General features: G+C 71.4%; 46 protein-coding genes, 1 tRNA gene and 2 pseudogenes (1 of these 49 running past the window's edge). 20 read left to right on the forward strand and 29 right to left on the reverse strand.

The features are described 5' to 3' along the window. From ABZ562_RS29610 to uvrB, 3 genes are all read right to left on the reverse strand, one after another. Positions 1-733, reverse strand: a 733-nt coding sequence (locus tag ABZ562_RS29610; RefSeq protein ID WP_361485365.1) for a TerD family protein, incomplete at its 3' end; no start/stop codon positions are given. A gap of 128 nt (positions 734-861) precedes the next feature. Continuing rightward, positions 862-1,440 carry a TerD family protein gene (locus tag ABZ562_RS29615; RefSeq protein ID WP_361485367.1) on the reverse strand — a complete coding sequence of 193 codons (579 nt, stop codon included), beginning with the start codon at positions 1,438-1,440 and terminating at the stop codon, positions 862-864. A 196-nt stretch (positions 1,441-1,636) separates the two neighbouring features. Beyond that, positions 1,637-3,775 carry an excinuclease ABC subunit UvrB gene (uvrB, locus tag ABZ562_RS29620; RefSeq protein ID WP_361485369.1) on the reverse strand — a complete coding sequence of 713 codons (2,139 nt, stop codon included), beginning with the start codon at positions 3,773-3,775 and terminating at the stop codon, positions 1,637-1,639. 216 nt (positions 3,776-3,991) lie between these two features. Between uvrB and ABZ562_RS29625 the strand changes: the two genes are divergently transcribed. The 4 genes from ABZ562_RS29625 to ABZ562_RS29640 all read left to right on the forward strand — a co-directional run bounded on the left by ABZ562_RS29625 (position 3,992) and on the right by ABZ562_RS29640 (position 7,138). Then, entirely contained in the window at positions 3,992-4,870 is an 879-nt protein-coding gene (locus ABZ562_RS29625) for a glycerophosphodiester phosphodiesterase family protein (RefSeq protein ID WP_361485371.1), read from the forward strand. Between the two features lie 60 nt (positions 4,871-4,930). Continuing rightward, entirely contained in the window at positions 4,931-5,497 is a 567-nt protein-coding gene (locus ABZ562_RS29630; protein WP_361485373.1) for a methylated-DNA--[protein]-cysteine S-methyltransferase, read from the forward strand. A 278-nt stretch (positions 5,498-5,775) separates the two neighbouring features. Continuing rightward, positions 5,776-6,417 carry a DUF4360 domain-containing protein gene (locus tag ABZ562_RS29635; protein WP_361485375.1) on the forward strand — a complete coding sequence of 214 codons (642 nt, stop codon included), beginning with the start codon at positions 5,776-5,778 and terminating at the stop codon, positions 6,415-6,417. Positions 6,418-6,478: 61 nt separating this feature from the next. Beyond that, a complete protein-coding gene (locus ABZ562_RS29640) occupies positions 6,479-7,138 on the forward strand; it encodes a DUF4360 domain-containing protein (protein WP_361485377.1) in 660 nt (219 codons plus the stop codon). Between the two features lie 26 nt (positions 7,139-7,164). Here ABZ562_RS29640 and ABZ562_RS29645 read toward each other — a convergent pair whose 3' ends face one another. Then, positions 7,165-7,812: a uridine kinase gene (locus tag ABZ562_RS29645; protein WP_361485380.1), complete on the reverse strand. Its 648-nt coding sequence runs from the start codon at positions 7,810-7,812 to the stop codon at positions 7,165-7,167. Between the two features lie 90 nt (positions 7,813-7,902). Between ABZ562_RS29645 and ABZ562_RS29650 the strand changes: the two genes are divergently transcribed. Further along, the gene (locus ABZ562_RS29650; protein ID WP_361485382.1) at positions 7,903-8,445 is read left to right on the forward strand and encodes a DUF1697 domain-containing protein; all 543 of its coding nucleotides are present in this window, start codon (positions 7,903-7,905) and stop codon (positions 8,443-8,445) included. A gap of 23 nt (positions 8,446-8,468) precedes the next feature. Here ABZ562_RS29650 and ABZ562_RS29655 read toward each other — a convergent pair whose 3' ends face one another. Beyond that, positions 8,469-8,930, reverse strand: a complete 462-nt coding sequence (locus tag ABZ562_RS29655) for a type II toxin-antitoxin system PemK/MazF family toxin (RefSeq protein ID WP_361485384.1) — start codon at positions 8,928-8,930, stop codon at positions 8,469-8,471. Between the two features lie 79 nt (positions 8,931-9,009). Between ABZ562_RS29655 and ABZ562_RS29660 the strand changes: the two genes are divergently transcribed. Then, a complete protein-coding gene (locus ABZ562_RS29660) occupies positions 9,010-10,230 on the forward strand; it encodes an aromatic acid exporter family protein (protein ID WP_361485386.1) in 1,221 nt (406 codons plus the stop codon). On the opposite strand, the gene ABZ562_RS29665 is transcribed toward ABZ562_RS29660, so the two are convergent. Then, positions 10,215-11,348 (reverse strand): ADP-ribosylglycohydrolase family protein, encoded by a 1,134-nt coding sequence (locus tag ABZ562_RS29665; protein WP_361485388.1) that lies wholly within the window; start codon positions 11,346-11,348, stop codon positions 10,215-10,217. The genes ABZ562_RS29660 and ABZ562_RS29665 overlap by 16 nt on opposite strands. Before the next feature lie 115 nt (positions 11,349-11,463). On the opposite strand from ABZ562_RS29665, the gene ABZ562_RS29670 reads away from it, so the two are divergent. Next, complete coding sequence (locus tag ABZ562_RS29670) at positions 11,464-11,739, forward strand: DUF6343 family protein (RefSeq protein WP_361485531.1); 276 nt, start codon at positions 11,464-11,466, stop codon at positions 11,737-11,739. 34 nt (positions 11,740-11,773) lie between these two features. On the opposite strand, the gene ABZ562_RS29675 is transcribed toward ABZ562_RS29670, so the two are convergent. The 4 genes from ABZ562_RS29675 to rpsA form a co-directional block, all read right to left on the reverse strand. After that, positions 11,774-12,142 carry a tetratricopeptide repeat protein gene (locus ABZ562_RS29675; protein WP_361485390.1) on the reverse strand — a complete coding sequence of 123 codons (369 nt, stop codon included), beginning with the start codon at positions 12,140-12,142 and terminating at the stop codon, positions 11,774-11,776. A gap of 143 nt (positions 12,143-12,285) precedes the next feature. Then, the gene (gene coaE / locus ABZ562_RS29680; protein ID WP_361485392.1) at positions 12,286-12,891 is read right to left on the reverse strand and encodes a dephospho-CoA kinase; all 606 of its coding nucleotides are present in this window, start codon (positions 12,889-12,891) and stop codon (positions 12,286-12,288) included. A 26-nt stretch (positions 12,892-12,917) separates the two neighbouring features. Further along, positions 12,918-13,862: a PAC2 family protein gene (locus ABZ562_RS29685; protein ID WP_361485394.1), complete on the reverse strand. Its 945-nt coding sequence runs from the start codon at positions 13,860-13,862 to the stop codon at positions 12,918-12,920. Between the two features lie 210 nt (positions 13,863-14,072). Continuing rightward, entirely contained in the window at positions 14,073-15,581 is a 1,509-nt protein-coding gene (gene rpsA / locus ABZ562_RS29690) for a 30S ribosomal protein S1 (protein ID WP_361485396.1), read from the reverse strand. 364 nt (positions 15,582-15,945) lie between these two features. Between rpsA and ABZ562_RS29695 the strand changes: the two genes are divergently transcribed. Both ABZ562_RS29695 and hrpB read left to right on the forward strand, forming a co-directional pair. After that, positions 15,946-16,830, forward strand: coding sequence for a class I SAM-dependent methyltransferase (locus tag ABZ562_RS29695; protein ID WP_361485397.1), 885 nt, complete (start codon positions 15,946-15,948; stop codon positions 16,828-16,830). 13 nt (positions 16,831-16,843) lie between these two features. After that, positions 16,844-19,425 (forward strand): annotated as a pseudogene (gene hrpB, locus ABZ562_RS29700) (ATP-dependent helicase HrpB). Positions 19,426-19,439: 14 nt separating this feature from the next. Here hrpB and ABZ562_RS29705 read toward each other — a convergent pair. The 6 genes from ABZ562_RS29705 to polA all read right to left on the reverse strand — a co-directional run bounded on the left by ABZ562_RS29705 (position 19,440) and on the right by polA (position 26,130). Continuing rightward, positions 19,440-19,814: a hypothetical protein gene (locus ABZ562_RS29705; protein WP_361485399.1), complete on the reverse strand. Its 375-nt coding sequence runs from the start codon at positions 19,812-19,814 to the stop codon at positions 19,440-19,442. Beyond that, entirely contained in the window at positions 19,811-20,029 is a 219-nt protein-coding gene (locus ABZ562_RS29710; RefSeq protein ID WP_234357101.1) for a hypothetical protein, read from the reverse strand. Before ABZ562_RS29710 ends, ABZ562_RS29705 begins: the two co-directional genes overlap by 4 nt. Positions 20,030-20,078: 49 nt before the next feature. Continuing rightward, positions 20,079-21,089 (reverse strand): DUF3068 domain-containing protein, encoded by a 1,011-nt coding sequence (locus ABZ562_RS29715; protein WP_361485402.1) that lies wholly within the window; start codon positions 21,087-21,089, stop codon positions 20,079-20,081. 17 nt (positions 21,090-21,106) lie between these two features. Beyond that, positions 21,107-21,241, reverse strand: a complete 135-nt coding sequence (locus ABZ562_RS29720; protein ID WP_107097146.1) for an SPW_0924 family protein — start codon at positions 21,239-21,241, stop codon at positions 21,107-21,109. A gap of 207 nt (positions 21,242-21,448) precedes the next feature. Next, positions 21,449-23,236, reverse strand: coding sequence for a lytic transglycosylase domain-containing protein (locus ABZ562_RS29725; protein WP_361485404.1), 1,788 nt, complete (start codon positions 23,234-23,236; stop codon positions 21,449-21,451). A 158-nt stretch (positions 23,237-23,394) separates the two neighbouring features. Continuing rightward, positions 23,395-26,130, reverse strand: a complete 2,736-nt coding sequence (gene polA / locus ABZ562_RS29730; RefSeq protein WP_361485406.1) for a DNA polymerase I — start codon at positions 26,128-26,130, stop codon at positions 23,395-23,397. A gap of 157 nt (positions 26,131-26,287) precedes the next feature. On the opposite strand from polA, the gene ABZ562_RS29735 reads away from it, so the two are divergent. The 7 genes from ABZ562_RS29735 to ABZ562_RS29765 all read left to right on the forward strand — a co-directional run bounded on the left by ABZ562_RS29735 (position 26,288) and on the right by ABZ562_RS29765 (position 35,282). Continuing rightward, positions 26,288-28,582 carry an FdhF/YdeP family oxidoreductase gene (locus tag ABZ562_RS29735; RefSeq protein WP_361485408.1) on the forward strand — a complete coding sequence of 765 codons (2,295 nt, stop codon included), beginning with the start codon at positions 26,288-26,290 and terminating at the stop codon, positions 28,580-28,582. A gap of 116 nt (positions 28,583-28,698) precedes the next feature. Further along, positions 28,699-29,169: a hotdog fold thioesterase gene (locus tag ABZ562_RS29740; RefSeq protein WP_055554333.1), complete on the forward strand. Its 471-nt coding sequence runs from the start codon at positions 28,699-28,701 to the stop codon at positions 29,167-29,169. A gap of 517 nt (positions 29,170-29,686) precedes the next feature. Beyond that, on the forward strand, positions 29,687-30,916 hold the full coding sequence (locus tag ABZ562_RS29745; RefSeq protein ID WP_361485410.1) for a branched-chain amino acid ABC transporter substrate-binding protein: 1,230 nt from the start codon (positions 29,687-29,689) through the stop codon (positions 30,914-30,916). Between the two features lie 104 nt (positions 30,917-31,020). Continuing rightward, positions 31,021-31,953, forward strand: a complete 933-nt coding sequence (locus ABZ562_RS29750) for a branched-chain amino acid ABC transporter permease (RefSeq protein ID WP_361485412.1) — start codon at positions 31,021-31,023, stop codon at positions 31,951-31,953. 13 nt (positions 31,954-31,966) lie between these two features. Next, positions 31,967-33,706, forward strand: coding sequence for a branched-chain amino acid ABC transporter permease (locus ABZ562_RS29755; protein ID WP_361485414.1), 1,740 nt, complete (start codon positions 31,967-31,969; stop codon positions 33,704-33,706). Further along, entirely contained in the window at positions 33,703-34,569 is an 867-nt protein-coding gene (locus tag ABZ562_RS29760) for an ABC transporter ATP-binding protein (RefSeq protein WP_361485416.1), read from the forward strand. Before ABZ562_RS29755 ends, ABZ562_RS29760 begins: the two co-directional genes overlap by 4 nt. Further along, positions 34,566-35,282, forward strand: coding sequence for an ABC transporter ATP-binding protein (locus ABZ562_RS29765; protein WP_361485418.1), 717 nt, complete (start codon positions 34,566-34,568; stop codon positions 35,280-35,282). Before ABZ562_RS29760 ends, ABZ562_RS29765 begins: the two co-directional genes overlap by 4 nt. Before the next feature lie 53 nt (positions 35,283-35,335). Here the strand turns inward: ABZ562_RS29765 and ABZ562_RS29770 are convergent, their stop codons facing one another. Next, complete coding sequence (locus tag ABZ562_RS29770) at positions 35,336-35,980, reverse strand: response regulator (protein ID WP_361485420.1); 645 nt, start codon at positions 35,978-35,980, stop codon at positions 35,336-35,338. 90 nt (positions 35,981-36,070) lie between these two features. Here ABZ562_RS29770 and ABZ562_RS29775 point away from each other — a divergent pair. Next, positions 36,071-36,153 (forward strand) — tRNA-Leu (locus ABZ562_RS29775). A gap of 86 nt (positions 36,154-36,239) precedes the next feature. After that, a complete protein-coding gene (locus ABZ562_RS29780) occupies positions 36,240-37,019 on the forward strand; it encodes a helix-turn-helix domain-containing protein (RefSeq protein WP_361485422.1) in 780 nt (259 codons plus the stop codon). A gap of 26 nt (positions 37,020-37,045) precedes the next feature. Here the strand turns inward: ABZ562_RS29780 and pyk are convergent, their stop codons facing one another. Next, positions 37,046-38,476, reverse strand: a complete 1,431-nt coding sequence (pyk, locus tag ABZ562_RS29785) for a pyruvate kinase (RefSeq protein ID WP_361485424.1) — start codon at positions 38,474-38,476, stop codon at positions 37,046-37,048. 266 nt (positions 38,477-38,742) lie between these two features. On the opposite strand from pyk, the gene ABZ562_RS29790 reads away from it, so the two are divergent. Beyond that, a complete protein-coding gene (locus ABZ562_RS29790) occupies positions 38,743-40,551 on the forward strand; it encodes a 5'-nucleotidase C-terminal domain-containing protein (RefSeq protein ID WP_361485426.1) in 1,809 nt (602 codons plus the stop codon). A gap of 19 nt (positions 40,552-40,570) precedes the next feature. Here the strand turns inward: ABZ562_RS29790 and ABZ562_RS29795 are convergent, their stop codons facing one another. The 9 genes from ABZ562_RS29795 to ABZ562_RS29835 all read right to left on the reverse strand — a co-directional run bounded on the left by ABZ562_RS29795 (position 40,571) and on the right by ABZ562_RS29835 (position 54,882). Next, positions 40,571-42,073 carry a SidA/IucD/PvdA family monooxygenase gene (locus ABZ562_RS29795; RefSeq protein ID WP_361485428.1) on the reverse strand — a complete coding sequence of 501 codons (1,503 nt, stop codon included), beginning with the start codon at positions 42,071-42,073 and terminating at the stop codon, positions 40,571-40,573. Beyond that, complete coding sequence (locus tag ABZ562_RS29800; RefSeq protein ID WP_361485430.1) at positions 42,070-43,461, reverse strand: aminotransferase class V-fold PLP-dependent enzyme; 1,392 nt, start codon at positions 43,459-43,461, stop codon at positions 42,070-42,072. Before ABZ562_RS29800 ends, ABZ562_RS29795 begins: the two co-directional genes overlap by 4 nt. A 192-nt stretch (positions 43,462-43,653) precedes the next feature. Next, positions 43,654-44,406, reverse strand: coding sequence for a respiratory nitrate reductase subunit gamma (narI, locus tag ABZ562_RS29805; protein WP_361485432.1), 753 nt, complete (start codon positions 44,404-44,406; stop codon positions 43,654-43,656). Then, entirely contained in the window at positions 44,403-45,023 is a 621-nt protein-coding gene (narJ, locus tag ABZ562_RS29810) for a nitrate reductase molybdenum cofactor assembly chaperone (RefSeq protein WP_361485434.1), read from the reverse strand. Before narJ ends, narI begins: the two co-directional genes overlap by 4 nt. Further along, on the reverse strand, positions 45,020-46,666 hold the full coding sequence (gene narH, locus ABZ562_RS29815; protein WP_361485436.1) for a nitrate reductase subunit beta: 1,647 nt from the start codon (positions 46,664-46,666) through the stop codon (positions 45,020-45,022). Before narH ends, narJ begins: the two co-directional genes overlap by 4 nt. Before the next feature lies 1 nt (position 46,667). Continuing rightward, positions 46,668-50,405 carry a nitrate reductase subunit alpha gene (locus tag ABZ562_RS29820; RefSeq protein WP_361485438.1) on the reverse strand — a complete coding sequence of 1,246 codons (3,738 nt, stop codon included), beginning with the start codon at positions 50,403-50,405 and terminating at the stop codon, positions 46,668-46,670. 158 nt (positions 50,406-50,563) lie between these two features. Continuing rightward, a complete protein-coding gene (locus tag ABZ562_RS29825) occupies positions 50,564-51,583 on the reverse strand; it encodes a tellurite resistance/C4-dicarboxylate transporter family protein (protein WP_361485440.1) in 1,020 nt (339 codons plus the stop codon). Between the two features lie 216 nt (positions 51,584-51,799). Further along, positions 51,800-54,367, reverse strand: coding sequence for an aminopeptidase N (gene pepN, locus ABZ562_RS29830; RefSeq protein ID WP_361485442.1), 2,568 nt, complete (start codon positions 54,365-54,367; stop codon positions 51,800-51,802). Positions 54,368-54,522: 155 nt separating this feature from the next. Beyond that, on the reverse strand, positions 54,523-54,882 hold the full coding sequence (locus tag ABZ562_RS29835) for a chorismate mutase (protein ID WP_055554365.1): 360 nt from the start codon (positions 54,880-54,882) through the stop codon (positions 54,523-54,525). Between the two features lie 217 nt (positions 54,883-55,099). On the opposite strand from ABZ562_RS29835, the gene ABZ562_RS29840 reads away from it, so the two are divergent. Further along, complete coding sequence (locus tag ABZ562_RS29840; RefSeq protein WP_361485445.1) at positions 55,100-55,477, forward strand: VOC family protein; 378 nt, start codon at positions 55,100-55,102, stop codon at positions 55,475-55,477. 87 nt (positions 55,478-55,564) lie between these two features. On the opposite strand, the pseudogene ABZ562_RS29845 reads toward ABZ562_RS29840, so the two are convergent. Further along, positions 55,565-56,691 (reverse strand): annotated as a pseudogene (locus ABZ562_RS29845) (transposase); the annotation flags it as partial. A 272-nt stretch (positions 56,692-56,963) separates the two neighbouring features. Then, positions 56,964-57,671, reverse strand: partial view of a serine protease gene (locus ABZ562_RS29850; RefSeq protein ID WP_361485447.1) — the 3' portion only. It continues 90 nt past the right edge of the window; 708 of the gene's 798 nt are visible here — the last part of the coding sequence; its start codon lies beyond the right edge, outside the window — the gene reads right to left on this strand; the stop codon is at positions 56,964-56,966.

Genomic DNA, 57,671 nt, shown 5'->3' on the forward strand with positions numbered 1-57,671 from the left:
CCGGGGACGGCGGCTGCGCGGCGGCCTGGCGCCCCGCCTGGGCCTGTGGCGGGGTCTGGGGCTGGGTCTGTGGCCGGGCCGGGGGCGGGGCGTCCGGTGCGGGCCCGGCGCCCGCCGTGGCCGTCCGCACCCGGCCGTCGTCCCCGGCGGCACGCGGCGGGGGCTGGGCCACCGAGCGGGCCATGCCGCGCGCCACCGCGTCGTTGATCTCGGCGGCCAGCCCGGCGGCCTGGGGCAGCCCCTGGTCCCGCAGCATCTCGGCCAGCCCGCCCGCGTACCCCTGGCCCACCGCGCGCACCTTCCAGGCGCCCTGCCTGCGGTACAGCTCCAAGGCGATCACCGCGGACTCCGCGTCCAGGTCGGTGATGGTGTAACCGGCCACCCCGGTGCCGTCGAGGCCGGTGACGGCGACGGACGGCGCGGCCATGGCGCCGAACCGGTCCGGGCCGCCGGACCCGCTCACCAGGGCGAGCAGCACGTGCACCCGGTGGACGCCCTCGGGCAGCGCGTCGAGGTCGACGGCGAGCCGGTGGTCGGCCGCCGCCTGCTTGGACACTTCGACGCCGGGCAGCTGCGGCGAGGCGGGGTGGGCGACCCACTCGGCGCCCCGCACCGTGCCCCGCTCATCCCCGAGTGTCGCCCCGGCCACGATCGGATTGCCCGCCGAGATCCGGATCTCCAAACGGGTCTGGGGCAGCGGGTGGTTCTGCCCACGGACCAGCTCGGCCGTCATCGTGCGTCCCCCTCGTTGTGTTCCGTTGTGTGTTCCGTCGTGCGCGTGGCGGTGTGCGGACCGTGCCACGTGAGCGCGTCGGCCCGGTGGGCATGCGCACCACCGGGCCGACGGGAGAACCGCTGCGCTTACAGGTGCGGCACGATGTGCGGCATCAGGTCCTGGAAGGTGCGGCCGTTGGCGGGCTCGCCCACGGCCTTCATCTGCCAGGCGCCGCCCGCGCGCTGCACGATGGCCATGATCTGCGCGGTGTACTGCCCGCCGCCGGTGAGGGTGTAGCGGGCCAGCTCCTGGCCGTTGGTCTCGTCGACGAGCCGGCAGAACGCGTTCTGCACCTCGGCGAAGGTCTGGCCGGTGAAGGAGTTCACGGTGAAGACGATCTGGTCGATGTGCACCGGCACCCGCTGCAGGTCGACGAGGATCGACTCGTCGTCGCCGCCCTGGCCGGCGCCGCCGACCAGGTTGTCGCCGGTGTGGCGCACCGAGCCGTCGTCGCTCACCAGATGACGGAAGAAGACGACGTCGGTCGGCTGCTTGTCGGCGAAGAGCACCGCCGACGCGTCGAGGTCGATCTCACGGGTGCGGGAGCCGAACAGTCCACGGCGGGGCGCCGCCTGCCAGCCCAGTCCCATCCGCACCGCGGTCAGGGTGCCCCCGTCGGCCTTCTGCAGGCTGATGGCCTGTCCCTTGGACATGTTGACCGTCACGCGCTGTCCCTACTCTCGTCTCTCGGTTTCCCCGTGGCCACCGACGCGGCGCGGCCGCGGCCGCGCCGTGTGCACGGCCCTCCCGGAACCCTATGCACGGCCGCGGGGACTCCGGCCAGGCGAGCGGGCTTTTGTGTCGGTCTTGCAACACAGCGGGACCACGGCGGAACCCCAGCGGCCCCCGCTGCCCCGGGGGTCAGGACAGCCCGGCCTCCCTCATCTGCCGCAGCTCCTTCTTCAGCTCCCCGACCTCGTCCCGCAACCGGGCCGCGACCTCGAACTGGAGCTCCGCCGCCGCGGCCTTCATCCGGGCGGTCATCTCCTCGATCAGCTCGGCCAGTTCGGCGGCCGGACGGTCGGTCAGCGCGCCGTCCCCGGCTCCCTTCGCGGCCTTGCCGCCCGGCTTGTGGGAGGCCAGGGCCGGCACCGGCGCCTTCGCCTGCCCCTTGCCCTGGTCCGCCGACTTGCGGTAGCCGGTGTCCAGCAGCTCCTTGGTGTCGATCTCCTCGCGCGCGAGGGTCGCCACGATGTCGCCGATCTTCTTACGGAGGGGCTGCGGGTCGATCCCGTTCTTCTCGTTGAACGCGATCTGCTTCTCCCGGCGGCGGTTCGTCTCGTCGATGGCCTTCTCCATCGCCGGGGTGACCTTGTCGGCGTACATGTGCACCTGGCCCGAGACGTTACGGGCGGCGCGGCCGATGGTCTGGATCAGGGAGGTGCCGGAGCGCAGGAAGCCCTCCTTGTCCGCGTCGAGGATGGCGACCAGGGAGACCTCCGGCAGGTCCAGGCCCTCCCGCAGCAGGTTGATGCCGACCAGGACGTCGTACTCGCCGGCGCGCAGCTCGCGCAGCAGCTCCACCCGGCGCAGGGTGTCCACGTCGCTGTGCAGATAGCGCACCTGGATGCCCAGTTCGAGCATGTAGTCGGTCAGGTCCTCGGCCATCTTCTTGGTGAGGGTGGTGACGAGGACCCGCTCGTCCTTCTCGGTGCGGGTGCGGATCTCATGGATCAGATCGTCGATCTGGCCGTCGGTGGGCTTGACCACGACCTCGGGGTCGACCAGGCCGGTCGGCCGGATGATCTGCTCCACGAAGCCGTCGCCGCGGGACAGCTCGTACGGCCCGGGGGTCGCGGAGAGGTAGACGGTCTGACCGACCCGCTCCAGGAACTCCTCCCACTTCAGCGGGCGGTTGTCGAGCGCTGAGGGCAGCCGGAAGCCGTGCTCGATCAGCGTGCGCTTGCGGGACGCGTCGCCCTCGTACATCGCGCCGATCTGCGGCACGGTGACGTGCGACTCGTCGATGACCAGGAGGAAGTCCTCCGGGAAGTAGTCGAGGAGGGTGTGCGGCGGGGAGCCGGTCTCACGGCCGTCGATGTGCAGCGAGTAGTTCTCGATGCCCGAGCAGGTGCCGATCTGCCGCATCATCTCGATGTCGTACGTGGTGCGCATCCGCAGCCGCTGGGCCTCCAGCAGCTTGCCCTGCTTCTCCAGCCGGGCCAGGGTCTGCTCCAGCTCGGACTCGATCCCGGCGATGGCCTTCTCCATGCGCTCGGGCCCGGCCACGTAATGGCTGGCCGGGAACACGTACAGCTCCTGGTCGTCGCTGATCACCTCGCCGGTGAGCGGATGGAGCGTCGACAGCGCCTCGATCTCGTCGCCGAACATCTCGATCCGGACCGCCAGCTCCTCGTAGACCGGGAAGATCTCGATGGTGTCGCCGCGGACCCGGAAGGTGCCCCGGGTGAACGCCATGTCGTTGCGGGTGTACTGGATGTCCACGAAGCGGCGCAGCAGCTGGTCGCGGTCGATCTCCTCGCCGACCTTGAGCGGCACCATGCGGTCCACGTACTCCTGCGGGGTGCCCAGGCCGTAGATGCAGGAGACGGATGCCACCACGACCACATCGCGCCGGGTGAGCAGCGAATTCGTCGCGGAGTGGCGCAGCCGCTCGACCTCCTCGTTGATCGAGGAGTCCTTCTCGATGTAGGTGTCCGACTGCGGTACGTACGCCTCGGGCTGGTAGTAGTCGTAGTACGAGACGAAGTACTCGACGGCGTTGTTCGGCAGCAGCTCGCGGAACTCGTTGGCGAGCTGGGCCGCCAGCGTCTTGTTCGGCGCCATGACGAGCGTGGGCCGCTGAAGCTTCTCGATCATCCACGCGGTGGTCGCGGACTTGCCGGTGCCGGTCGCGCCGAGGAGCACGACGTCCTTCTCACCGCCGCGGATGCGCCGGTCCAGGTCGGCGATGGCCGTCGGCTGGTCGCCGCTGGGCTGGTACGGGCTGACGACCTCGAAGGGCGCCACCTTGCGTTCGATCTGAGTCACGGGCCGCATGAGACCCACCGTACGACTCGCCACCGACAACGACCGGACGACCGGGTCCCGGCCCCCTCCCCCGCCGGTCCCGCGCCCGGTCCGCGGCCCGTTCCGCGGCCCCGATCCGGGAGGGGTACGGCATGGATCAATGTACGGCCTTTCTGTGACTGTCCTCCGTACGGCGGGTCTGGCACGCTTCGGCCGTCCGCGAGTCAGTCGACGCGAGGAGTCCGTATGCAGATCCGCCCCGCCGCCGCGTTATCCGGCGCTCTCCTGGGCGTCTCCGCGCTCTTGCTCCCCACGGCGGCGCAGGCCGCCCCCGGCATGTCGCACCACCACACCGTCACGGTGGCGCACCGGGGAGCCTCCGGCTACGCCCCCGAGAACACCCTGGCCGCCGTCGACGCCGCCGACGACCTGGGCATCGACTGGGTGGAGAACGATGTGCAGCGCACCCGGGACGGCGAGCTGATCGTCATGCACGACACGACACTGAACCGGACCACCGACGTCGAGGAGGTCTTCCCGGACCGCGCCCCCTGGAACATTTCCGACTTCACCCTGGACGAGATCGAGAAACTGGACGCCGGCAGCTGGTTCGGGCCGAAGTTCGCGGGCGAGCCGGTGCCGACCCTGGAGGAGTACCTGGACCGGGTTTCGGACAACCACCAGAAGCTGCTCATGGAGATCAAGGCGCCGGAACTGTACCCGGGCATCGAGCGGCAGGCGCTGCGCGAGCTGCGCCGGGAGGGCTGGCTCGACCGCAAGCACCTCAAGCGGCTGATCGTGCAGAGCTTCAGCGCCGACTCCGTGCAGACCGTCCACCGGCTGCGGCGGGACGTCAAGACCGGTTTCCTGGGTACCCCGGCCGTCGCCGATCTGCCGCGGTACGCGGAGTTCGCCGACCAGATCAACCCGAGCCACACGACGATCGGCGCCTCGTACGTGAAGGAGATCCAGGCGGTGCGCGGTGCGCACGGGCGTCCGCTGGAGGTCTACACCTGGACGGTGAACGACGGCCCGACGGCGGTCAAGGTCGCGGACATGGGGGTGAACGGGATCATCACCAACAAGCCCGACGTGGTGCGGGAGGCGCTGGACGACGCCCGCTGACGCCCGCCGACGCCGACGTGACGGCGGGGCGCTGTCGGACCCCCCGCCTACGCTGAAGGCGTGACGAACGAGCAGCGGCAGCCGGAGCGGCAGGAGACCCACGAGTGGTCCTGGGCGGTGTCCGACACGCCCATCGGTCCCCTGCTGCTCGCGGCCACCGGCCAGGGGCTGGTCCACGTGGTCTTCCACGCCGATCACACGACGGCGGCCGGGGCCGTCGACCGGCTCACCCGCCGCCTCGGCACCGGGCCCGCGCCGGAGCCCGGTGCGGGTCTCACCGAGGCGATTGGCCAGGTGGAAAGCTATTTCGCCGGGAGGATCCGCGCGTTCACCCTGCCGCTGGACTGGTCCCTGTCCGCGGGATTCAACCGCCGGGTGCTGCGTGAGCTGGCCGCCCACGTTCCGTACGGCACGGTCGTCGGCTACCAGGACCTGGCCCGCCGGGTCGGCGAGCCGGACGCCGCCCGCGCGGTCGGGGTGGCCATGAGCAGCAATCCGCTGCCGGTGGTGGTTCCCTGCCATCGCGTCGTGGAGAGCGGCGGCGGCATAGGCGGCTTCGGCGGCGGACTGGAGACCAAGCGGACCCTGCTGGCCCTGGAAGGGGTACTTCCGCAACCGCTTTTCTGACCGGACGGGTTCTCCGGTCACCGGTTTGGAAGATATTTTGCCGATGGAATGCGTCGCCATCTTGTCATGGCCACCTTCCCCCCTTACCTTGGGAGCGCTCGCGGGCCCCACCCCGGCGAGAATGTAACGCAAGCACATTCCGGCACGCGGTAAAGCTCTTTCGTTCTTCCGCTCTTCCTCCGCTCTTCTCCGCTCGCACCTTTCCCCGCTCACGCCCGGAAGACGAACGCGTTCCTCCACGGCTCAACCACGTCCCCCGATGATCGAATTGGAGAGCCATGTCCGGTGTTCTGCTCGCCGGCGGCGCGGCCGCGGCGTTATTCGCCTCGGTCTTTTCCGCTCAAGGTGTTTCCTCGGCCCCCGATGTACCGCCGGAAAAGATCCAGCTAAGCGTCAAGACCGTGAACGGCTCGGGCTGCCCGAAAGGGACCGCCGCGGTGGCCGTCGCCGGTGACAACACGGCCTTCACCGTGACCTACAGCGACTATCTCGCGCAGGTCGGACCCAGCTCGGACCCCACCGACATCCGTAAGAACTGCCAGCTCAACCTGGGTGTTCACGTACCGCAGGGGTTTACCTACGCCATCGCCCAGGTCGACTACCGCGGCTACGGCTCGCTGCAAAAGGGCGCGAAGGGCACCGAGAAGGCGAGTTACTACTTCCAGGGGTCGTCGGACACGGCATCGCGCACCCATGAGTTCGGCGGTCCGTACAACGACAACTGGCAGACCACCGACGCCACGGAATACAGCGCGCTGGTATGGGCGCCGTGCGGCCAGGACCGCAACTTCAACATCAACACCGAACTCCGGGTGAACGCGGGAACGTCCGCGAGCGGCACCACCAGCTTCATGGCCATGGACTCGACGGACGGCGGAGCCAACACCATTTACCACCTGGCCTGGAAGGAATGCCCGTAGTCCTTCCGGCGGGGCGGTCCCCACCAGCAGCGCGGGGAAATCCACCATCGAATGGAGAATCATGCCCGGTGTTCTGTACGCGGGCGGTGTGGCAGCGGCGTTATTCGCCTCGACGCTCACCTCCCAGGCATACGCGCAACCCCCGTTCGAGACCGTGCCACCCGACAAGATCGTGATCACCGTCGCGACCGTCAACGGATCGGGCTGTCCGGCGGGAACGGCGGCGGTGGCGGTCTCTCCCGACAACACCGCGTTCACGGTGACGTACAGCGACTACCTGGCCCAGGTGGGCAAGGGGGCCAAGCCGACCGACTTCAGGAAGAACTGTCAGCTGAACCTGGTCACGCACGTGCCCCAGGGCTTCTCCTACGCCATCGCCAGCGTCGACTACCGGGGCTACGCCCACCTGGAGAAGGGCGCGTCCGCCACCGAGAAGGCCTCGTACTACTTCCAGGGGCAGTCGCAGACGACGTCGGCCGCGCATGACTTCGCCGGCTCCTACGACGACAACTGGCAGGTCACCGACAAGGCGGACATCGCCACCGTGGTCTGGTCCCCCTGCGGCGAGCTGCGGAACTTCAACATCAACACCGAGCTGCGGGTCAACGCCGGATCGTCCAACACCAAGGACACGACGAGCTTCATGACCATGGACTCGACGGACGGCGACGTGAGCACCACCTACCACTTCGCGTGGAAGGAGTGCCCGCAGAAGAAGTAGCGCGCAGGCACGGGCGGACGGACGGCCTACGGTCCCGGGCGGTGCCAGGCCGGATGCCGCGGGTCGTCCGCCCGCACCACCACGTCCGCGCTCTCCACGGGCCGCACCTCCTCCTCGTACCGCGCGAAGGCGGGCAGCGTCCAGCGCTCGTCCTCCTCGGTGCGGCGGCCGAGGGCGCCCGGCGTCAGCCACAGATGCACCGACAGGTCGAACGGGAACCAGTGCCCCAGCAGCAGCGCGCCGTGCAGCAGCAGCACCCCTCCCGGCGGCAGCTCGGCGTAGGGGCTGCGGGTGGCCCGGTCGGTCGCCGGGTCCCACAGGTCGGGCAGCACCCGCCCGGTGCCGCCCGGTCCCGGCTCCAGCGGGGTGAACACCTCGCGCCACAGGGCCCCGGTGTCCAGCCAGCGGTCGTAGTACGCGTCGGCGTCCCGCTTCCCGTACTCGTAGCGCAGCGACGCGGGCCGCAAGAATCCCGCCGCCGCGACCACGAGCACCGGGCGCCCGCGCATCCGCAGCGCCTCCGCCAGGTCCCGGGCCAGCTCCCCGGGACGCGCCGCGGGCGCGCCGTCGACCGCCACCCTGAGCCAGGGGCCGCCGTCCGCCGCCGTCATCCCGGCGATGCGGTCGGCGGTCGCGTCGGTCAGCCGTTCCCAGGTGATCGCTTCGAGCCGCACGCCCCCATGATGCCGTGCCGCTCCCGGCGCGGTGCGGGTACGCTCCCCACAGGCCCACCGCACCGGCCACAGGCGTCAGGAGTTCCGCCCATGACATCCCGGATAGCGCTGCTGCGCGGCATCAACGTGGGCGGCAACAACAAGTTCCCGATGGCGCGGCAGCGCACGCTGATGGCCGAGCTGGGGTTCGAGGGCGTCACCGTCCACCTGCAGAGCGGCAACATCGTCTTCGCCGACCCCGGCACCCCGCCCGACCAGACGGCCCGCACGCTCGAGGACGCCTTCGCCGCCGACCTGGGCTTCTCCGTACCCGTGATGGTGCGGACCCGCGACGAGCTGGCCGCCGTCGTCGACGTCAACCCGTACCCCGCGGCCGCGGCCGAGCCCAAGACCCTGCATGTGATCTTCCTGTCGGACGTGCCCACCGACACCTCGGCGCTGGACGCGCTGGACCCGGCCGCGTACGCGCCGGACGAATTCCGGCTCATCGGGCGGGAGATCTACCTCTTCTGCCCGGACGGAATCGGCCGCTCCAAGCTGGCCGCGAAGCTCACCAACGCCCGGCTCGGGGTGACGGCCACCGCCCGCAACTGGAACACGGTCACCAAGCTGCTGGCGCTGGCCGACACCTGACCCGGGCCTCGCCGGCAGGAGTCTCAGTGCCAGCCGTACCGCTGCCGCAGCCGCATCACGACCAGGTCGAAGCGCGGCCGGTCCAGCGCACACGCCTCGCGCCGCATGCCGTCCGGATGCACCCGCAGCACGCGGTCCAGGTTGACCCAGGAGTCGCGCCCGGCCCGGTCCCACGGCCCGGCGCCGATCCCCACCCACTCGCGGTCGTCGTCATGCCGCTTGCTCGACAGCTGTACGGCCAGCAGCGTGCCGCCGCGCTCCCGCGCGACGACCACCACCGGCCGGTCCTTGCCGCGGCCGTCGTTCTCCTCGTACGGAACCCACGTCCAGACGATCTCCCCCGGGTCGGGGTCCCCGTCCGGATCCGGTGCGTACTCGGTCCGTACCCTCCCGACCTGGCGCGGCTCGGCTTCGACGGTGGCGGCGGGGCCGGTGCTCCCGGGCAGCGCCTCGTCGTCTTCGGTTCCCTTGAATGGCCTGATCACGCCGCACACGTTAACCCGTCCGAGGTGGCCGGGCGGCGTCGCGGTGCCCGTTCCGGGCGCAACGGGAAGGGACAAGCATGTGCCTGATGCCCTCGACCCGGTGGCGGACCTCGTCAAGCGCCGCAACGCCCCCGTCGTCGTCCAGACCCTGCGTTCCGCGGCGGCCGCGACCATCGCCTACGTCGTCGCCCTCCAGCTGAGCAACGAATCGGCCCCGCTGACCGCCCCGCTCACCGCGCTGCTCGTGGTGCAGGTGACCCTCTTCGCGACCCTCACCACCGGAATCCGCCGGGTGAACGCCGTGGTGGTGGGCGTCCTGCTCGCCATCGGCTTCTCCATCCTGGTCGGGCTGACCTGGTGGAGCCTGGGTCTGATCATTCTCGCTGCACTGACGGCCGGTCATTTCGCACGGGTGAGCGAGTTCGTCCCCGAGGTGGCGATCAGCGCCATGCTCGTCCTCGGCGTGAGCCAGGTGACCACCACCGCCTGGGACCGGGTGCTGGAGACCCTGATCGGGGCCGTCGTCGGACTGGGTTTCAACTTCCTGTTCGCGCCGCCCGTCTGGGTCCGCACCGCCGGCGAGTCCATCGTGGACCTCGCCCGCCGGATGCGTCAGCTCCTGCTGCACATGGGCGAGGAGCTGGGCAGCCACACCCCGGTCGAACGCGCCGCCGCCCGCCTCCACGAGGCCCGCCGCCTCGACCACGACATCTCCCAGGTCGACGCCGCCCTCCGGCAGGCCGAGGACAGCGTCCGCCTCAACCCCCGGGTCAAGGAGGGCCTGCTGCACCGGGTGGTGCTGCGCACCGGGCTGGACACCCTGGAGATCTGCACGGTCGTCCTGCGCGTCCTGACCCGCACCCTCACCGACCTCGCCAAGAAGCGGACGGACGAACCCCTCTTCCCCGCGGACGTGGCCGAAGCGCTGGAAGACCTCTTCCGCTCCACCGCCGCCGCCGTCGAAAGCTTCGCCATCCTGGTCACCAGCCCGATCAGCGCCAACGCCGAGGAGGCCGAATCCCGCCTGGCCACCGAGCTGTCCCGGGCCCACACCAGCCGCGACAAGGCCGCCCACCTCCTCCTCCGCCGCGTCCAGCGCCACCCCGGCCAATGGCAGCTCCACGGCGCCCTGCTCGCCGAGGTCGACCGCATCCTCGCCGAACTGGACATGGAGCAGCGCTCCCGCCGCCTCATGGAAGAACTCGACCGCAGCACCCGCGAGAACCGCGAGCGCTTCCCCGCCCTCCACAAACTCCGGCGCCGCGTCGGCGGCGGGCGGCGCGGTCAGTTGAGCGGGTAGCGGTCGCGGGGGAAGACCGTGTCGTCGTGCGGCTCGGCGGAGGGGTGGTAGGCGAAGGCGAGGTCGTCGGCCAGCTCGGCTATCGTGCCGCGGCCCTCCACCCGCGCCAGCCAGGAGGGTGGCAGGCGCAGGTCGCCGTGGTGGACGCCGAGCAGGTTGCCGCAGATCGAGCCCGTCGAGTCGCTGTCGCCCGAGTGGTTGACGGACAGCAGCAGTGACGCCCTGGGCGAGGTGTGGGCCAGGGCGGCGTAGACCCCGATGGCCAGCGCCTCCTCGGCGATCCATCCGCCGCCGAGGGACTCGGCCTTCTCCGCGGTCGGGTCGCCGGCGGCGGCCAGGTCGAGCGCGCGGCGCAGGGCGGTGGTGGTCTCCTCGTGGCGCGGGTAGGCCCGCAGGAGCTCCAGGGTGCGCAGAGCCGCGCCCTCCAGGGAGTCGCCCTCGAGGAGGTGCGCGACCATCGCGGCCAGGGCGCCCGCCGCGAGGTAGCCGGTGGGGTGGCCGTGGGTGATCTGGGCGCAGCGGGCGGCGAGTTCGAAGCACTCGCGGGCGGGCAGGCCGGTGAGGCCGAACGGGGCCGACCGCATCACGGTGCCGCAGCCCTTGGAGCCGGAGTTCACCGGGCCCGGGGCGCCGTGGAGGGGGTGGTCCGCGGCGGGGACATGGCCCTCGTGGAGGCCGGAGAGGCACGCGTTGCCGGGCGCGCGGCGGGCGTACAGCCACGGGTGGGTGCGCAGCCAGCCGGTGCGGCGGACGTCGTCCGCGGTCCTCGGGGGCGGCGGCTCGGGGTAGTTCTGGGTGTCGAGCCAGCGCAGATACGCCTGGCGGACGACGGCGATCTCGGCGCCCCCGATGCCCTCGACGGACGCGCGGGCGTGGGCCCGGATCAGCCCCTCGGCCGTGAACAGGGTCATCTGGGTGTCGTCGGTGATCCGGCCCGCGGTGCCGCTCTCGTCCGGGACGAGGCCGGTGACGCCCGCCTCGCCGTAGGCCGCCCGGATCCCCTGCAGGGAGCTGAACTCGATCGGGTTGCCGAGGGCGTCGCCGATCGCGCCGCCCAGCAGACAGCCGCGGATACGGGACCGCCGGGCGGCCGATTCGACCCAGGACTGGTGGATCACGTGCGGCTCCTCGTCGTGCGCGGTGGGTGTACACCTCCTGTGCTCAGCACATGATCGCAGACCGCACCGACAGCGCTGTCGCGGTAGCGTCGAAGAGGGAGACGGTGCGATGTCGATGCGATTCATCCGGACGGGCGATGAGCCCGCCCATGCGCGCACTCCGCTGCGGGCGCGGCTGTGGCTGGCGTCCTGGGGGCTGCTGTGGACCGTCGGCGGCACGGTGGCCTTCGTGCTGGCGGGCAGGCCGGGCTGGGCGGCCGCCTGCGCGGCGCTCGCCGCCATCACGGTGATCGATCTGGTCCTGGTCGTCCGGCACATCCGGCAGGGGCCGCACTACCAGCCGGGGCGGGACGTGCCCCCGTACGCACCGGTCCGGGGGCGGCGGCGCTAGCCCAGCGGCGCCATGCCACCACCCCCGGGCGGGCTCAGGCCTGCTCGCCGAACCGCGCCGCCTCCACGAAGTCCGGGCGCGGATCGAGCGCCGCGGCGAGGCGGAAGTGGCGGGTGGCCTCGTCCCGGCGGTCGGCGCGCTCCAGCGTGCGGGCGAGGGCGAAGTGGGCGAACGCGTTGTCCGGCTCGCGCTCCAGGACGATGTGGAATTCGAGTTCCGCGGCGCGGAGCTGGGCCGATCCGAAGAACGCGCGGGCTCGCAGCAGCCGGGCCGCGGTGTTCTCGGGGTGGGCGGTGATGACCGAGTCGAGCAGCTTGACGGCGCCTCGCGGATCTCGGGCGGCGAGCAGCTGCTCCGCGGCGCGGTAGTCGATGACATGGGTCTCGGGCGTGGGCTCGGACACGGCCACTTCCTTCCCCGGGCTTACGTGATCATAGGTCCCGTGTGCGGTGATCCCTCGGTGGTGATCGGTGGTACGGGCGGCACAACAACCACCCGGTGCGCCACATTCCCCCTCGGCCCGCCCGGCAAGCACGGCCCGCCCCTTCATTCCGTGGCGGCCGCCCGCTCCACCAGCTCCGCCCAGACCTTCCGGACCTGCGGCTCCAGCCGCTCCAGCGGGCCGTCATTGTCGATCACGACGTCGGCGACGGCCAGCCGCTCCTCGCGGGTCGCCTGGGCCGCCATCCGGGCCCGCGCCTCGTCCTCGGTCATGCCGCGCAGCCGGACCAGCCGGTCGAGCTGGGTCTCGGGCGTGGCGTCGACGACCAGTACCAGGTCGTACAGGGAGCCCAGACCGTTCTCGGCGAGCAGCGGGACATCGTGGACGACCACCGCCTCCGGTCCGGCGTCCGCCTGCAGCTCGGCGGTGCGGTCGCGGACCAGGGGGTGGACGATGGCGTTCAGGGCGCGCAGCCGCTCGGGGTCGTTGAAGACGATGCCGCCGAGCTTCGGCCGGTCGAGCCGGCCGTCGTCCGTCAGCACATCGGGGCCGAACTCGGCGACGACGGCGGCGAGGCCGGGGGTTCCCGGCTCGACCACCTCACGGGCGATCCGATCGGAATCGATCAGCACCGCGCCGTAAGAGACCAAGATCCGCGAGACTTCGCTCTTGCCCGCGCCGATTCCGCCCGTGAGCCCCAGCTTCAGCATGGGGCCCACGCTATACGGACCGCCGCTCAGGCGCCGCTCTCGCCCTCCCGCTCGGCCAGGAAGCGCTCGAGCTCGGCGCCCAGCTCGTCCGCCGACGGCAGCTCGGCCGACTCCGCGACCAGGTTGCCGCGGCTCTCGGCCCCGGCCACCGCGTCGTACTGGTGCTCAAGGCCCCGGACGAGCGCGACCAGTTCGTCGTCCCCCTCGGAGACCTGCCGCTCGATCTCCTCCTGCGTCTTCAGCGCCTCGTTGCGCAGCGCGTGGGCGGCGCCCGGCAGCACCAGGCCGGTGGCCGCGGTGACCGCCTCCAGCGCGGTGAGCGCCGCGTCGGGGTAGGCGGATCGGGCGAGATAGTGGGGGACGTGGGCGGCGACCCCGAGGACGTCGTGGCCCGCCTCGCCGAGCCGGTACTCGATCAGCGACTCGGCGCTGCCGGGCACCTGGGCCTCGTCGAAGTAGCCGCGGTGGCCGGGCATCAGATCGGTGCGGTTGCCGTGCGGGGTGAGGCCCACCGGGCGGGTGTGCGGAACGCCCATCGGGATGCCGTGGAAGTTCACGGCGAGCCGCACGCCGAGCCGCTCGACGATCTGCCGCACCGCCGCCGCGAAGCGCTCCCACTCCACGTCCGGTTCGGGCCCGCACAGCAGCAGGAAGGGTGCCGCGGTCGCGTCCCGCACCAGGTGGAGTTCGATCGCCGGGGTCTCGTAATCCGTCCAGTGGTCGCGCTGGAAGGTGAGCAGGGGGCGCCGGGCCCGGTAGTCGACGAGCCGGTCGTGATCGAAGCGCGCGACGACCTGCCGCGGCAGCCCGTCGAGCAGCCGCTCCACGATCTGGTCGCCGGTCTCCCCCGCGTCGATGTAACCGTCGAAGTGGTAGAGCAGCACCAGCCCGGCCGAATCCCGGGAGGCTATCGCGTCGACTTCCGCGAGTCCGCTCGGTTCCCACGCGTACAAATCCTGCGGATCAAGCACTGTGACCGCTCCTCCTTGTGTTCCGTACGCGAAAACACCACACGGGGGCGGGCGCATTCCCGGACCCCGGCCACAACTCCTGTGCGCATCATGGCCGTCCGCGCCCCGGAACATGCGAGGACATGCGTGAGGCCCGCTCCCCCGGAGGGGAACGGGCCTCACACTCGATCTAGCCGATGCCGCCGGCGATCAGGTCAGCGGCACAGCGGTTCAGCTCTGGCCACCGGCCAGCTTCTCGCGGAGCGCGGCCAGCGCCTCGTCCGACGCCAGGGCGCCGGAGTTGTCGGCCGACTCCGAGGAGTACGAACCGCCGCCGCCGGAAGCCTGCCCGCCGGGCGCCGGGGCAGCGCTGCCCGCACCCTCGGCAGCGGCCTGCTCGTCGGCCTCGCGGGACTTGATGACCTGCGCCTGGTGCTGCTCGAAGCGGGTCTGCGCGTCGGCGTACTGACGCTCCCACTCCTCGCGCTGCTTCTCGTAGCCCTCGAGCCAGTCGTTGGCCTCGGGGTCGAAGCCCTCGGGGTAGATGTAGTTGCCCTGGTCGTCGTAGGACGCGGCCATGCCGTACAGGGTCGGGTCGAACTCGACCGCGGACGGGTCGGCACCGAAGGCCTCGTTGGCCTGCTTCAGCGAGAGGCTGATGCGGCGGCGCTCGAGGTCGATGTCGATGACCTTGACGAAGATCTCGTCGTTGACCTGGACGACCTGCTCCGGGATCTCCACGTGGCGCTCGGCCAGCTCGGAGATGTGGACCAGACCCTCGATGCCCTCGTCCACGCGGACGAACGCACCGAACGGCACGAGCTTCGTGACCTTACCCGGGACGACCTGACCGATCTGGTGGGTCCGGGCGAACTGCTGCCACGGGTCTTCCTGGGTCGCCTTGAGCGACAGGGAGACGCGCTCGCGGTCCATGTCGACGTCGAGGACCTCGACCGTGACCTCCTGGCCGACCTCGACGACCTCGGACGGGTGGTCGATGTGCTTCCAGGACAGCTCGGAGACGTGGACCAGACCGTCGACGCCACCCAGGTCCACGAAGGCACCGAAGTTGACGATGGAGGAGACGACGCCGGAGCGCACCTGACCCTTCTGGAGGGTGGTGAGGAAGGTCTGACGGACCTCGCTCTGGGTCTGCTCCAGCCAGGCGCGGCGGGACAGGACCACGTTGTTGCGGTTCTTGTCCAGCTCGATGATCTTCGCCTCGAGCTCCTTGCCCACGTAGGGCTGGAGGTCGCGGACGCGGCGCATCTCGACCAGGGAGGCGGGGAGGAAGCCGCGGAGGCCGATGTCGAGGATGAGACCACCCTTGACGACCTCGATGACGGTACCGGTGACGATCCCGTCCTCTTCCTTGATCTTCTCGATGGTGCCCCAGGCACGCTCGTACTGGGCGCGCTTCTTCGAGAGGATCAGGCGGCCTTCCTTGTCCTCCTTCTGGAGAACCAGGGCCTCGATCTCATCGCCGACGGCCACGACCTCGTTCGGGTCGACGTCGTGCTTGATCGAAAGCTCGCGGGAAGGGATGACGCCTTCGGTCTTGTAACCAATGTCGAGCAGGACCTCGTCCCGGTCGACCTTCACGATGACGCCGTCGACGATGTCGCCGTCGTTGAAGTACTTGATCGTCTCGTCGATCGCGGCGAGGAAGGCTTCCTCGGAACCGATGTCGTTTACCGCCACCTGCGGGGTGGTGCGGGTTGCCTCGGTGCTGCTCGTCATGTGGGAAAGGGCTCCGGTACGGACAGTGAGTCGTAGGTACTGCTACGCCGAGGACCCTTTATCGCACCGCCGAAGCCGGACAGCCTGTGAGGCGTGATCTTTCCGGATCCTACTGAGAGACCGAAAACGCCTCGACAACCGAGGGGACATACAACAGATGCGAGCGCGGCCTGCTCCGTCTGAGTCGCGCAGGCCCGCAGCGCAACTTGTAGCATACGGGGGCGGCCGGGCATGGTCAATGCACGAAGAGCGCACGTGGGGCTTAACGCCCCGAACCCGGCAATTTGCAAGTCACTGCTGCGACGCGGTCCCTTGCCGTGCCCCGCGGCCACAGGTCGATACAGAGAGTACGACGACGCGCCCCATGGTCCAAGAACACGAGCCCAGCGGTGCCTTCGAGGCCTCCGAGAGCGCCGGCGAGGCCCTCGACGCCATCGAACCCACCGCCACCCGCCGGATCGCCGGCGACACCGAGAGCAGCCGGGCCAGCCGCGGCTGGTGGGACCGCAACGCGGACGAGTACCAGGAGGAGCACGGCGCCTTCCTCGGCGACGACCGCTTCATATGGGGCCCGGAGGGGCTGGACGAGGAGGAGGCCGGGCTGCTCGGCCCCGCGGACCGGCTGAAGGGGCGGGATGTGCTGGAGGTGGGCGCGGGCGCGGCGCAGTGCTCGCGCTGGCTCGCGGCGCGCGGGGCCCGCCCCGTGGCGCTCGACATCTCCCACCGGCAGCTGCGGCACGCCCAGCGGATCGACGCCGGGGCCCCTGCCCCCGGCTCGTCCGGGATCGCGCTGGTCCAGGCCGACGCGGCCGCGCTCCCCTTCCGCGACGGTTCGTTCGACCTCGCCTGCTCGGCGTACGGGGCGGTGCCCTTCGTGGCGGAGCCGGTGCGGGTGATGCGCGAGGTGCGGCGGGTGCTGCGGCCGGGCGGCCGGTGGGTGTTCTCGGTGACGCATCCGGTGCGGTGGGCGTTCCCCGACGAGCCGGGGCCCGAAGGGCTGAGCATCTCCGGCTCGTACTTCGACCGCACCCCCTATGTGGAACAGGACGACGCGGGCCGAGCCGTCTATGTCGAGCACCATCGGACCCTCGGTGACCGGGTACGGGACGTCGTGGCCGGAGGCTTCCGGCTGATCGACCTCGTGGAACCGGAATGGCCCGCCTGGAACCGTCAGGAGTGGGGCGGCTGGTCCCCGCTGCGCGGGGGCCTCATCCCGGGCACGGCCGTCTTCGTCTGCGAGCGGGACTGAGCGGGGGGCGGGCATGCGTACGGACGCCCTCGGACGGCTCCCCGTCCGCGAAGCCGTGCCCGAGCTGCTGAGCGCGCTCGACCGGCGGGGGTCGGCGGTGCTGTGCGCACCGCCCGGGACCGGCAAGACCACGCTGGTGCCGCTCGTCCTGGCCGGGCTGCTGGACGGCGCCGGACCGCCGGAGGGTGGCGGCGGCGCGCCGGTGCGGCGGCGGGTCCTGGTGGCCGAGCCGCGCCGGATCGCGGCGCGGGCCGCCGCGCGGCGCATGGCGTGGCTGCTCGGCGAACGGACCGGCGAACGGGTCGGCTTCACCGTACGAGGGGAGCGGCAGGCCGGGCCGCGCACGGTGGTCGAGGTGGTCACCACCGGCGTGCTGGTGCAGCGGCTGCAGCGGGACCAGGAGCTGGCCGGGGTCGACGCCGTCGTGCTGGACGAATGCCATGAGCGCCACCTGGACGCCGACACGGCGGCCGCCTTCCTGCTGGACGTCCAGGCCACCCTGCGCCCGGAGCTGCGGCTGATCGCCGCGTCGGCGACGACCGACGCGCAGGGGTGGGCGCGGCTGCTGGGCGAGGGGGTGACGGCGGGCAGCCCGCGCCGGTCGTCTCGGCCCCGGGCGTGTCGCACCCCGTCGAGGTGATGTGGACGCCGCCCGTACGCCCCGTACGCCCGCCGCACGGGATGCGCGTCGACCCGGCCCTGCTCGACCACGTCGCGGACGTGGTGCGGCGCGCGCTGCGGGAGCGGTCCGGCGACGTCCTGTGCTTCCTGCCCGGCGTCGGCGAGATCGGCCGGGTGGCGGGGCTGCTGGGCGGCGTCGGCGCCGACGTCCTCCAGGTCCACGGCCGGGCCCCCGCCGCCGTGCAGGAAGCCGTGCTCGCGGGCGCGGACGGCGGTCGGCGGCGGGTGGTGCTGGCGACCTCGGTCGCCGAGTCGAGCCTGACCGTGCCGGGCGTGCGCGTCGTCGTCGACAGCGGTCTCGCCCGTGAGCCGCGCATGGACCACGCGCGGGGGCTGAGCGCGCTGACGACCGTACGGGCGTCGCGGGCCGCGGCCCGGCAGCGCGCGGGCCGGGCCGGGCGCGAGGCGCCGGGGACGGTCTACCGCTGCTGGCCGGAGGCCGAGGACGCCCGGCTGCCGCGCTTCCCGTCCCCGGAGATCGCCGAGGCCGACCTGACGGCCTTCGCCCTCCAGGCCGCGTGCTGGGGCGACCCGGACGCGTCCGGCCTCGCCCTGCTCGACCCGCCGCCCCGCGGGGCCATGACGGCCGCGCGGGAGGTGCTGACGGCGATCGGCGCCGTCGACGCGGGCGGCCGCGCGACCGGGCGCGGCCGCCGCATGTCCCGGCTCGGCCTCCACCCCCGCCTCGCCCGCGCCCTCATCGACGGCGCGCCCGAGGTCGGCGCCCGCCGGGCGGCCGAGGTGGTGGCCCTGCTGAGCGAGGAACCGCCACGGGACTACGGCGACGACCTGGCCGCCGCCTGGCGCACCGCCCGCCGCGCCGGCGACCCGTACGCGACCCGCTGGCGCCAGGAGGCCCGCCGCCTGGAGCGCGCGGTGTCCGGGGACGACGCCGCCCCTGCCGGCGCCGGCCGGCCGGACCGCGGCGGCCCGGCGCGGGGCGAGGACGCTGTCACCGGGCTGGTCGTCGCGCTGGCGTTCCCCGAGCGGGTGGCCCGGCTGCGCGGCGGGCGGGCCTACCTCATGGCGGCGGGGACCGGGGCCGAGCTGGGCGACGGGTCGCGGCTGGGCGGTGCGCCGTGGCTGGCCGTGGCGGTCGCCGACCGGCCGGTGTCCGCCGCGTCGGCGCGGGTCCGGCTCGCCGCCGTCACCGACGAGGAGACGGCCCGTACGGCGGCCGCGGCGCTGGGGTCGGACGGCGAGGAGGTGCACTGGGCCGACGGGGACGTCGTCGCCCGCCGGGTGTCGCGGCTCGGGGCGATCGAGCTGGTGGCCCGGCCGCTGGCCGCGCCCGACCCGGCGCTCGTGCACGCGGCGCTGCTGGAGGGGCTGCGCCGGGAGGGGACCGGGCTGCTGCGCTGGTCCGGGCAGGCCACGGCGGTACGGCAGCGGATGGCGTTCCTGCACCGGGAGCTGGGGGCGCCCTGGCCGGACGTGTCGGAGGCGGCGCTGCTGGCGGACCCGGACGCGTGGCTGGGCGTGGAGCTGGGCCGGGCCCGGCGGCGGGCGGATCTGGAACGGGTGGACGCCGGTCAGGCGCTGGCCCGGCTGCTGCCGTGGGCGACGGGCGACGCCGCGCGCTTCGAGGAGCTGGCGCCGGAGCGGGTCGAGGTGCCGAGCGGGTCGCGGGTGCGGGTGGAGTACGGGGACGGGCAGCCGGTGCTGGCGGTGAAGCTGCAGGAGCTGTTCGGCTGGCAGGAGTCGCCGCGGATCGCGGGCGGGCGGGTGCCGCTGCTGGTGCACCTGCTGTCACCGGCGGGGCGTCCGGCCGCGGTCACGGCCGATCTGGCGTCGTTCTGGCGGGACGGCTACCGGTCGGTGCGGGCCGAGCTGCGCGGCCGCTATCCCAAGCACCCGTGGCCGGAGGACCCGACGAGGGCCGAGCCGACGCGGCGCACCAACGCCCGCCGCTGAGCCGCCGCCCCGGCTCAGAGGGCCCAGGCGCGCAGCCGCCGGGCGGTCTCGCTGAGGCGGAGCCGATTGTCCCGTATGTCGCGGATGAGCCCCACCATCGCACCGGGCGGCGGGGCGATCGCCTCGCCTGACTCCTCCAGGTACATCTGGGCGCAGGCCGCGCCGATCACCGCGTTGTAGTCGGAGAAGGGTTCCAGGATCAGCGAGGTGTGGAGGAAGGTCGCGGCGCGGGCCGCGGCCTCCTCGTAGTACGGCTCGCCCGCGAACCGTTCGTAGCGGTGCCGTTCGCTCATGCAGTGGAGTGCGCCCCAGTCACGCACGGGGGTGTTCACCGGGGAGACATCGACCTGGACGTTGAGCACCCAGCCGGCGTCGACGTACAGGATCAACGCAGCCCTTCCGGGAACTCCCGCTCGAACTCGGCCTTGTAGCCCATGGCGAAGCGCACGGCGCCCTCGACGAAGCGCTGCTTCTGACGCCGCCGCACGACGTCCTCGGTCAGTATGTCGTGCGCGAGGCGCTTGATGGCCACGCCCTTCTCCTTCGCCTCCGCGCGCAGCTCGGCCAGTTCCTGCTCGGTGAATTCGATCGTGATACCCGGCATGGAGCGCATGCTAGCCAGCCAACTACCGAGATCACTACCGGCGTCACTATCAGGAGGGAACGCGGGGACGGAGGTTGACGAGCCGTCGCCGCCCGCTCCGCGACGGCGCCCCGGACGACGAGGACCGGCCGCGCGCCTCCAGCAGCAGCGCGAGCGCGAGCAGTCCGGTGCCCAGCACGCCGAAGCCCCAGGGCACGTACGTCGTGAAGGCGAGGACCAGTTGCCGCTGGGAGGTGACCATGTCGACCGTGTGGGCGATGTAGTCCTCGCGCATCTTCACGTGTCCGGAGAAGACGGTCACCCGGTCCCGGCCGCCCAGCAGGGTCCCGCCGCGCAGTTCCTCGCGGTGGATCTCCTGCCCGTTGACGGGCGCTCCGGTGGTGGGTTCGACCCAGAACATGCGCTTGGTGGTGTACCAGCGGGAGGTTCCGGCCTTGCGGACGGTCTCGGGGGTGATGCCGGCGACCGGCATGGTCTTGGGCAGCGGGACCCTGGTCCAGGGGATGGTCTGCTCGAAGTAGTACACCGTCAGGCCGCGGAAGTTCCGGGTGCCCTTGTAGTGGATGGGCGCGGAGGTGCGGGTCTGGGCGTCGAAGTAGCGGTAGTCGCGCTTCTCGGTGAGGAAGGGCCACTTGTACTCGATGCCCTCGCGGCGCACCGCGTCGCCGTCGACGTGTTCGCCGCCGGCGTGGACCGGGTCCTGGGAGTGGGCGTCGAAGACGTAGCGCTCGGGGATGCGGGAGACCATCTTGCCGTCGGGGCCCTGGATGTACGACAGAGCGTCCCAGACGACGACGTCGCGCCCGGTCTCCTTCCCGACCTTCTTCGCGGCCGGCACGTTCCCGCGCAGGGTCTGCACGATGCTGACCTCGGGGACCGTGCGGGGCTTCATGGTGGCGTAGTCGAGCAGGGTGGCGGGGCGGGCCTCCAGGACGGCCGTCTGGTATTCACTGGGCGGGATCTTGGCGAGCCGGGGGAACGCGTACCAGCGCACCAGCGGGGCGAGGGCGGCGAAGAAGACGGCGAAGGCGAGCAGGACCAGGCTGGCTTTGCGGCGCATGGCGGGGCGGCCCTCCCTCAGGGGTGCTCGGGGACGGTGGTGAGCAGCGGCTTGGGGGAGGTGGTGCCGTCGGGGGCGCCGATGGCCGTCACCGTGAGGACGAGGGCGAGGGCGGCGGCGAGTCCGATCGCGGCGGCGACGAGGGCGCGCATGCGGGCCTCCCGTGGTTCCGGTACGAGGCGGCCTGGAGCTGACGCGACGTCAGGTCGGCCGGGGCTGGGGCACCGTAGCAACGGGGGGCGCAGATGAGAACACGCAAGCCCGAAACGCGAAGCGCGCCGTCCCCGGGCACACAGCGGCGCCGCCCCCGGGCCCGGTGGGGCTCGGGGGCGGCGCGGTGTGCCCGGGGCGGCGGCCCGCTAGGAGGCGGCGGCCGGGGTGACGGTCAGCTCGACGTCCAGGACGACGCCGTTGGCCGTGGTGAGGCGGAGCAGATAGGTGCCCGCGTGCTCATCGGTGAGGATCTTCGGAAGCGTCAGCCGGCCGAGGGCGTCGGTCTTCAGACCGGTCAGGGTGCGGACCGGCTTGCCCTTCGCGTCGAGGAAGTACGGGCCCTTGTCGTTCGGCTCGGGCTTCTTGGCGTCCGTGATCATGGTCGCGGTGACCGGGACGCCCGCCGCGACCTTGCCCTTGTTGGTCGCCTTGACGGTGAGGAGATCGGCGAACGAGCCGCCGGTCCCGGCCTTCAGGACGCCGTCCCCGAGGCGGGCCAGCGCGTCGGCCTGCGGTACGGGCCGGGCCTTGACGGACGCGGCGAAGTCGACCGGGGCCACCTGCTCGCGCCCCACGGCCGTGGCGCGCAGGGTGAAGGAGCCGGTCTGCTCGCCCGCGAGCAGCTTGGGGGCGGTGGCGGTGCCGTCCGCGCCGGTGAGCACGGTGACGGAACGGACGAGGCCGAGGAAGCGGGCGCCCGTCTCGCCGCGGATCTCGTACTTCACGCCCGCCGCGGCCACCGGCTCGCCCTCGGCGTTCACCGCGTGGACCTTGGGAGCGCCGGTGAACGTCCCACCGGCGGTGGCGGTGAACTGCTTGGCGCCGACCGCGGTCAGCTTGGCGGTGCCGGTGGGCTTGGGGGCGGGCGTGGTGGGCGGCGTGGTCGGCGGCTTGGGGAGCTGCGGGAGGGGCGTCTGCCCCGGGTCGTCGTCCGGGTCGGTCGAGGGGGAGGAACCGTCGGGCTTGTCGTCGGGCTTGGGCAGGGTGTGCGCACCGCCGTTGCCCTTGCCGGAGTCCGTGTCCTTGCCGGAACCGTTGCCCTTGTCCTTGCCGGATTCCTTGGAGCCGGACTTCGAGCCGTCACCCGACGGGCCGCTCCTCTCCGAGGGCAGCACGCCGGTGCCGTCGGGCACCTCATGGGTGCCGCGCTTGTAGTACTCGAACCACGACAGGACGGTGTTCAGATACTCCCGCGAGTGGTTGTAGCCCAGGATCGCCTTGTTGATGTCCGCCTGGACGGACAGATCACGGTTGTTGGCGCACAGGTAGAAGCCCGCGGCGAGCGCCGCGTCGTAGATGTTGTTCGGGTCCGAACGGCCGTCGCCGTTGCCGTCCTGGCTCCAGTTCGCCCAGGTCGACGGGATGAACTGCATGGGCCCGACGGCGCGGTCGTGGGTGGTGTCCCCGTCGAACTCGCCGCCGTCGGTGTCCTTGATCATGGCGAACCCGTTGCCGTTGAGGGCCGGGCCGAGGATGGGACTGACGGTCGTCCCCTCGCGGTCCACGCTGCCGCCGCGGGCCTGGCCGGACTCGACCTTGCCGATCGCGGCCAGCAGCTGCCACGGCAGGTTGCAGCCGGGCTTGGCCTCCCGGAGCGCCGCCTCCGCCTTCTTGTACGCGGCGAGCACGCTCGCCGGTATCCCCGCCTCGGCCTTGGCGCTGCTGCCCGGGAGCCCCGGCAGGTCGATCGAGGAGCCGGGCTTGTCCGGCTTGGTCAGGGGCGGCAGATCGGTGTGGTACGAGGAGCCGCCGTCGATCGGCGTATCGGGCGACGGCGCCCCACTGGCCCGGTCCCGGTCCCGGTGATCCCGGTCGCCGTGCTCTTGGGCGGCGAACCCTGGCGCCTGGGATGCGGTGAGGGCGGCCATCGCGGCCGCCGCCACCGCCGTCGTGGCCGCCCCCTTACGCAAACGTCGGCCGATAAGCGGTGCCATCCGTGTGTCCCTCCCGTCGAACACGATGCGCTCCCCCGCGCGTCAACCCTGGTGACACTACGACAACTTAGGGCCCGCGACCACCGCTGCCTACCGCCTGTCAGCAGCCATTCGGGGGTGAACACTTGGCCGATTCCGCCAGTTCCACCAGCCGCCCCTCAGTGCGCGGCCGACTCCCAGTCGGCGCCGACGCCCACCGACACATCCAGCGGAGCGCGCAATTGGAAGGCGCCGGCCATCTCGCGCCGCACCAGCTCCTCGACCCGCTCCCGCTCCCCCGGCGCGATCTCCAGCACGATTTCGTCGTGCACCTGGAGCAGCATCCGCGACGAGAGTTCGCCCGCCGTCAACGCGGCGTCCACCTTCAGCATCGCGATCTTGACGATGTCGGCGGCGGTGCCCTGGATCGGGGCGTTGAGCGCCATCCGCTCGGCCATCTCACGGCGCTGCCGGTTGTCGCTGTTGAGATCGGGGAGATAGCGGCGGCGGCCGAGCATGGTCTCCGTATAGCCGGTGGCGCGCGCCTCCTCCACGACCCGCTGCAGATAGTCACGGACGCCGCCGAACCGCTCGAAGAAATTGTCCATCAGCCGCCGCGCCTCGTCCGCGCCGATGCCCAGCTGCTGGGAGAGGCCGAACGCCGACAGCCCGTACGCCAGGCCGTACGACATGGCCTTGATCTTGCGCCGCATCTCCGGGTCGACCTCGGAGGTGTCGACGGAGAACACCTGGGAGGCCACCGTGGTGTGCAGGTCCTCACCCGAGGTGAACGCCTCGATCAGGCCCTCGTCCTCGGAGAGATGGGCCATGACGCGCAACTCGATCTGGCTGTAGTCGGCGGTCATCAGCGACTCGAAGCCCTCACCGACGACGAAGCCGCGCCGGATCGCCCGGCCCTCGTCCGTGCGCACCGGGATGTTCTGCAGGTTGGGGTCGGTCGACGACAGCCGGCCGGTCGCCGCCACGGTCTGGTTGAAGGTGGTGTGGATGCGGCCACCGGGCGAGATCGTCTTGATCAGCCCCTCCACGGTGGAGCGCAGCCGGGCCTGCTCCCGGTGACGCAGCATGATCACCGGGAGTTCGTGGTCGGTCTGCGCGGCCAGCCACGCGAGCGCGTCGGCGTCCGTGGTGTACCCGGTCTTGGTCTTCTTCGTCTTGGGCAGGCCCAGCTCGCCGAAGAGCACTTCCTGGAGCTGCTTGGGCGAGCCGAGGTTGAACTCGTGGCCCACCGCGGCGTGCGCCTCCTTCACCGCCTGCTGGACGGCGCCCGCGAACTGCTGCTCCATGCGGTCCAGCCAGCCGCGGTCGGCGGCGATACCGGAGCGCTCCAGCCGGGCCAGCAGCTCGGAGGTGGGCAGCTCCACATCGCTCAGCAGCCCGGCGGCGCCGACCTCCTCCAGCCGCCCCCGGAACGCCTCGCCGAGGTCGAGCACCGTACGCGCCTTGATCATCAGGGCGTCCTGCTCGGCCTGTTCGTCGGCGCCGAAGGCGAGCTGCCCGCTGTCCGCTGCCGCCGCCGGGGACAGCTCACGGCCCAGGTACTCGACCGACAGCGCGTCCAGCTCGAAGGAACGGCGGCCCGGCTTGACCAGATAGGCGGCCAGCGCGGTGTCCATCGAGACGCCCGCGACGGACCAGCCGTGCTCGGCGAAGACCCGCATGGTGCCCTTGGCGTTGTGCAGCACCTTCGGCCGGTCCGGGTCCGCGATCCAGGCCGCGAAGGCCCGCTCGTCGGCCTCGTCCAGCTCCGAGGGGTCGAAGCAGACGGCGGGCCCGCCCGCGGTGGCCAGCGCGATCTCGCTGACGCTGCCGCTGCCCAGCGCCCAGGTGTCCACGGCGGCCAGGCCCAGCGGCTCGGCGCCGCGCTCCGCCAGCCAGGGCGCCAGCCCGCCCGCGCCCAGCGTCACCCCGTCGACCTCGACGCCGGGGGCCGCGGCGGCCGGCTCCTCGTCGGCCGCGCCGGGGTCGACGGCCAGGATGCGGTCGCGGAAGTTCTGGTGGCGGAACTCCAGCGCGTCCAGGACCACGGCCATCGCGGCCCGGTCGTACGGAACGCGCTTGAGACCGTCCGGGCCGACGCCCAGCTCCACGTCCCTGACCAGCTCGGTCAGCTGCCGGTTGAGCTTCACGGCCTCCAAGTGGTCGCGCAGCTTCTCGCCGACCTTGCCCTTGACCTCGTCGACCCGCTCCACCAGCTCCTGGAACGACCCGAACTGGTTGATCCACTTCGCGGCGGTCTTCTCGCCGACCCCCGGGATGCCGGGCAGGTTGTCCGACGGGTCGCCGCGCAGCGCCGCGAAGTCGGGGTACTGGCGCGGGGTGAGACCGTACTTCTCCTGGACCTTCTCCGGGGTGAACCGGGTCAGCTCGGAGACGCCCTTGGTCGGGTAGAGGACCGTGACATGCTCGCTGACCAGCTGGAACGAATCGCGGTCACCGGTGACGATCAGCACCTCGAAGCCCTCGGCCTCGGCCTGGGTGGCAAGGGTGGCGATCACATCGTCCGCCTCGAAGCCGTCCACCGCGAAGCGGTGGACGTTCATCGTGTCCAGCAGCTCGCCGATCAGCTCGACCTGCCCCTTGAACTCGTCCGGGGTCGAGGAGCGGTTCGCCTTGTACTCCGTGAACTGCTCGGAGCGCCAGGTCTTGCGCGAGACGTCGAACGCCACCGCCAGGTGCGTGGGCTGCTCATCACGCAGCGTGTTCGCCAGCATCGAGGTGAAGCCGTAGATCGCGTTGGTCGTCTGGCCGGTGGTCGTACTGAAATTTTCCGCCGGCAGCGCGAAGAACGCCCGGTATGCCAGGGAATGCCCGTCCAGCAGGAGCAGGCGGGGACGGTCCCCCGTGCGGTCGGGCGCGGGCGCTGCGGTCTTCTTCGATGCTTTCTCTGCCACGACCCCGATCCTGCCACGCCCCACCGACAACGCCTCCCGCCTCCCACCCCAGCCCACCCGCACCGGCCCACCCGCACCGGGTGGTCCCAAAGTCCGTGACTCATGAAAGGATCGAGAGGGGACAGGCACCCAACCACGGCGGAAAAAGGGGAGCGACATGGCAGCCAAGCCACCCGCAGGCGATCCGGTCCAGGACGCGCCCGAGGTCGCACCCCCGAAACACGCCGCCGCCGGGCTCCCGGCGGTCGGTCACTCGCTGCGCATCGCCCAGCAGCAGATGGGAGTGCGCCGCACCGCGCTCACCCTCCTCCAGGTCAACCAGAAGAAGGGCTTCGACTGCCCGGGCTGCGCCTGGCCCGAGCCGGACAAGCGGCACACGGCCGAGTTCTGCGAGAACGGCGCGAAGGCCGTCGCCGAGGAGGCGACCCTGCGCCGGGTCACCCCCGACTTCTTCGCCGCCCACCCGGTGGCCGACCTCGCCACCCGCAGCGGCTACTGGCTGGGCCAGCAGGGCCGGCTCACCCAGCCCATGTACCTGCCCGAGGGCGCCGAGGCCTACGAGCCGGTCAGCTGGGACCGCGCGTTCGACATCATCGCCGACGAACTCCAGGCCCTGGCCTCCCCCGACGAGGCCGTCTTCTACACCTCCGGCCGCACCAGCAACGAGGCCGCCTTCCTCTACCAGCTCTTCGCCCGCGAGTTCGGCACCAACAACCTGCCCGACTGCTCCAACATGTGCCACGAGTCCTCGGGCTCGGCGCTCACCGAGACACTGGGCGTCGGCAAGGGCAGCGTGCTGCTGGAGGACCTCTACAAGGCCGACCTGATCGTCGTCGCCGGGCAGAACCCGGGCACCAACCATCCGCGCATGCTCTCCGCGCTGGAGAAGGCGAAGACCAACGGCGCGAAGATCATCTCCGTCAACCCGCTGCCCGAGGCGGGCCTGGAGCGGTTCAAGAACCCGCAGAACGCCAAGGGGCTCGCGGGCGGCGGCACCTCGCTCACCGACCTCTTCCTGCAGATCCGGATCGGCGGCGACCAGGCCCTCTTCCGCCTCCTCAACAAGCTGATCCTGGAGGCTTCCGACAACACCCCGGGCATCATCGACGAGGACTTCATCGCCGAGCACACCCACGGCTTCGAGGACTTCGCCGCCGCCGCCCGCGCCGCCGACTGGGACGAGACGCTGCGCGCCACCGGCCTGGAACGGGCCGACATCGACCGCGCGCTGAGCATGGTCCTCGCCTCGAAGCGCACCATCGTCTGCTGGGCCATGGGCCTGACCCAGCACAAGCACTCGGTGCCCACCATCCGGGAGGTCGTGAACTTCCTGCTGCTGCGCGGCAACGTCGGCCGCCCCGGCGCCGGGGTGTGCCCGGTGCGCGGCCACAGCAACGTGCAGGGCGACCGCACCATGGGCATCTTCGAACGGCCCGCGCCCGCCTTCCTGGACGCCCTGGAGAAGGAGTTCGGCTTCGCGCCGCCGCGCGAGCACGGCTTCGACGTCGTCCGTGCCATCCGCGCGATGCGCGACGGCGAGGCCAAGGTCTTCTTCGCCATGGGCGGCAACTTCGTGGCCGCCTCCCCCGACACCGACGTCACCGAGGCCGCGATGCGCGCCGCCCGGCTGACCGTCCACGTCTCGACCAAGCTCAACCGCTCCCACGTGGTCACCGGCGCCCGCGCCCTGATCCTGCCCACCCTCGGCCGCACCGAGCGGGACGTCCAGGACGGCGGACCGCAGTTCGTCACCGTCGAGGACTCGATGGGCATGGTGCACGCCTCGCGTGGACGCCTGGAGCCCGCGAGCCCCCACCTGCTCTCCGAACCGGCCATCGTCGCCCGGCTGGCCCGGCGGGTGCTCGGCGCCGGGAGCGCCACCCCGTGGGAGGAGTTCGCCAAGGACTACGCCACGATCCGGGACCGCATCGCGGCCGTCATCCCCGGCTTCGAGGACTTCAACGCCAAGGTGAGCGACCCGTCCGGGTTCGCCCTGCCGCACGCCCCCCGGGACAGCCGCAGCTTCCCCACCACCACCGGCAAGGCCAACTTCACCGACGCCCCCGTCGAGTACCCGACGGCCCCCGAGGGCCGGCTGCTGCTGCAGACCCTCCGCTCCCACGACCAGTACAACACCACCATCTACGGCCTGGACGACCGCTACCGCGGCATCAAGAACGGCCGCCGGGTGGTCCTGGTGCACCCCGAGGACGCCCGCGCGCTGGGGCTCGCCGACGGCTCGTACGCCGACCTGATCAGCGAGTGGACGGACGGCGTGGAGCGCCGCGCCCCCGGCTTCCGGGTGGTCCACTACCCGACCGCGCGCGGCTGCGCCGCCTCGTACTACCCCGAGACCAACGTGCTGGTCCCGCTGGACGCCACCGCCGACACCAGCAACACCCCGGCCAGCAAGTCCGTGGTGGTCCGGCTGGAGCAGACCCGCCCCGCCTGACGGCCCACCCCGTCTAAGCGTTCGCTCAGTGGCCTGATATGAAGGTGGCCATCACCAGCAGGTGGCCACCGTCAGCGCGGGTGGTCACCGCCAGCAGACGAACGGAGCCGGTCCCGATGGGCGAGCAGGCCAGCGTGAAGTTCCCGCAAGAGGTCATCGACGAGTACGCGGCACTCGGCGTCGACCTCCTCGCGCTGTTCTCCGCGGGTCACCTCGGCACCCGCATGGGCGTGCAGATCCTCGAGGCCTCCGCGGAGCGGGTCGTGGGCACCATGCCCGTGGAGGGCAACACCCAGCCGTACGGGCTGCTGCACGGCGGCGCCTCCGCCGTGCTGGCCGAAACCCTGGGCTCGGTCGGCTCGATGCTGCACGGCGGCAGCGGCCGGATCGCGGTGGGCGTCGACCTCAACTGCACCCACCACCGCGGGGTGCGCTCCGGCCTGGTCACCGGCGTCGCCACGCCCGTCCACCGGGGGCGCTCGACCGCCACGTACGAGATCGTCATCAGCGACGAGCAGGACCGCCGGGTGTGCACCGCCCGGCTGACCTGCCTGCTGCGCGACGCGGAGGGCCTGCCGAAGCCGTAGCACCCCGCCTCACCCGCCAGAAGCGGCACCCCCGGATCCGGGGGTGCCGCTTCGTTTGCGCACCGCCCTGAGTACATGCGGCCGGAATTGCTCGCCCCACTTGTAACACTCCGTAATACGCACGCAATCGAAGATCGGACACCCTCACTCCGTGACGTCATCCATGATGACCTCTCGCCATCGCCGTGGGTACGCGTCTCCACGCTTCGTCCACACGTTCCTTCGACTCCTTAGCGGAACTGCGGCTTCTCACTATCCGGACCTCATGGATTGCCAGTAAAGACCCGCTTTGTCCTTTCCGTTCCGCTACACCGACACACGAACGTGACCTGGGTCATAACAAGACAGTCACATCATGGGCTGCACCTCTGCCCTCCATTGCGTCCCGCCCTTACATTCACAGCCAGTCACGATCCCCGTCAGGTGTTCGCCAGCACCTGTACGGCTGTAACAGATCCACCGGCGCGGACACGGCGTCCCATCCCGAGGGGCGGCCGGGCCAGGGAAAGGATTCTTCGTGCGACAGCGTTCCTTGCTCATCCTGACGACCGCGATCACCGCGGGAGCCCTCACCCTCAGCGCCTGCGGTTCGCGCGGCCAGACCGACAGCGGCGACAAGAACAAGAAGACCACCGTCGTCATCGGCGTCGACGCCCCGCTCACCGGCTCGCTGTCGGCACTCGGCCAGGGCATCAAGAACTCCGTCGACCTCGCCGCCAAGGTGGCGAACCAGCAGAAGGAGGTCCCCGGCGTCACCTTCAAGATCAAGTCCTATGACGACCAGGCGGTGCCGTCCTCCGGCAAGCAGAACGCCACCTCGATGGTGGACGAGGACGCCATCCTCGGCACGGTCGGCCCGCTGAACTCCGGAGTCGCCCAGTCCATGCAGGGCGTCTTCGCCAAGGCGGACCTGGCCGAGGTCTCCCCCGCCAACACCAACCCGGCGCTGAGCCAGGGCGACGCCTGGGCCTCGGGCAAGAAGTCCCGCCCGTTCAAGACCTACTTCCGCACCGCGACCACCGACATCATCCAGGGCCGCTTCGCCGCGCAGTACTACTACAAGGACGCGAAGAAGCGGAAGGTCTTCGTCGTCGACGACAAGCAGACCTACGGCGCCGGGCTCGCCAAGATCTTCGCCCAGGAGTTCAAGCGCCTCGGCGGCACGGTCGTCGGCACCGACCACCTCACCGTCAAGGAGACCGACTTCTCCGGCATCGCGGGCAAGGTCAGGTCCTCCGGCGCCGACTCCGTCTACTTCGGCGGCCAGTACCCCGAGGGCGGACTGCTGTCCGACCAGATCAAGCAGGCCGGTGCGCAGGTCCCGGTGATGGGCGGCGACGGCATCTACGACCCCGCCTTCATCAAGGCCTCCGGCACCAGCAACGACGGCGACTACGCGACCTCCGTCGGCTACCCCGTCGAAGACCTGCCCTCCGCCAAGACGTTCGTCAAGAACTACGCGGCCCAGAACTACAAGGACCCGTACGGGGCGTACGGCGGCTACTCCTACGACGCCGCCTGGGCCATCATCCAGGCCGTCAAGGCCGTCGTCGCCGACAACGACGGCAAGCTCCCCGACGACGCCCGCGCCAAGATCACCGAGGCGCTGAACAAGGTGTCCTTCGACGGCGTCACCGGCAAGGTCTCCTTCGACCGTTACGGCGACACCACCAACAAGCAGCTGACCGTCTACCAGGTGAAGAACGGCGCCTGGAAGGACGTGACGAGCAGGACCTTCAAGGACTGATCCCCGGGCGACACCCCGCCCATCCACGCAAGACAACCGCGCGAGGGCGCACACCGGCGCCCTCGCGCGGCGTCATATCCGACACGCTCATCGGAGGCCCTGCGGTGCACGAACTGCCGCAAACGCTGGTCAACGGCCTGACCCTCGGCGCCCTCTACGGTCTGATCGCCATCGGGTACACCATGGTCTACGGCATCGTCCAGCTCATCAACTTCGCCCACGGCGAGATATTCATGATCGGGGGCTTCGGCGCCCTCACCGTCTACCTCTGGCTGCCCAGCGGCACCGCACTCGCCCTGGCCCTGCCGCTCATGCTCATCGGCGGCATTCTCGCCTCGGTCGCCATCGCCACGGCCGCCGAACGCTTCGCCTACCGGCCCCTGCGCGGCGGCCCCCGGCTGGCCCCCCTGATCACCGCGATCGGCCTGTCCATCGCACTCCAGCAGGCCGTCTGGGCCTTCTACCCCGACGCCAAGAAGGCCCGCAGCTTCCCCCAGTTCGAGGGCAGCTCATTCGAGATCACCGGCAGCCTGCACATCCAGCGCGGCGACGCGTTCCTGCTCATAGCCGCCCCGCTGTGCATGCTCGCCCTGGGGCTGTTCGTCTCCAGGAGCCGGGCCGGGCGCGCCATGCAGGCCACCGCGCAGGACCCCGACACCGCCAAGCTGATGGGCATCAACACCGACCGCATCATCGTGATGGCCTTCGCCATCGGCGGCGCGTTCGCCGCCGTCGCCGCCCTCTCCCACGGCCTCAAGTACGGCCAGATCAACTTCGAGATGGGCTTCATCGCCGGACTCAAGGCCTTCACCGCCGCCGTCCTCGGCGGCATCGGCAACATCTACGGCGCCATGCTCGGCGGCGTCGTCCTCGGCATCGCCGAGGCCCTGGCCATCAAATACATCCAGGACATCCCCGGAATGGACCAACTCGGCGGCGGGGCATGGAAGGACGTCTGGGCCTTCACCCTGCTCATCGTCGTCCTGCTGGTCAGGCCCCAGGGGCTGCTCGGCGAACGCGTAGCGGACCGGGCGTGAAGGGAGTGAACCGATGACCACCCTCGACCTCGGCACGACCGCAGGGGACACCCCGGCCCCGCGCACCACCCCGCTCCGGGCGCTCACCGCGGCCGGCGGCCTCGCCGCCATGGCCTCCACCTTCCTCGCCTGGACCTGGACCTCCGACTTCCCCGGCGACCTCACCGTCTACGGCTACCCCGGCGGGCTCCAGGTCCTCACCCTCGTCCTGGGCCTTGCCACCCTGCTGTTCGCGCTCGCCGCCCTGGACGTCCGGGGCCTGCGCTGGCTCACCCCCGCCGGCTCCACCCGGGCCCTGCGGCTGCTGGCCCTCGGCACCTTCGCCACCACCTGGTTCACCCTCATCGCCATCGCCGTCGACCAAGGCGGCCTGGTCAACCTGGAACCGGGCGGCTGGGTCGCCGCCGTCGCCTCCGCCGCGCCCGTCGCCACCACGTTCCTGCTCACGGACGACACCCGGCCCCTCCGCCGCCCCCGGCCGCTCCCCTCCTGGGCCGACGTCCTCATCATCGCGGCCGTCTTCGCCCTCGGCCTCTACGTCGTCAACTACGGCATCCGGACCGACGAGGACAACCCCGAACCGTTCATCGGCTACCTCATCGCACTCTGCTTCGCCACCACCGCGCTCCTCAAAGCCGGACTCATCGCCCGGCTCAGCGGACTCACCAGCGCCCACCGCTCCCTCACCCTGGTCGCGGCCCTGGTCACCGCGCTGGTCTTCCCCTTCACCCAGGACAAGGCCAGCTACACCGAACTCGGCGTCAACATCGCCATCTTCGCGACCGTCGCCCTCGGCCTGAACATCGTCGTCGGACTCGCCGGACTCCTCGACCTCGGCTACGTCGCCTTCCTCGGCGTCGGCGCCTACACCGCCGCCCTGGTCTCCGGAACCGCCGCCTCCACCATCCACGTCACCTTCCCGTTCTGGGCCGCCATGCTCACCGGGGCCGCGGTCTCCCTCATCTTCGGCGTCGTCATCGGCGCCCCCACGCTGCGGCTGCGCGGCGACTACCTCGCCATCGTCACCCTCGGCTTCGGAGAGATCTTCCGCATCGCCGTCAGCAACCTCGACGGCACCTCGGGCCCCTCCGTCACCAACGGCCCCAACGGCGTCCCCAACATCCCGGCCCTGGAGATCTTCGGCTTCAACTTCGACGACGACCACAGCTTCGCCGGACTCACCCTCGACTCCAACAGCAACTACTACCTGCTGATGCTGCTCGTCACCGTCATCGTCGTCCTCATCTTCAGCCGGGCCGGGAACTCCCGCATCGGCCGCGCCTGGGTCGCCATCCGCGAGGACGAGACCGCCGCCACCGCCATGGGCATCAACGGCTTCCGCGTCAAACTCATCGCCTTCGCCCTCGGCGCCACCCTCGCCGGAGTCGCCGGCACCATCTGGGCCCACGTCCAGACCACCGTCGTCCCCGAGCAGTACGTCTTCGCCGGGCCCGTCCCGCCCAACTCCACCTTCCTGCTCGCCGCCGTCATCCTCGGCGGCATGGGCACCATCGGCGGCCCCCTGCTGGGCGCGGCCCTGCTCTTCCTCATCCCCGAGAAGCTGGAATTCCTCCAGGACTACCAGCTCCTCGCCTTCGGCATCGCACTCATCCTGCTGATGCGCTTCCGTCCCGAAGGGATCATTCCCAACCGGCGGCAGCAGCTCGAATACCACGAGACGGGACAGCTCGACGTGCCCGACCAGACCGCCCTCAGCGGCAGCGCCGTCGGCGTCACCAAGGCGGAGGCATGACAGACATGACCACGACCACGGTGGCGAAGGCCGCCCCCGTCCTCACCGCGACCGGCGTCACCATGCGCTTCGGCGGACTCACCGCCGTACGCTCGGTCGACCTCGACGTCCATCCCGGCGAGATCGTCGGCCTCATCGGCCCCAACGGCGCGGGCAAGACCACCTTCTTCAACTGCCTCACCGGCCTCTACGTCCCCACCGAGGGCCGCGTCTCCTACCGGGGCACCGTCCTGCCGCCCAAACCCCATCTGGTCACCCAGGCCGGCATCGCCCGCACCTTCCAGAACATCCGCCTCTTCGCCAACATGACCGTCCTGGAAAACGTCCTGGTCGGCCGGCACACCCGCACCAAGGAAGGACTGTGGTCCGCCCTCCTGCGCGGCCCCGGCTTCAAGCGCGCCGAAGCCGCCTCCACGGCACGGGCCATGGAACTCCTGGAGTTCACCGGCCTCGCCGCCAAGGCCGACCACCTCTCCCGCAACCTCCCCTACGGCGAACAGCGCAAGCTGGAGATCGCCCGCGCCCTGGCCAGCGACCCCGGCCTGCTGCTCCTCGACGAGCCGACCGCGGGCATGAACCCCCAGGAGACCCGGGCCACCGAAGAACTCGTCTTCGCCATCCGCGACATGGGCACCGCCGTCCTCGTCATCGAGCACGACATGCGCTTCATCTTCCGCCTGTGCGACCGGGTCGCCGTACTCGTCCAGGGCCAGAAGCTGATCGAGGGCACCTCCGACGTCGTCCAGCGCGACGAACGCGTCATCGCCGCCTACCTCGGCACCCCCTTCGAGGGCGCGCCCGGCGCCGAGGAGGCCGCGGCGGTGGAGGCGGCAGAGGCACGTACAGAGGAGGACGGACAGTGACCGCACTGCTCGAGGTCGAGGACCTCAGGGTCGCCTACGGCAAGATCGAGGCCGTCAAGGGGATCTCGTTCAGCGTCGAGGCCGGCCAGGTCGTCACCCTCATCGGCACCAACGGCGCGGGCAAGACGACCACCCTGCGCACCCTCTCCGGCCTGCTCACCCCGCTCGGCGGCACCATCCGCTTCAACGGCAAGCCCCTGAGCGGGGTCCCCGCGCACAAGATCGTCGCCCTGGGCCTGGCCCACTCCCCCGAGGGACGCCATATCTTCCCCCGGCTGACGATCGCCGAGAACCTGCAGCTCGGCGCGTTCCTCCGCAAGGACACCGACGCGATCGCCGCCGACGTACGGAAGGTGTACGACCTCTTCCCCATCCTCGGCGAACGCCGCACCCAGGCGGCCGGCACCCTCTCCGGCGGCGAACAGCAGATGCTCGCCATGGGCCGGGCCCTGATGTCCCGCCCCAAGCTGCTGATGCTCGACGAACCCTCGATGGGCCTCTCGCCGATCATGATGCAGAAGATCATGCAGACCATCGCCGAGCTGAAGGCACAGGGCACCACGATCCTGCTGGTCGAGCAGAACGCCCAGGCGGCGCTGTCCCTCGCCGATCACGGCCATGTGATGGAGATCGGCAAGATCGTGCTGTCCGGCACCGGGGAGGCGCTGCTGCACGACGAGTCCGTGCGCAAGGCGTACCTCGGCGAGGACTGACGGGGGTGAGGGGAGGCCCGATCGGGCCTCCCCTCACCCCCGCCGTCCCCCGGTCACTGCTCCTTGGGCTCCTTGGCCTTCTTCTCCGCCGCGTCCGCGATGACCGCCTCGGCCACCTGCTGCATCGACAGCCGCCGGTCCATCGACGTCTTCTGGATCCAGCGGAACGCGGCCGGCTCGGTCAGCCCGTACTCCGTCTGCAGAACGCTCTTGGCCCGGTCCACCAGCTTGCGGGTCTCCAGCCGCTGGGAGAGGTCGGCGACCTCCTGCTCCAGCGTCTTCAGCTCGGTGAAACGGGAGACGGCCATCTCGATGGCGGGCACCACGTCGCTCTTGCTGAACGGCTTCACCAGGTACGCCATCGCCCCGGCGTCCCGGGCCCGGTCGACCAGTTCGCGCTGCGAGAACGCGGTCAGCATGAGGACGGGCGCGATGCGGTCGGCCGCGATGCGCTCGGCGGCGGAAATCCCGTCCAGGACGGGCATCTTCACGTCGAGGATCACGAGGTCGGGCCGGTGCTCCCGAGCGAGAGCGACGGCCGTCTCGCCGTCTCCCGCCTCACCGACGACGGAGTACCCCTCTTCTTCGAGCATCTCCTTGAGGTCGAGACGGATGAGGGCCTCGTCCTCGGCGATGACGACGCGGGTGGTGTACGGGGGAACGTGCGACTGCTCGTCGACGGGCTCGGTGTCGCTCACGGGGCTCCTCGTTCATGGCAGGTGCTGCACCTCGAGCCTACCTGCGCGACGAGATCGCCCTGTACACGGTAAGCTGATCGCGCTGCGCGAGCCGGGTTGGTGGAACGGTATACACGGAGGTCTCAAACACCTCTGCCCGAAAGGGCTTGCGGGTTCGAATCCCGCACCCGGTACTCACCTCTTTAAGCGGACTTTCGCATTCGCGTGATAAGCACCCCTTTCGGCATGGCGGTAGCCATGCGAGTGCGACGCTCGGTACATGAATGCCTACAGTCCGTCCGTTCGTCATGACGCCGTGATGCTGATGCGGCGCGGAGTCCCCAATCGCGATGTCGCCGAGCTTCTCGGGGTCCCGCGGGGCACGGTCGGCTGGTGGCGGCATCAAGACCGAAAGCAGCGGGGCGAGGTTTTCACGCAACCCACCGACTGCCCCTCATGCACGGGCCGCACATTCGACCACAGCGCGTATGCGTACCTCTTAGGGCTGTATCTCGGCGACGGTCACATCATCTCCAAGCCCAAGCAGCACCATCTGTCGATCTTCTGTGCCGACGCCTGGCCAGGTTTGATCGACGAGGCCGAGGCAGCCATGCGCAAGGTGATGGCGCTGCCCAGCGTGAAACGGCGGCACAAGAAGGGCTGCGCCGAGGTGAAGTCGTACACGAAGCACTGGACCTGCCTGTTCCCGCAGCACGGCCCAGGCAAGAAGCACGACCGCGTCATTGCCCTGGAGCCCTGGCAGCAGGAGATCGTGGACGCATACCCCTGGAAGTTCATCCGGGGGCTCTTCCACTCCGACGGCTGTCGGATCACCAACTGGACCACGCGCATCGTCGCGGGCGAGCGTAAGCGCTACGAATATCCCCGGTACTTCTTCACCAACAAGTCCGACGACATCCGCAAGCTCTGCTCCGACACGCTCACCGCGGTCGGTGTGGAGTGGACGACGCTCGCGCGCGGGAGCGATCCGTTCAACATCTCCGTCGCCCGCCGGGCCTCCGTCGCGCTCATGGACGCCCACGTCGGGCCGAAGTACTGAGCGCGGCACTCCGGCCCCGTGCGGGATCAGCGGAGGTCGTCGGCGCCGATGTGGTGGACGCGGACCAGGTTGGTGGAGCCGGAGACGCCGGGCGGGGAGCCCGCCGTGATGACGACGAGGTCGCCGCGCCGGCAGCGGCCCAGGCGGAGGAGCTCCTCGTCGACCTGGGCGACCATCTCGTCCGTGGAGGCGACCATCGGGCCGAGGAAGGTTTCGACGCCCCAGGTCAGGTTGAGCTGGGAGCGGGTGCCCGGGTCCGGGGTGAAGGCCAGCAGGGGGATCGGGGAGCGGTAGCGCGAGAGGCGGCGGACGGTGTCCCCGGACTGGGTGAAGGCCACCAGGAACTTGGCGCCGAGGAAGTCGCCCATTTCAGCCGCCGCGCGGGCGACCGCGCCGCCCTGGGTGCGGGGCTTGTTGCGCTCGGTGAGCGGGGGGAGCCCCTTGGCGAGGATGTCCTCCTCGGCGGCGGTGACGATGCGGCCCATGGTCCGGACCGTGGCGATCGGGTATTTGCCGACGCTGGTCTCGCCGGAGAGCATCACCGCGTCCGTGCCGTCGATGACGGCGTTGGCGACATCGGAGGCCTCCGCGCGGGTGGGGCGGGAGTTGTCGATCATCGAGTCGAGCATCTGGGTCGCGACGATCACCGGCTTCGCGTTCCGCTTCGCCAGCTTGATCGCACGCTTCTGGACGATCGGCACCTGCTCCAGCGGCATTTCGACGCCGAGGTCGCCGCGGGCGACCATGATGCCGTCGAAGGCGTCGACGATCTTCTCCAGGTTCTCGACCGCCTGCGGCTTCTCGATCTTGGCGATGACGGGGAGCCTGCAGTCCTCCTCCTGCATCACCCGGTGCACGTCCACGACGTCGTCCCCGTTGCGGACGAAGGACAGGGCGATGATGTCGGCCCCGGTGCGCAGCGCCCAGCGCAGGTCCTCGATGTCCTTCTTGGAGAGGGCGGGGACGGAGACGGCCACGCCGGGCAGGTTGAGGCCCTTGTGGTCGGAGATCATTCCGCCTTCGATGACGATCGTGTGCACGCGCGGTCCGTCGACGTCGACGACCTCGAGGGTGACGCGGCCGTCGTCCACGAGGATGCGCTCACCCTTGCTGACGTCGTTGGCCAGCCCCTCGTAGGTGGTGCCGCAGCGAAAGCGGTCGCCTTCGATCGGCTCGACGGTGATGGTGAACTCGTCTCCGCGTTCAAGGAGTACGGGCCCCTCGCGGAAGCGGCCGAGCCGAATCTTCGGGCCTTGAAGGTCGGCGAGGATGCCGACGCTGCGACCGGTTTCCAGCGAGGCCTTGCGGACTCGCCGGTAACGCTCCTCGTGCTCGGCATAGGTGCCGTGGCTGAGGTTGAAGCGGGCCACGTCCATTCCGGCTTCGACGAGCGCCTTGATCTGCTCGTACGAGTCGGTCGCGGGTCCCAAAGTACAGACGATTTTTGCTCGGCGCATGCAGCCGAGCCTATGACTTACTCGCGGGTAAAGAACCGGAAAGTGGACACTCCCCCATGGCCTTTGCGTGGCGGATCATCGACAACTAATGAAACGTGCGCGGGGGTGCTCCGATGAGCGATTCGGGGCCGGTGCACGGGTCACCCCGCGGCGGGCGCCCGGCGTGCTCTGATCGCAACCTTTCGGGGGTGTCGCGGACGGGTGCGGCTGCGCCAGAATCTACGCGCGTTGTGCTCATGTCGCAGGTATCCCAGGGGAGTTCAGCCATGCCGCTCGACCGTCGGACGTTTCTGGGCCGCACCGCGGCCACCAGCGCGGGGGCCGCGCTCGCCTCGGGCGCGGCCGCCGCTCCGGCCGAGGCGCGGGGCCACGGGCACGGGCACGGTCGTGGACATGAGCGGTACGAGTTCACCGTCATGGGCACCACCGATCTGCATGGCAACGTCTTCAACTGGGACTACTTCACGGACGCCGAGTTCGACGACGCGGCGCACAACGATGTCGGGCTCGCGAAGATCTCGACCCTGGTCGAGCGGGTCCGCCAGGAGAAGGGGCGGCGCAATACGCTGCTGATCGACGCGGGCGACACCATCCAGGGCACCCAGCTGTCGTACTACTACGCCAAGGTCGACCCGATCACCGGGGAGGGCGGCCCGGTGCATCCGATGGCGCAGGCGATGAACCTCATCGGCTACGACGCGGCGGCGCTCGGCAACCACGAGTTCAACTACGGCATCCCGGTGCTGCGGAAGTTCGAGGAGCAGTGCGACTTCCCGCTGCTGGGCGCGAACGCGCTGGACGCCACGTCGCTGCGGCCCGCCTTCCCGCCGTACTGGATGACCCGGCTGCGTACGCCCTGCGGCCGTGGGGTGAAGGTGGCGGTGCTGGGGCTGACGAACCCGGGGATCGCGATCTGGGACAAGGCGCACGTGCGGGGGAAGATGACGTTCCCCGGGCTGGAGGAGCAGGCGGCGAAGTGGGTGCCGCGGCTGCGTTCCATGGGCGCGGACGTGGTGATCGTCTCGGCGCATTCGGGCACCAGCGGGACATCCTCTTACGGCGATCAGCTGCCGTACGTGGAGAACGCGGCGGCGCTGGTGGCGGAGCGGGTGGCGGGCATCGACGCGATCCTGGTGGGTCACGCGCATGTGGAGATCGCCGAGCGGCGGGTGGTGAACAAGGAGACGGGCCGGGAGGTCGTGCTGTCCGAGCCGCTGAAGTGGGGGCAGCGGCTGACGTGCTTCGACATCGGGCTGGAGTGGGCGCGGGGCCGCTGGCAGGTGGAGTCGGTGGCGGCGAAGGTGCTGAACTCGGCGTCGGTGGCGGAGGATCCGCGGATCGTGGAGCTGCTGGGCGATGAGCACAAGAAGGTCGTCGGGTACGTCAATCAGGTCATCGGCGCCTCCACGGCGGCGATGACGGCCGCGGAGGCGCCGTACAAGGACGCGCCGATCATCGACTTCATCAATCATGTGCAGGCGGAGACGGTGAAGGCGGCGCTGGCGGGCACGGAGCACGCGGGGCTGCCGGTGCTGTCGCAGGCGTCGTGTTTCTCGCGCACGGCGCGGATCCCCGCCGGGAAGGTCACGATCCGGCAGGTGGCGGGGTTGTATCCGTTCGAGAACACGCTGGAGGCGCGGGTGCTGACGGGCGCCCAGGTCAAGGACTATCTGGAGTTCTCGGCGCGGTATTACGTACGGACCCCGGCGGGTGGCGAGGTGGATCCGTCGAAGCTGACGAACGCCGACGACATCCCCGACTACAACTACGACGCGGTGAGCGGTCTGAGTTACGAGATCGATGTCGCGAAGCCGGTGGGTTCGCGGATCGCCGCGCTGCGCTTCGGCGGTGAGCCGGTGGAGGAGTCTGCGCGGTTCGTGCTGGCGGTGAACAACTACCGGGCGAGCGGCGGGGGCAACTTCCCGCATGTGGCCGCCGCCCAGCAGGTGTGGGCCAACTCGGAGGAGATCCGTAACACGATCATCGCGTGGGTGAAGGCGAGCGGGACGATCGACGGGGCCGGGTTCGCGTCGGTGGACTGGAGGCTGACGCGGGACGGCACGCCGGTGTTCTGAACGACGGCCGGCGCGGAGGTCAGGTCCGGGTGCGGGTCAGGCCGCCGCGCTGGTCGGGCAGGTGCATGCGGCCGCTGCCCCGGGCGACCGGCGCCGACGGGGCGGCGGGCCGCTGCGGGGCGGCCGTGCCGGGCCGGGAGGGCTGGAGGCCGAAGGTGGTGAAGGCGGTGCGGGGCGGCAGGGGGTAGACCGGCGTGTCCGTGAGCGAGTTGAGGATGACGGCGGAGCGCCAGGCGGCGAGCCCGAGGTCGGGGGTGCCGACGCCGTGGGTGTGCCGCTCGGCGTTCTGGACGTGCACGGAGCCGGTGATGAGAGGGTCGAGGACGAGCCGGTGCTGGTCGTCGACGCGGGGCCGCTCGGAGGAGTCGCGCCGGATGTACGGGTCGAGGGCGGCGAGGAGGGTGTCGACGCGGCGCTCGCGGTAGCCGGTGGCGAGGACGACGGCCTCGGTGGTGTGGCGGGTGCGGGTGCCCTGCTGGGCGTGCTCCAGGTGGAGTTCGAGCCGGGCGGCGGCGATGCGGCCGGCGGTGCGGACGGTGACGCCGGGGGTGAGGACGGCGCCCGGCCAGCCGCCGCCCTGCTGGGCGCGGCGGTACAGCTCGTGATGGATGGCGGTGATGGTCTCCTGCGCGATGCCCTTGTAGAGCTGCCACTGTCCGGGGAGGAGCTGGTCGCGGACGGCCTCGGGGAGGGCGTGGAAGTAGCGGGCGTAGTCGGGGCTGAACTGTTCCAGGCCGAGCTTGCTGTATTCCATGGGCGCGAAGGATGGCGTACGGGCGAGCCAGTGCAGCCCTTCGGCGCCGAGCGGCCGGTTGCGCAGCAGGTCGAGGAAGACCTCGGCGCCGGACTGGCCGGAGCCGACGACGGTGATGTGGCCGGTGTTCAGCAGCCGTTCGCGGTGTTCGAGGTAGTCGGCGGCGTGCAGGACCGGGACGTTGGGGGCGTCGGCGAGGGGGCGCAGGGGTTCGGGGACGTGGGGTTCGGTGCCCACGCCGAGGACGAGGTGGCGGGCGTGGGCGCGGCGGGGTGAGGCGGCTTCGCCGTCGGGTCCGAGCCGGCTGATGTCGATTTCGAACAGTTCGTGGTCGTGGTCCCAGCGGACGGCGTCGATCCGGTGGCCGAAGTGGAGGCCGGGGAGTTGTTCGCTGACCCAGCGGCAGTAGGCGTCGTATTCGGTGCGCTCGATGTGGAAGCGCTCGGCGACGTAGAAGGGGAAGAGCCGTTCGCGGGCCTTGAGGTAGCTGAGGAAGCTCCAGGGGCTGGCGGGGTCGGCGAGGGTGACGAGGTCGGCGAGGAAGGGGACCTGGACGGTGGCGCCGTCGATGAGGAGGCCGGGGTGCCAGTGGAAGGCGGGCCGCTGTTCGTAGAAGGCGGTGCGCAGGGTGGGGACGCCGTGGGCGAGGGCGGCGAGGGAGAGGTTGAACGGGCCGATGCCGATGCCCGCGAGGTCCAGGGGCTGTTCCGGGGTGGTGGGGCCGGGTTCGGCGGCGGACGGCGGCATGGGGGGCTGTGCGGTGCTCATGGGGTGGTGTCGCCTTCCACGAGGTCGAGCAGCCGGCGCAGATCGCCGGGCTGGATGTGCGGGTTGAGGAGGGTGGCCTTGAGCCACAGCCCCTCGGGGGTGGCCGCGCGGCCGAGGACGGCGGTGCCGCGGTGCAGGAGGCGGCGGCGCAGCGCGGCGACGGCGGCCGGCGGGGCTCCCGTGGGGCGGAAGAGGACGGTGGAGAGGGTGGGGCGGGCGTACAGCTCCAGGGTGGGGCGGGCCTGGATGAGGTCGGCGAGGGCTCCGGCGTGGGCGCAGACCCGGTCGACGAGGTCGCCGAGGCCGTGGCGGCCGAGGGCGCGCAGGGTGACGGCGATTTTGAGGATGTCGGCGCGGCGGGTGGTGCGGAGGGAGCGGCCGAGCAGGTCGGGGAGTCCGGCGTCGGTGTCGTCGTCGGCGTTGAGGTAGTCGGCGCGGTGGTTCAGGGGGGCGAGGGCGGTGGTGTCGGGTACGGAGAGCAGACCGGCGGCGGCCGGTTGCCAGCCGAGTTTGTGCAGGTCGAGGGCGACGGTGTGGGCGCGGTCGAGTCCGTCGAGCCGTTTGGTGAGGGTGTCGCTGAACAGGAGCGGTCCGCCGTAGGCGGCGTCGATGTGGAGGGTCGCTCCGTGGTCGTCGCAGAGGTCGGCGAGGTGGGGGAGGGGGTCGATGGCGCCGGTGTCGGTGGTGCCCGCGGTGGCGATGAGGAGCGTGGGATGGGCTGCCGGTGCGAGGGCGTCGTGGACCCGGGCCGGGTCGAGGACACCGGTGGGGGTGGGGAGGGTGTGGGGTGGCCGCAGGCCGAGCAGCCAGGCGGCGCGGTGGACGCTGTGGTGGGCGTTGGCGCCGCAGATGACGTGGAGGGGTGCGCCGTGGGCGGCTTCGCGGGCGAGCAGCAGGGCGAGCTGGTTGGATTCGGTACCGCCGGTGGTGACGAGGGCGTCGGGGGCGGGGCCGTGCGGGTGGACCAGCTCGGCGAGGGCGCGGCAGGTCAGCGCTTCCAGTTCGGCGGCGGCGGGGGCCTGGTCCCAGGAGTCGAGGGAGGGGTTGAGCGCGGAGACGGCGAGGTCGGCGGCGGCCGCGACGGCGAGCGGCGGGCAGTGCAGATGGGCGGCGCAGTGCGGGTCGGCCGGGTCGGCGGCTCCCTCGGTGAGGGCGGTCACGAGGGTGCGCAGCGCGTGGTGCGGTCCTTCGCCGTGGTCGGGGATGGCGGGCCGGGCCGCGTGGTGGAGGCGGTGGGCGACGGCGCCGGGTCCTCCGGCGGGGAGGGGTCCGCGGCGGTCGGCGGCGCCGTGGGCGAGGGCGTCGAGGACGGTGTCGAGCATCGGGCGAAGCGCGCCTGGTCCCTCGCTCCCCCCGGCGAGGAGGCGGGCGGTGCCGGAAGCGGGCATGGGGGTGCCCCTAGGAGGTGTCTGGTTTCGGGCAGCTGGGTGCGGCTCGGACGGATGTCGGAGCTGCCTCAAGCTACTTCGCCCGCAAGCGGTTTGGCCGGGGTCGGCCGGAAGTGCACCCGTACGTGGTACGGGCCGGTGGTGTGGGTTGATCGGTGACGGGTTGATCGGCGACGGGGCCGGGTGGGCGTCTCAGCGGGAGGTCCGGCGTTGCCGCCGGGGCGGGGTGTCCGGGTGGGTGAGGGCGGGGTGGTGGTAGGGGCGGGCGGGGGTGCGGGAGCGGTAGACGACGTAGGGCCGGGCGAGGTAGCCGAGGGGGGCGGTGAAGGCGTGGACGAGGCGGCTGAACGGCCAGAGGGCGAACAGGGCCATGGCGAGCAGGGCGTGGATCCGGTAGACGAGGGGCGCGCCGGTCATGGCGGGCACGTCGGGGTCGAGGGTGAACAGGCTGCGGAACCACAGGGAGACGCCTTGCCGGTAGTCGTAGGCGTGGGGTCCCGCGCCGGTGGCGGTGGCGGTGAGTCCGGCGAGCAGGACGGTGGCGAGCAGCGGGTACACGGCGCGGTCGCTGCGGCTGGTGGCGGCGCGTACGGCGGGGACGCGCAGCCGCCGGTACAGCAGGATGCCGAGGCCGGTGGCGGTGGCGAGGCCCGCGGTGCCGCCGACGAGGAGGGCGTTGGCGTGGTAGAGGGTTTCGCTGACGTGGAGTCGTTCGGTGAGGGTTTCGGGGACGATCAGGCCGACGACGTGTCCGGCGATCACGAAGAGCAGCCCGTAGTGGAAGAGGGGGCCGCCCACGCTGAGCAGGCGGTGTTCGTGGAGCTGGCTGGAGCGGGTGGTGAAGCCGAAGCGGTCGTAGTGGTAGCGCCAGGCGGTGCCCACGGTGAAGAGGGCGAGGACGAGGTAGGGCAGGACGCCCCACAGGGCGATGTGCAGGTGGTTCATCGGCCGCTTCCTTCCGCGACGGGGTTCGTGCCGAAGGGCGTCAGTCCCACGGTTTCGGTGGGTGGTCCGCCGCGGGCGAGGGCGAGGGCCGCCGCGCGGTCTGCGGGTGAGGGGCCGGGGAGGGTGTCGCAGACGGCGCGCAGGACGTCGGCGTAGGGGCCGCCGTGGTCGGTGAGGGCGAACCGCAGGAGTTCGAGGGCGGCGCGGTGGTCGCCGAGGAGCCGGTGGCCGGGGGCGGGGCAGCGGGCGGCGAACTCCAGCATCAGGGGCAGGTGGTCGGGGAGTTCGTCCTCGGGGGGCGCCCAGCCGTGGGCGCGGTAGCGGGCCTTGAGGCCGGCGAGGGTGCCGCCGCGGCGGCGGGTGTCGCCGTCGGTGTAGTAGGTGAGGTGGAGGGTGCGGCGGCGGCTGCGGTCGAAGGTGGTGACGTACGCGGCGGCCAGGTCGAGCGGCGGGACGCCGTCGACGGCGGCGCAGAACCGGAGCAGGGGTGCGGCGGCGGGGGTGGCGAGTTCGGTGAGGGAGTTCCGTACGAGGGTGTGGCGGGCGGGCCAGTCGGGGCCGGGGTAGCCGAGGAGGAGGGCGGCGGCCTGGTGGATGGCGGGGGTGGCGGGGTTCACCGGGTGTCCTCGTTCCGCTTCGGGAACAGTCCGGCGGGGCGTCCGCGGCCGTTCCAGCCCAGGAGGTTGAGCCGGCCGGCGAGTCCGGATCCGGCTCGGGTTCCGGTCCCGGCGGGTTCGGGAGCGGCCGGGGGCGCGTGGAAGGCGTCGGCGTCGTAGGGCATCATGCCGGGCAGCCCGTCGCCGTCGAGGCTGCAGGTGTCGGTGGGGGCGTCGCCGCCGGGTCCCGCGGTGTAGCTGGTGGGGATGACGTAGCGCTCCTCGTATTTGGCGAGGGCCAGCAGCCGGTACATGGCCTCGATGCCGTTTTGGTCCAGGCCGACGGCGGCGGCGATGGCGGGGTCGCGGTCCTCGCCGAGGTTGACGCGGCGCATGTGGCTGCGCATGGCGGCGAGCCGGCACAGGGCGGCCTCGACGGGTGCGGGGTCGCCCGCGGTGAACAGTTCGGCGAGGTATTCCAGCGGGATGCGGAGGCTGTCGATGGCGCCGAAGAGGTTGACGGGGTCCTCGCCGTCGTGGCCGGTGGCGGTGAGCGCGTCGACGACCGGGGACAGCGGGGGGACGTACCAGACCATGGGCATGGTGCGGTATTCGGGGTGCAGGGGCAGGGCGACGCGGTAGCGGCTGATGAGGGCGTGCACCGGGGAGCGGCGGGCGGCCTCGATCCAGTCGTCGGGGATGCCGGAGTCGGCGGCGGCACGGGCGACGGCGGGGTCGTGGGGGTCGAGGAAGCAGCGGAGCTGGGCCTCGTAGAGGTCCTTCTCGTCGGGGGTGGCGGCGGCCTCGCCGACCTTGTCGGGGTCGTAGAGGATGACGCCGAGGTAGCGCAGCCGTCCCACGCAGGTCTCGGAGCACACGGTGGGTTCCCCGGCCTCGATGCGCGGGTAGCACAGGGTGCACTTCTCGGCCTTGCCGGTGCGGTGGTTGAAGTAGACCTTCTTGTACGGGCAGCCGCTGACGCACATGCGCCAGCCGCGGCAGCGGTCCTGGTCGACCAGGACGATGCCGTCCTCGATCCGCTTGTACAGGGCGCCGGAGGGGCAGACGGCGACGCAGGACGGGTTGAGGCAGTGTTCGCAGATGCGCGGCAGGTAGAACAGATACGCCTGCTCGTACTCCAGCCGGACCTTGTCGCTCATCTTCGCCAGGACCGGGTCGCCGGCGAGGTGTTCGGGGCCGCCGCCGAGGTCGTCGTCCCAGTTGGGCCCCCAGGTGATGTCGGTGGGGCGGCCGTCGATGAGGGAGCGGGGCGGGGCGGTGGGCACGTCGTCGCCGAGCGGGGCGGTGGTGAGGGTGTCGTAGTCGTAGGTCCAGGGCTGGTAGTAGTCGTCGAGGCGGGGCAGTTCGGGGTTGGCGAACAGCCGGGCGAGGCGGCGGGCGCGGCCGCCGGTGCGGGGCACGAGGTTGCCGTTCTTGAGCTTCCAGCCGCCCTTCCAGGTGTCCTGGTCCTCGTAGCCGCGGGGGTAGCCCTGGCCGGGACGGGTCTCGACGTTGTTGAACCAGACGTATTCGGTGCCGGAGCGGTTGGTCCAGGTCTGTTTGCAGGTGACCGAGCAGGTGTGGCAGCCGATGCACTTGTCGAGGTTCATGACCATGGCGACCTGGGCCATCACCCGGGGGCTGCGCGGTGGTCGGCGCGGCATGTCAGTACTCCACGTTCTGGGAACGGCGCCGGATGACGGTGACCGCGTCCCGCTGGTTGCCGGTGGGGCCGTAGTAGTTGGGGGCGAAGCAGAGTTGGGCGTAGCCGCCGATGAGGTGGGTGGGTTTGATGAGGAGTTTGGTGAGGGCGTTGTGGACGCCGCCGCGGCGGCCGGTGGCCTCGGATTTGGGCACGTTCACCAGCCGTTCCTGTACGTGGTACATGAAGACGGTGCCGGTGGGCATGCGGTGGGAGACCACGGCCCGGGCGACGACGACGCCGTTGGCGTTGACGGCCTCGATCCAGTCGTTGTCGGATACGCCGACCGCCTGGGCGTCGGCGACGCTGAGCCAGATGACGGGGCCGCCGCGGGCCAGGGTCTGCATGATGAGGTTTTCCTGGTACTCGGAGTGGATGGACCACTTGGAGTGCGGGGTGACGTAGCGGACGGTGACGGCGCGTCCGGTGCCGTCGCCCGCGCCGGGTGCTCCGGGCGGGGCCTCGCCGAGGGCGGCGAGGTCCAGGGGCGGCCGGTAGACGGGGAGTTGTTCGCCGAGTTCGGCGATCCAGGCGTGGTCGAGGTAGAAGTGCTGGCGGCCGGTGAAGGTGTGCCAGGGCTTGCGGTGTTCGGTGTTGATGGTGAACGGGGCGTAGCGGCGGTCGGGGGCCTCCTTGCCGGACCATTCGAAGCTGGCGCCGACCTGGACGGGCCGGGCCTGGGTGTCGGAGAACACCACGCGGCGTTCGGCGACGGAGGCGCCCAGCTCGGTGAGGCCGGAGCCGGGGCCGCAGCGCTCGGCGAGCCGGGCGAAGCCTTCCGCGGCGAGGCGCCCGTTGGTGGTGCCGGACAGGGCGAGGATGGCTTCGCACATCTTGGCGTCGGTGTCGAGCAGGGGCCTGCCCTCGGCGACGCCCCCGGTGGCCGCGCCGCAGCGGTCGGCGAGCCAGGCGACTTCCGGCCCTGGATGCACGGTGACGCCCTTGACCTGCATGCCGTCCCGCTGGGGCAGGGGGCCGAGGGCGGCGAGGCGGTCGGCGACGGCGGTGTAGTCGCGTTCCACGAGGGTGACGTTCGGCAGGTTGACGCCCGGTGCGGCCGGGGTGTGGCCGTCGCGCCAGTCCGGTACGGTCCCGCCGGGCTGGGCGGTCTCGCCGGGGGTGTCGTGCATGAGGGCGGTGGCGACCAGGTCGTGGGCGCTCTCCAGCCGTCCGGCGGCGAGTTCGCTGAGCTTGCGGGCGAGGCCGTGGAAGATGTCGAAGTCGGTGCGGGCCTGCCAGGGCGGGTTGATGGCCGGGGTGAAGGCGTGCACGTAGGGGTGCATGTCGGTGCTGGACAGGTCGTGTTTCTCGTACCAGGTGGCGGCGGGGAGGACGAGGTCGGCGAAGAGGGTGGTGGAGGTCATGCGGAAGTCCAGCGCGAGCAGCAGGTCGAGCTTGCCGCGGGGCGCCTCGTCCCGCCAGGTGACGTCGGCGGGGCGGTGCCCGGGCGGGGTCTCCTCGGCGGTGGCGTTGTCCTGGGCGCCGAGGAGGTGGCGCAGGAAGTATTCGTTGCCCTTGGCGGAGGAGCCGATGAGGTTGGCGCGCCACACGGTGAGGACGCGGGGCCAGTTCTCGGGCGCGTCGGGGTTCTCGCAGGCGAAGTCCAGTTCGCCCGCGGCGAGTTGTTCGGCGACCCACTCCCCCGCCGAGCGTCCGCTCTCCTTCACCCGGCGGCCCAGCTCCAGGGGGTTGGCGGCGAAGGTGGGGTACGAGGGCATCCAGCCCAGCCGCATGGACTGGGCGACCAGGTCGGCGGTGTGGCGGCCGGTGAACAGCCCCTGTCCGGTGGGCGAGGCGAGCGCGTCGGCGCCGTAGCGTTCGTAGCGCCACTGGCCGGTGTGCAGGTACCAGTACGGGGTGCCCGCCATCTGCCGGGAGGGGCGGTGCCAGTCGGCGGCGGTGGCCAGCTGCTGCCAGCCGGTGTACGGGCGCACCTTCTCCTGGCCCACGTAATGCGCCCAGCCGCCGCCGTTGACGCCCTGGCAGCCGGTGAGCAGCAGCAGGGTGAGGAAGGAGCGGTAGATGGTGTCGGAGTGGAACCAGTGGTTGGTGCCGGCGCCCATCACGATCATGCAGCGGCCGCGGGTCTTCTCGGCGGTGCCCGCGAACTCCCGGGCCGCGCGGATCACCGCGGCGGCCGGTACGGAGGTGAGGGCTTCCTGCCAGGCGGGGGTGCAGGGCACGGTGGCGTCGTCGTAGCCGGTGGGCCACTGGCCGGTCAGGCCGGGGCGGCCCACCGCGTACTGGGCCAGGAGCAGGTCGTAGACGGTGGTGACGAGCCGTCCGCCGATGCGGCGCGCGGGCACGGCGTGGCGGACGGTGGCGCCGGGTTCGTCGAAGCGGGGCAGTTCGACCTCGATGGTCTCGGTGCCGGGGGCCCGGTGGAGGGTGAGCCGGGGGGTGATGCCCTCCAGGTCGAGGTTCCAGCGGCCCTCGCCGCCCTTGCTCCAGCGGTCGCCCAGGGTGCCGTTCGGGACGACGATCCGGTCGGTGTCCGCGTCGCACAGCACCGGCATCCAGCGCCGGGCCTCGTCCTCGGCGTGGGCGCCCAGGCCCGGTTCGACGTCCGCCAGGGTGGCGGCGGTGAGGAAGCCGCCGGGGGTGCGGCGCCCGTTCCGCTCGGTCAGTTCCACCAGGAACGGCAGGTCGGTGAAGCGCCGCACGTAGTCGGTGAAGTAGGGGACCTCGCGGTCGACGAAGCACTCCTTGAGGATGACGTGGCCCATCGCCATGGCGACCGCGCCGTCGGTGCCGGGGTGGGGGTGGAGCCACTCGTCGGCGAACTTGGTGGCGTCCGCGTAGTCCGGGGAGACCACCACCACCTTCTGTCCCCGGTAGCGGGCCTCGGCCATCCAGTGGGCGTCGGGGGTGCGGGTGACCGGCACGTTCGATCCCCACAGCATCAGATACGCCGCGTCCCACCAGTCCCCCGACTCGGGTACGTCGGTCTGGTCGCCGAAGACCTGCGGGGAGGCGATCGGCAGGTCCGCGTACCAGTCGTAGAACGAGATCATGGGCGCGCCGATCAGCGACATGAAGCGGGCGCCGACGGCGTGGGAGGCCATGGACATGGCGGGGATGGGGGAGAAACCGGCGATCCGGTCCGGGCCGTGGGCGCTGAGGGTGTGGACGTGGGCGGCGGCGGCGATCTCCAGGGCCTCGTCCCAGCCGATCCGCACCAGCCCGCCCTTGCCCCGCGCGGACTGGTAGCGGCGCCGCTTGTCCGGGTCGCCGGTGATCTCGGCCCAGGCGGCTACGGGGTCGCCGAGCCGGTCCCGGGCCTCCCGGTACAGCTCGGCCAGCACCCCGCGGATCAGGGGGTGGCGCACCCGGGTGGGCGAGTAGGTGTACCAGGAGAAGGAGGCGCCGCGCGGGCAGCCGCGCGGTTCGTATTCGGGCCGGTCCGGTCCGACCGAGGGGTAGTCGGTCTGCTGGGTCTCCCAGGTGATGAGCCCGTCCTTGACGTAGACCTTCCAGGAGCAGGACCCGGTGCAGTTGACGCCGTGGGTGGAGCGCACCACCTTGTCGTGCGCCCAGCGTTCGCGGTACGGGGAGTCCTCGACGCTCTGGTCGGTCCGGTAGACGGCCCGCAGGTCGGGGGTGGTCGGAACGCGGCGGAGGGAGGCTCCGGCGGTGAGCAGTCGTTCCGTCACCGCGGAGGCGAGGGTCCCGTTCTGGCTGTCTGCGGTGCGGCGCGCCACGGTCCACTCCTTCGGCGGTGGCTCCGCGCCGGGGGTTCCGGCCGGGGCCTGGATGGATGTCGCGCGACAGCATCACTCGGGATTCGGCCACAAAGCCGCAGGTCTTTCGGCCATTTAGCATCACCTAGAGTGGTTTTTCCTTGCGGTTTGCCTTTTCTCTATCGGGCTTGGGGGCCGCCCGGAATATGACGGTGGACCAGTCCGGCCACGGACAGCGACCACACCCCCAGCGCCACCCAGGCCCCCAGGTGCCCGAGGAGCACCAGGGGGCGCAGGGCTTCGGCCGTGCCGAGGGCGATCGTGGACATCGCGTACATCCCGGTGGGGAAGACGATCGTCCACCAGGTGGGTTCGTACGCCAGCGGTATGCGGTGCCACAGATGCCGCCAGGCCCCGGCGGCCAGCAGCGGCGGCAGCAGACAGGTGGCCCAGGCCCACAGGGTGAGGAGGATGTCGCGGGTCAGGGCGGGGCCCAGGGCGGCGTCGAGCCCGGGGTGGGCGAGACGGGCGCCCGCCAGGAGGCTGATGGCGCAGGCCCCCATGGAGATCCAGTACGGCGGTGACAGCTCCCTCGGCCGGATGCCGAACCGCAGCAGCCGGCGGGCCACCAGGGTGGCCACCGCCGCGTACAGCAGCAGCCCGGCCGCCCAGGCGACCTCCGTACCCGGCAGGCCGCGGCCGGGCGTCGGCCCGGCCACCGCCAGCACCGCGGACTGGACACCCACCACGCACAGGAACCAGGTGCCCTCGGCCCGCCGCACCGCGCCGCCCGCGCCGTCGTCCGCGCCGATCCGGCGCACCACGCGCGCCACGCACCCCAGCAGGACGGTGCAGGCGGGGACGGCGACCAGGGTCAGCGCCGCCGCGGCCGCCCGCCACGGCCCGGGTGCCAGCCGGGCGGCGAGCACATCGGAGCCCGCGACGAAGGTGAAGAAGCCGAACACCCGTCCCGTGTCGCACAGATCGGCGGCCACCTCCCGCGGATAGCGCGTTACGCGCCACACCAGCCCCGCCAGCAGCCCGGCGTACAGCGCCACGGCCACCGCCAGCAGCGCGCCGGATAAGCGTGGCGCGCCCGCCGCCGCGAGTCCCTGGGACACGATCCCGGTCGCCATCACGGGGGCGAAGGCGGCGGGTGGCAGATTACGGGCTGTCGCCCCGTTCGTCGTCCGCGTCACGGCAGCAGGCTGCCATGGGCCGCGGTTCCGCGGATTTCTCCTTAAGCGGAGTTGGTTCGAGTTGGTCAATGGTGACCCATGTGTTGGTCCGTGCTTGACCTGACGCGGCTCTTCCCCCGGCTCGACCGGTCGCGGCCGGGGGGAGGTTGGGGCCGTTGAGGCGTGAAGTACCTCTACGAACAGGTGTTTCCCCCGGCCGGGCACGGTCCACGGTGGCTACGTGCCCTGCTTCTCCCGCACCAGCAGGGCGCGGCGCAGGTCGTCGAGCTGGTCCTCGAGGCGGCGGCGCAGGGCGGGGAGGAGGTCGGGGGCGGCCAGGCATTCCTCGCCGAGCCGCAGGGTCGTCGCGTCCACCGTCGTCGGGAAGCCGGAGCGGGCGATGGCGTCGGCGATGGCGGGTCCGCGCCGGGCGGCGGTGGCGGCGGCGTCGGTGAAGTAGCGCGGTACGTAGCCGGTGAGCACGTCGTGGTGTTCGGGCTGCCAGAAGCCGGTGGCGGTCGCGGTGACCAGGTAATTGGAGAGTGGGGTAAGCGCGGCGGTCTCGCCGAACAGGGCGTCCCAGGCGGCCTGTTTGGCGTCCGGGTCGGGAAGCGCGGCGCGGCAGCGGGCGGCGCCCTCCTGTCCGGTGGCGCTGGAGTCGCGGGCGAGTTCGGCGTCGATGTCGGCGGGGCCGGCGGCGCCGAGGACGGCGAGCCGGCCGAGGATCCGCCAGCGCAGTTCGGGGTCGAGGGCGGGACCGCCGGGGACGGTGTCGCCGTCGAGCCAGTCGCTCAGCTCGGCGGGGACGGTGGCGCTGGCGATGTGGACGCGTACGGCGGAGAGCCGCAGCCCGGGCCCGGAGCCGTCCTCGGTGCGGCGCAGCAGGTCGCGGCAGGTGGCGGCGATGGTGTTGAGGGCGGCGGGGCGCCGGCCGTCCGGCAGGTAGCGGTCGGCGATCTGGAAGCGGGCGAAGGCGAGGACGCCCTGGACGATCGCTATGTCGGTCTCGTGCGGGAGGTGGGCACGGACGGCGTCGAGGTAGTCGGCCGCCGGGAGGTCGCCGTCGCGCACCATGTCGCGGGCGGCGTTCCAGAGGGTGGCGCGGCTGACGGCGTCGGGGAGGCCGGAGAGGGCGCGGACGGCGGCCTTCCAGGAGCCGGGGTCGAGGCGGACCTTGGCGTAGGTCAGGTCGCCGTCGTTGAGGAGGAGCAGATCAGGGCGGGGGCCGGAGAAGGAGAGGTGGGCGGCGGAGTCGGCGCCGTCGAGTTCGACCTCGACGCGGTCGCGCAGCACGAGCTGGTGCGGGGCGGCGGGTGCGTGGTCGTAGAGGCCGATGGCGAGGCGGTGCGGGCGCCGGGGGGCGGGGTGCGGTCCGTCGTGGCCGCCGCCGTCGTGGCGGATCTCGGCGCTCCACCGGTCGCCGTGCGTGGTGACGGCGGGGGTGAGGGTGTCCACTCCGGTGGTGCGCAGCCAGGCGTCGGCCCAGGCGTGGACGTCGCGGTCGGAGGAGCGGGCGAGGGAGTCGAGGAAGTCGGCGAGGGTGGCGTTGCCGAAGCGGTGCCGGGCGAAGTGCTCGTTGATTCCGGCGAGGAAGTCCTTTTCGCCGAGCCAGGTGACGAGTTGGCGCAGCGCGGAGGCGCCCTTGGCGTAGGAGATGCCGTCGAAGTTGAGGCGGGCGGCTGCGGTGTCGGGGACCAGTTCGGGCGCGGGGGCGACGGGGTGGGTGGAGGGGCGCTGGTCGGCGTCGTACCCCCAGCTCTTGCGGCGGACGCCGAAGTCGGCCCAGGTGTCGGTGTAGCGGGTGGCCTCGGTGAGGATCTGGAAGCCCATGTACTCGGCGAAGGACTCATTCAGCCAGATGTCGTCCCACCACCGCATGGTGACGAGGTCGCCGAACCACATGTGGGCCATCTCGTGGGCGATGACCATGGCGCGGGTCTGGCGTTCGGCGTCGGTGACGGCGGAGCGGAAGACGAATTCGTCGCGGAAGGTGACGAGCCCGGGGTTCTCCATGGCGCCGGAGTTGAACTCGGGGACGAACGCCTGGTCGTAGGAGTCGAAGGGGTACGGCTCGTCGAAGATCTCGTGGTAGCGGTCGAAGCAGCGCCGGGTGATGTCGAACAGCTCGTCGGCGTCGGCTTCGAGGTGGGGGGCGAGCGAGCGGCGGACGTGCAGTCCGAAGGGCAGCCCGGCGTGCTCGGTGTGCACGGAGTGGTACGGGCCCGCGGCCAGCGCCATCAGATAGGTGCTGATGGGCGGGGTGGAGGCGAGCGTCCAGCGGCCGCCTGTGGGGTCGCCGTCGCGGGTGGCGATGCCGTTGCCGAGGACGGTCCACCAGGGCGGGGCGGTGACGCGCACGTCGAAGACGGCCTTGAGGTCGGGCTGGTCGAAGGCGGCGAAGACGCGGGGGGCGTCGGCCATGCAGCACATGGTGTAGAGGTAGGTCTCACCGTCGGCGGGGTCGGTGAAGCGGTGCATGCCCTCGCCGGTGTGCGAGTACGCCATGTCCGTCTCGACGCGCAGCTCGTGCTCGCCCTCGGCGAGGCCGGTGAGCGGGAGCCGGCCGTCGGCGATGACCCCGGCGGGGTCGAGCGCGAGGTCCTGTCCGTCGAGCACCGCCCGGTGCAGGGCGACGGGGTTCAGCTCCACGAAGGTGTCCGCCCCGGCCTCGCGGGTCTGGAAGCGGATGGTCGTGGTGGAGCCGAAGTGTTCGTCGCCGCGGGTGAGGTCGAGGTCGATCGTGTAGCGATGGACCTCGATGAGGCGGGCTCGGATCTGCGCTTCCTCGCGCGTCAGTACGGACATGGGGACATGCTGCCCTACCGGCGGTGGGCGGCACACGGCGCGAGGACCGGGCTCTATGGGTTCAGGGTCTGCCGGGCGCGGGCGCGGGGGCGGACGGGGGCGCACCACCGGTGTGCGCCCACGCCGTACGCCCGGCGGGCGGGGTCCGCGCCGGGTCAGGAGCGCGCGATCGTCTCGTGGTGACGGATGACCTCGGCGATGATGAAGTTGAGCAGCTTCTCGGCGAAAGCGGGATCGAGTTTGGCGCTTTCCGCCAGCTCGCGCAGCCGGGTGATCTGGCGGGCCTCACGGGCGGGGTCGGCCGGGGGCAGCTTGTGGGCGGCCTTGAGGTGACCGACCTGCTGGGTGCACTTGAAGCGCTCGGCGAGCATGTGGACCACGGCCGCGTCGATGTTGTCGATGCTGTCGCGCAGCCGGGCCAGCTCGGCGCGTACGGCGTTCTCCGCCTCGTCGGTCGTGCTCGTCGGGTCCGGCTGGCCGGGGCGGTCGGCGGGATCGGTCTCGCGGTGCGTCATGGCCCCCGACCCTATGCCAGCGGTCCCGGAACCTCGGCCCCGGGACCGCTCCGCCCCCGGTGGGGGGTTGTGAAGGGGACGGGGCGCTCTCCCCGGAGCGCGCTGCCCCCGGTGCGGCGCCTCCACCCTGCATGAGCCGTAAACGCGAGGCGGGGTTCCCTTTCGCCACCGGGTTTTTCCGCCCCGGCCGGTGCGCCCGGGCGTTAGTCTCACCGGCATGATCGCGACGCTTCAGTGCACCGTCATCGACTGTCCGGACCCCGCCGCGCTGGCCGCCTTCTACGGCGCGATCCTGGGATGGCGGGTGGATGACAGCGACCCGGAATGGGCGACCCTGACCTCGGCGGACGGGCAGCGGATCGCCTTCCAGCTGGCGCCGGACCACCAGTCGCCGCGCTGGCCGGACCCGGCGCGTCCGCAGCAGATGCACCTGGACTTCGACGTGCCGACGATCGAGGACGCGGAGCGGGCGCAGCGGGAGGTGATCGCGCTGGGGGCGACGTTCCTGCACGACAGCCGCGGGGAGCGGTCGGGCTTCCGGGTCTTCAGCGACCCGGCCGGGCACCCGTTCTGCCTCTGCTACGGCCAGATTTGAATGCTCCCCTCCCTGTAGGGAGGGGGCTCCCCCCTTCAGGGCGTGTGGGGATTCCTGGCTCAGGCCGCCTCCGGGAGCTGCGCTCCCGGAGTTCTTGTCTCTGGGGGAGACGGCTCCGCATGTGGTGCAGGTGTAGGGGCGTTCGGACAGTGGCATGGCGTGCTTGGTTCTCGCTCCGCACGATGCGCAGTCCATGGTGGTGTGCGCGGGGTGGACGAGGTGGATGCCCCTCCCGTGCTTGCGACACATCTCGATCAGCGCCTTCTTCGTTGCGCCAATCGCGGCGTCCGCCGCCTTCCGTGCCATCGAGGACCTGGCCAGGAACCTGGGCTTGAAGTCCTCGACCGCGATGGTGTCGTGATCGGCCACGACCCTCTTGGCCCACTTGCGGCCGGTGTCCTGCCGCTGCCTGGCGACCTTCGCGCAGGTCCTCGCTCGCCACTTCTTCGCCTCACGGTAGCCCTTGGAGGCGGCCTGCCCCTTCTGCGGTCTGCGGCGGGCCATCATCCGGTCATACCGGGTCAGCTGGGCCTGAGCCTTGCGGCCGTGCTGGGCGTGCGGGAGGTCGTGGGCGTCAGAGGTTGTGGTCGCGGTCTCCTTCACGCCCCAGTCCACTCCCAGCACCCGACCGGTCTCCATCAGCGGATGGACCTTCGCGGGGACTACAAACGAGCAATACCAGTGCCCGATGCAGTCCTGGTACACACGCACCGAGGAGGGCTCGACGGGCAGGTCCCGCGACCACACCACCGTCAACGCGATCCCGCCCGCCAGGTGCAGACGTCCGCCCTTCAGCCGGAACCCGCGCCGGGTGTAGTTCAGCGACGGCAAGGCCTCGCGCTTCTTCTTCCAGCGCGGCATACCGGCCCGCCGCCGCTGAGGCAGCCGCTCCCGGATGTCCTTGAGCGCCTTGGCACGGGACCTGCCGAAATCCCGGATCACCTGCTGCTGCGGAACACTCGACCCGCCCGCGAGCCACGGCATACGCTCCCGCGCCTCGGTCAGCATCTTGTCCAGTTGCGCCGGACCGCACGTCCGCTTCTCACCCGTGGCCTTGTTGTGCAGGTGGCCTTGGACTTGGCGACGCATTCGTTCCAGACCCACCGGCACCGGCTCCACTCCGCCAGCAGTGCCACACCTGCGGCCGAGCACACGCGAAGCCGATACGTGTACCGGGCATGCCCGGCCTTGCAGGCTTCACTTGGCGTCGTCATGCCGTCAAAGCGTCATGGTTGGCTTTTCACGCCGCATCCCGGCAGACCCACCCGAACGAGTGACCGACCAAGCCGCTGCGGCCCGACGGCCCCTCAACTCGCGCGGCGGCGATCCGGCTTCTCCTGCCCCGCCATGGGGGAAGCCAGATTCCTCCCCGGCTGAAGGGCCGGGGCCTCCTCCGGACATCCCGGTGACGCGGACCCGGCGCGCGCTGCCGCGCCGGGTCCCGTTCCGTGCCGTACCGTGCCGCTGAGCGGTGTGCCGAGGGGGGTCAGCCGCCGAGCTGGGCCGCGGCGGTCTTGATGTTCTGGGCGAAGGTGCTCACCTCGGTGTAGACACCGGGCTTGCCGGGCCGGGCGCAGCCGTCGCCCCAGCTGACGATGCCGACCTGGATCCACTGGCCGGCGTCGTCCTTGCGGAACATCGGGCCGCCGGAGTCGCCCTGGCAGGTGTCGACGCCGCCGGTGGACATCTTGCCCGCGCAGATCTCCTCGCCCGCGACGAGTTCGCTGTACGCCGACTTGCAGGTGGCGTCGTCGACGAACGGCACGGTGGCCTTGAGCAGATAGCGCTGCTGGGCGCCGCCCTCGGTCGCGGCGCCCCATCCGGCGACGGTGAAGTCGCCCTTGTTGTACGCGGTGGTCTCGGCGATCTTCAGCGTGGGCTGGTTGATCGGCTTGGCGAGCTTGATGAGGGCCCAGTCCTTGCCGGTGCCGTTGTACCCGGGGGCCTGCAGGACGCGGGTGGACTTGACCTTGACGGCGCTGGAGCTCTGGAGGTCGACGACGCCCGCGGTGGCGGTGATGGAGGTGTTGGCGCCGCTGCCGTCCACGCAGTGGGCGGCGGTGAGCACGATGTCCTGGGTGTAGAGCGCGCCGCCACAGCCCATGGAGAGCCGGACCATGAAGGGGAATTCACCCTGGGCGGCGCGGGTGCCGCCGACGACGGAGGGGCCGGGCTCGGGGCCGGTGGGCTGGGC

Origin of the sequence: Streptomyces sp. NPDC019937, from assembly GCF_040631655.1 — a bacterium.
Classification (GTDB): Bacteria; Actinomycetota; Actinomycetes; order Streptomycetales; family Streptomycetaceae; genus Streptomyces.

What these genes read in the sequence shown, in the direction of transcription:
- ABZ562_RS29835 (WP_055554365.1), bottom strand. Translation starts at nt 54,882, where the DNA reads ATGACGCACCGCGAGACCGATCCCGCCGACCGCCCCGGCCAGCCGGAC.
- ABZ562_RS29720 (WP_107097146.1), bottom strand. Translation starts at nt 21,241, where the DNA reads ATGCGCGCCCTCGTCGCCGCCGCGATCGGACTCGCCGCCGCCCTCGCC.
- narH (WP_361485436.1), bottom strand. Translation starts at nt 46,666, where the DNA reads ATGCCGCGCCGACCACCGCGCAGCCCCCGGGTGATGGCCCAGGTCGCC.
- ABZ562_RS29755 (WP_361485414.1), top strand. Translation starts at nt 31,967, where the DNA reads ATGACCACCCTCGACCTCGGCACGACCGCAGGGGACACCCCGGCCCCG.
- ABZ562_RS29710 (WP_234357101.1), bottom strand. Translation starts at nt 20,029, where the DNA reads ATGCCGGGTATCACGATCGAATTCACCGAGCAGGAACTGGCCGAGCTG.
- pepN (WP_361485442.1), bottom strand. Translation starts at nt 54,367, where the DNA reads ATGTCCGTACTGACGCGCGAGGAAGCGCAGATCCGAGCCCGCCTCATC.
- ABZ562_RS29800 (WP_361485430.1), bottom strand. Translation starts at nt 43,461, where the DNA reads ATGCCCGCTTCCGGCACCGCCCGCCTCCTCGCCGGGGGGAGCGAGGGA.
- coaE (WP_361485392.1), bottom strand. Translation starts at nt 12,891, where the DNA reads ATGCTGAAGCTGGGGCTCACGGGCGGAATCGGCGCGGGCAAGAGCGAA.
- ABZ562_RS29795 (WP_361485428.1), bottom strand. Translation starts at nt 42,073, where the DNA reads ATGAGCACCGCACAGCCCCCCATGCCGCCGTCCGCCGCCGAACCCGGC.
- ABZ562_RS29760 (WP_361485416.1), top strand. Translation starts at nt 33,703, where the DNA reads ATGACAGACATGACCACGACCACGGTGGCGAAGGCCGCCCCCGTCCTC.
- ABZ562_RS29625 (WP_361485371.1), top strand. Translation starts at nt 3,992, where the DNA reads ATGCAGATCCGCCCCGCCGCCGCGTTATCCGGCGCTCTCCTGGGCGTC.
- rpsA (WP_361485396.1), bottom strand. Translation starts at nt 15,581, where the DNA reads ATGACGAGCAGCACCGAGGCAACCCGCACCACCCCGCAGGTGGCGGTA.
- uvrB (WP_361485369.1), bottom strand. Translation starts at nt 3,775, where the DNA reads ATGCGGCCCGTGACTCAGATCGAACGCAAGGTGGCGCCCTTCGAGGTC.
- ABZ562_RS29640 (WP_361485377.1), top strand. Translation starts at nt 6,479, where the DNA reads ATGCCCGGTGTTCTGTACGCGGGCGGTGTGGCAGCGGCGTTATTCGCC.
- ABZ562_RS29740 (WP_055554333.1), top strand. Translation starts at nt 28,699, where the DNA reads ATGGGCGAGCAGGCCAGCGTGAAGTTCCCGCAAGAGGTCATCGACGAG.
- ABZ562_RS29840 (WP_361485445.1), top strand. Translation starts at nt 55,100, where the DNA reads ATGATCGCGACGCTTCAGTGCACCGTCATCGACTGTCCGGACCCCGCC.
- ABZ562_RS29725 (WP_361485404.1), bottom strand. Translation starts at nt 23,236, where the DNA reads ATGGCACCGCTTATCGGCCGACGTTTGCGTAAGGGGGCGGCCACGACG.
- ABZ562_RS29715 (WP_361485402.1), bottom strand. Translation starts at nt 21,089, where the DNA reads ATGCGCCGCAAAGCCAGCCTGGTCCTGCTCGCCTTCGCCGTCTTCTTC.
- ABZ562_RS29650 (WP_361485382.1), top strand. Translation starts at nt 7,903, where the DNA reads ATGACATCCCGGATAGCGCTGCTGCGCGGCATCAACGTGGGCGGCAAC.
- pyk (WP_361485424.1), bottom strand. Translation starts at nt 38,476, where the DNA reads ATGCGCCGAGCAAAAATCGTCTGTACTTTGGGACCCGCGACCGACTCG.
- ABZ562_RS29635 (WP_361485375.1), top strand. Translation starts at nt 5,776, where the DNA reads ATGTCCGGTGTTCTGCTCGCCGGCGGCGCGGCCGCGGCGTTATTCGCC.
- ABZ562_RS29735 (WP_361485408.1), top strand. Translation starts at nt 26,288, where the DNA reads ATGGCAGCCAAGCCACCCGCAGGCGATCCGGTCCAGGACGCGCCCGAG.
- ABZ562_RS29780 (WP_361485422.1), top strand. Translation starts at nt 36,240, where the DNA reads ATGAATGCCTACAGTCCGTCCGTTCGTCATGACGCCGTGATGCTGATG.
- ABZ562_RS29790 (WP_361485426.1), top strand. Translation starts at nt 38,743, where the DNA reads ATGCCGCTCGACCGTCGGACGTTTCTGGGCCGCACCGCGGCCACCAGC.
- narI (WP_361485432.1), bottom strand. Translation starts at nt 44,406, where the DNA reads ATGAACCACCTGCACATCGCCCTGTGGGGCGTCCTGCCCTACCTCGTC.
- ABZ562_RS29695 (WP_361485397.1), top strand. Translation starts at nt 15,946, where the DNA reads ATGGTCCAAGAACACGAGCCCAGCGGTGCCTTCGAGGCCTCCGAGAGC.
- ABZ562_RS29670 (WP_361485531.1), top strand. Translation starts at nt 11,464, where the DNA reads ATGCGATTCATCCGGACGGGCGATGAGCCCGCCCATGCGCGCACTCCG.